This window comes from Streptomyces sp. D2-8, assembly GCF_023184515.1.
Classification (GTDB): Bacteria; Actinomycetota; Actinomycetes; order Streptomycetales; family Streptomycetaceae; genus Streptomyces.
The window spans coordinates 514,115-568,549 of sequence record NZ_JAAHBP010000003.1 but is presented as its reverse complement, the minus strand read 5'-3'; the positions used below and the strand labels follow the sequence as shown (position 1 = coordinate 568,549).

The following is a 54,435-nucleotide window of genomic DNA, read 5'->3' as shown; positions in this document are numbered from 1 at the left end:
TCGCGGTGCCCTGCACCGGCGGCCTGCTCGGCTCCCGTCTGGCCCCACGCCTCGTCGCACGCCACGGCCGGCACCGGGTCCTGCTCACCGCGGGGGTGCTCCGGGCCTGCTGGCCGATCGGCCTGGTCTTCACCGGCCCCGGCGCGTCCGGCCTGGCCCTGGTCATGGTGGTCGAGTTCGGCCTGATCACCTGCTGCGGCGTGTTCAACCCGGTCCTCGCCACACTCCGTCTCGACCGCACCCCCACGGGCCGGGTCACCCGCACCCTGTCCGCCTGGTCGGCCACCGGCAAGGCCACCACCGCGGCGACCACCGCCCTCTGGGGCGTCCTGGCCGCCCGGACGGACCCTCGCACGGCCATCGCACTGGCCGGTGCGCTGCTCCTCGTCTCGCCGCTGCTGCTTCCCCGCCGGGATCACACGGCTGGCGCAGGCCCTGAACGGGCTTCCGTGGCAGCGGAGCCGGACGGCGGCTGACGCCCTCGCCCGCCCACTCGCCCGGTCCGGGACGGAAGCGGAGCCGCTCCCGCCCCGGACCGGCCTGGAGCGGCTCAGACCGCCCCGGGCACGTCCTCCGTGACCCCGTTCAACTCCGAGGCCGGGTCCGTGCCGTAGGGGCGGGTGAGGATCTCCAGGCCGTGGCCCGCCGGGTCGAGGAAGTAGACGCCCCGGCCGCCGTCGTTGCGGTTGATGCGGCGGGGGTGGTTGCCGTGCGGGTCGGCCTGGATCGGGATGCGGGCCTCGACGAGACGGGCCAGGGCCGCGTCGAACTCGTCCTCGGAGACGAGGAACGCGTAGTGCTGCATGGGGATGTCGGCGTCGATGGTGAGGAAGTCCAGCGTGACGCCGTTGGCGGTCGTCACCGGAAGGAACACCCCGGTCGGTGCCCCGACCTCCAGTCCCAGGATCTCCGCGAGGAAGTGCGCGGACTTCTCCCGGTCTCGGGACAGGACGATGGTGTGATTGAACTCGACTGACACGGTTGAATGCCTCCACGGGCATCTCCGCGGCGCCTCCATGCCTCACCCGACCGGTGACCGGCACGCGATGCCGCGCAGTGGATCGTAGACAGGGGGCATGGGGGGCGTCGAGCGGTTTTCGGCCGTGTTCGAGGGCCGCCGGACGGGCTCTCCCACCTCCGCGGGCCCATACGGTCCTGACAATTGTCAGGACCGTGTGGCCGAGGCCGTCCCTACAGTTCTGATGTCGGCAAGGTGCCCGTCCCGGTGCACTGCCGAGGCCGGAACAGGACCACTTCCGACCACACCATGCTCGCCTTCGTCCTTCGGGGGACAGACACATGAAGCGACTGATCAGCCGTACCGCCATGGGCCTCGCGGTGACCGCGCTCGCCGTCGGCGGCCTCGCCACCACCGCCCAGGCGGCCCCGGCCGCCGCGGCCAACAGCGGCGACCCGACCCTCACCGACGTCTACATCTGGGCCACCGACGTCAACCTGCGCCAGCAGCCGACCACCGAGTCCCCGCGGCTCGCGGTCCGTTCGCAGTGGTGGGGGGACGCCCTGTGCCAGAAGCAGGGCCAGACCGTGCACGACCCGGCCGTCGGCACCAACAACTGGTGGACCGCCGTCATGGAGTTCTCGGGCAGCGACATCGCCTGGGTGAACAACCTGTACATCCGGGGCGGCGAGAAGATCGCCGGGGTTCCGGACTGCTGACGCACCGTTCCCTCCACACGCCTGCGGCGGGCCACCGATCTCCCGGTGGCCCGGAGCCCTGACATTCGTCAGGACCGCCCGCCCCGCCCGGGCTCCTATCGTGACGACGCGGGCCAAGGCCCCGCCGGACAACCGGGCGATCCAGGAAAGGCAACCATGCGCATGCTCCTGCGCGGCGCGGCCGCACTCGCGGCCGTCGTCACGGTCGCGTCACTCACGAGCGGCGCGGCGGCACACCCCCGGGCGGGCAAGCCCGCCGGGACCGTCCAGACCTCCGAAGCCGCCCAGATCCCGCCCGGCGTCATCGCCGGCGTGGCAGTCTTCGACCGCCAGGCAGGCACGTTCACCGAACAGGTCGACGAGAGCGCGCAGTTCCGGTCCGCCTCGGTCGTCAAGCTCCTGCTGGCGCTGGACTTCCTGTGGGACCGCGGGCCCGACTACACCATCCCCCCGGCCGACCGCGCCCGGCTGGAGCCGATGCTGCGCGGCAGCGACGACGACGCCGCGAACCACTACTGGTCGACGTACGGCGGCTCGGCGATCATCAAGCGGATGATCGCCCGGCCCTCGCTCGGTCTGCGCGACACTGCGCCGCCGCCCGCCGAGTACGCGGGCTTCTGGGGCTACACAGCGCTCTCGGCCCGGGACACGGTGGCGATCTACCGGTACATCCTGGAGAAGGCGCCCGCGCCCGTCCGTGACTTCATCATGGGCAACCTGCGCCGCTCCACTCGCTGCTCCGCCACCGACCGCTTCGACCAGCACTTCGGCATCGCCGGGTCGTTCGACCGGCCCTGGGCGGTGAAGCAGGGCTGGGCCGGGAAGTACGCGAAGGGCACGTGCGGCACTCAGAGCGCGTCCTCGGGAGCGCCGGCGGAGTCGGCCGCCCCGGCTCCCCATGCCGCCGCGGCCGTGGATCTCACCCGCCCCGCCCTGCACACCACCGGCACGGTCGGCGCGGACGACCGGGCGATCGTGGCCGTGCTGACGCTGCACCCGGTCGGCACGTCGTACGGAAAGGCGTACACCGATGTCGGCCGGCTGACCCGTTCACTGAACGTGCCGGGCGCGAAGCGGCCCGCCGGGACCTGGTTCGGCACCTGGGGCGAGTTCGTGAACGTCCGCACGGGCCCGGCCACGGGCGACGACCGGGTGACGCGACTCCCCGCCGGGGTCGAGGTCCTGGTGGGCTGCCAGACCCGCGGCGAGGAGGTCACCGTGCCGCCCTACACCAACGAGTGGTGGGCCTTTCTGCCCCAGTACGGGGGCTACATCTCCAACATCTACATCAGCTCGCCGGACAACCGGCTGCCGAACGTCCGGGAGTGCGGCCTGCCGCGGCCGTGACGGGAACGGGGGACGAGCGGTGGGCGGGGCCTCGGCCCCGCCCACCGCTCGCGTGCGTGCCGCTCAGCGTTCGTACTCGGCGAGGTAGCGCATCACCTTGTCCACGTGCGGCCGGACCCGCTCGGGTACGCCGCGCTCCTCGATGACCGTGCGGTCACTGGTGCGGTAGCCGGCCGCGACGAGCGCGGGCAGGTCCTTCTTCGGCAGCCCGGCCTGCTTGAAGCGCTGGTCGAGCCAGCACACGTACAGGCTCATGGTGGAGATCGCGTCCGGCGGCGACATGTGGTCCTTGTCGCCGTCACCGTCCCCGTCCACCGCCCAGGCCCGGAACACCGACGGCGTCCACATGGCGATGCCGTACTCCTCGCTCTCCGGGCGGGAGGCCTTCGCGTCGAAGTTGCTCTCCGCTTTGATCAGCGCGGCGAGCAGGGCGGGGGTGATCTCCTCGTCGGTGCAGCGGTGGGCCGCGCGGGCGATGACGGGGCGCAGCGCCTCGGGTACGTCGGAGTTCTCGGGGATCTCACCGGCCGGCGGGCTGGGCGTACCGGTGACGGCGGGGGTGGGGGCGTCGCCGTCGCGGTCGTCGTCCCGGGTGCCGACGCCTCCGCCGAGCAGGGCCGCCCCGGCGACGGCGGCGGCGGTCAGGACGACGATCCCGGCCGCGGCAGCGGGCACCAGGCGTCTTCGGCGGCGGGGCGGGCCGCCGGTGATGGCCTCGACCCGGGCGGCGATGCCGTGGGCCGTGTGCGGGAGGCGGGCGGCGTGGTCCGGGGCGAGGCAGTCGGCGATCAGCCGGCGCATGTCCTCGTCGAGGCCGGCGTCGAGCCGCAAGGGCGCGGTGCCGCGTGCGTAGGTCTGGGCGGCGAGCGAGCGGGCCCGGGCCGTCGCGCCCGGGAAGGGGTGGAGTCCGCCGGTGTGCACCTGGTGGGCGAGGACGCCGAAGGCCCAGATGTCGGCGGTGGGCCGGACGACGGCGCCCTGGGTGCCGGTGCGCTGGGACCACCACTCGGGCGGCAGGTGGTCGAGGGTGCCGAGGGGCGGCAAGTGGGCGTGGGTGCCGTCGAGTTCGGCGGCCAGGCCGAAGTCCGCCAGCCACACCTGACCGCCCGGGCCCAGCAGGACGTTGGCGGGTTTGAGGTCGCCGTGCACCCACCCGGCGTCGTGCATGTGGGCGAGTCCGGCGGCGACTCCGCGCAGGACACGGTCGGCGTCCGCGATCGGCCCGCCCCTCGCGGCGGCGTCCAGTACGTCCTTCAGGCTGGCCTCGGCCCGGTCCATGACCAGCGCGAACGCGCCGTCCAGGGAGGGCAGTTCCGGTGCCTCGACGGTGCACACCGCGTGGGTGCGGACGAGGTGGGGGTGGTCGGCCTCCGCGCTGAACCGGATCTCGCGCGCCACGAGTTCACCGAGCGCCGCGCGCTGCCCGGGCCCGAGGGCACCGGTCGGGAGCACCTTCACCGCGACGAGCGTGCCGTCGGCGACCGCACGGGCTTCGTACACGGTCCCCCAGCCGCCGGAGCCGATGACCGCGCCCACCTCCCAGCCCTCGATGCGGAAGCCCTCCGGGAGGCCGGGCGGGCGGGGCGCCTCCAGCTCGTCGTCCCGTTCCCCGGGCGTCGTCATGCGCCGGCCTCCTGCGGGTCGGTGAGGCGGCCGGCACCGCGGGGCGGCAGCAGGCCGAGGTGTTCCTCGCGGACCAGGCCGAAGCGCAGGGCGACGGAGGCGAGCCGGGTGCGCTTGGCGCCGGTGCGGCCGCCGTCGGCCGCGGTCGTGGCCTCCTCGCCGACGTCCAGGCGCAGTTTGGCGAAGGCGAGGTAGTCGATGTGGTAGTTGACCGCGGAGCGCGTCAGATCCCGGCAGGACTCCAGCGGCCGCAGCCGCTCCACGATCTGCCCGACGCCGGGCAGTGCCGAGTCGGAGGGGTCGCGCAGCCGGGGTTCGCACAGAGCCACCAGGACGAGGAAGTACTTCGACGTCTGGTCCAGGGCGAAGGGGTGGACGGTCTGTTCGCCGCCGCCCGGCACGGACTGCTCGCCGAGATAGGCGTGCTGCGGTGCGAACACCTTGAACGTGGCGGTGCCGGACAGGGCGGGCAGCACCACGCGGGAGAACTCGAAGGGCACGGGCGCCCCGAGCCGCCCGGGCGCGACGGTGAGGTACTCCCCGGCCCCCTCCAGGTTCTCCACCACATAGGACACGCTGCGGCTGAAGTTGGACAGCCGCCAGTAGTCCCCCGCGGCTTCCAGTTGCCCGGCTCGGCGGGAGATCCCGGGGTCGGTCAGGACGATGCGGACCCCCGCCCCGCCGCGTCCGAAGTCTGCGATGTCCCCCGGCCCCAGGTGGATCAGTTCGGGACTGCCCGTCTCGACCGTCCCCCACTGGACGGTACCGGGCAACTGCACGATGATCGTTTCCACGCGGACTCCCCCGCTGATGTCGCCCCCGATTTGGTCGCGAGGATTGTACGGTCGGCTCCCGCATGCCGCGGAGTCGGCGGGGCCGCCTCAGGAGGCGGTTTCCGGGCGTCGTGCGACGAACACGAACTTCCGGCCCGGCCGGTCGGGTGCGTCGCGCACGTCCTCCACCGCGTAACCCTGCGCGGCGAGTTCCACCTCGATCCCCTGCCGCTCGCGAAAGCACAGCGTCGAGTCCGACCCCAGCGTCTGCCCGTCCGCCGCGAACACACAGGTCCACCGGAACGTCACCAGCGGTCCGCTCACGTCGAGCAGCTCGGCCCAGCACCCGACGGCACCGACGCCGGGCACGTCCGTCACGCCGTACGTGGGCTCGCGGTTCCACTCCTCCGGGTCGACGATCTCCTGGGCGGCGTTGCCGGTCACCGTCGCGAGGTCGGCGGCGAGCGGCGGCAGGCGCGTCGCGTCGCCGTGGATCCACCGCACCCGCTCGCCGCCCGGCTTGCCACGCGCCACGTCCAGGGCCGCCGCGGCGGGATCGACGCCGACGACCTCGATGCCGCGTTCGGCCAGCGCCAGCGCGAACACCCCTGTCCCGCAGCCGATGTCGCGGATGCCGGAAGCACTCGTCAGCCATGCGCCCGAAGGTACTGCGGCCTGATCCAAACGACAGGCCCTAGCCCAGGCAGATGACGAGCAGGCAGAGTTCCTTCGACTTCGAGTCGGAGGGAGGCGTCTCGGGGGAAGTGGTGTCCGCGGGCGGGGATGTCGAGGGGGACGTCGGCTGCTCCGCGTCCGAGCCGGACCCGGCGGCCGGCGGGGTCGTCGGCTCAGTGGCCTTCGACGCGGCCGAACCGGCGTTGCCGGCTGTCGTGCCGGCGGTGTCCGTGACGGTCTTCCGCTGGGGTGCGGTCGTCAGCGGCAGCTCGCGGGGCGTGGCGGCCGAGTCCGTCCGCGTGTCCGCCGGCCCGGTGCGGGGGTCGGCGGCCCGGGACTGCTGGTGGCGCGAGGCGCGGTCGGCCTGCGACGGAGTCGTCGGGGTGGGCGCGGAGCGCGGGGTGTCGTCCTGGCCCGGCGTCGGTTCGGTGTACGTCGGCGCCTCCCCCGCGGCACCGCCCATGGTCGTGTCCTTTGGCGTCGTGGACGCCTGCACGCCGGGCTTCGCGTTCCCGTTCATCGCGGCGACGGTCAGACCGCCTCCGACGAGCGCGACCGCCGTCGCCACCACGGCCCGGCGCTGGTTCTTCTTCCAGCGGGCCATCTGGCGGCGCCGGGCGGCCCGCCCCGGCGGCCGGGCTTCGTAGCCCTCGGCCGTGTCGGTGCCGGTGCCCGAGTCCGTGTCCGCGTCCGCGTCCGCGTCCGGGGCGTCGTAGTCGTCGGTCGAGCCGGCACCGGGGCGCTCCTGCCTGCGCGCCGGAGTCTCGTCCCACACGGTCCCGTCGTGCCAGGCGCCGAGGGCGGCCGGGTACTCCCAGGCTGCCGGCTTGCCCGGGGCCATGGCGGGCGCGGGGGCCGGGTCGCTGCGGCCGGCGACGGCGCAGGGGTCGATGTCCGGGGCGTAGGCGCCGCACCCCGGGCAGACCAAGGCGCCGTTGAGGTGCCGACGGCACGAGGAGCAGTAGTCCATGTGTGGTTTCCCGATCTGGCTGTTCCGGCGGCTCGCCGGCCGCGCCCTGGTCACGTTCGCACGTGGGATCGAGCCGTAACGCTAACGAGACTTTGAAAGGGCGGCGTGCAGCCCGTGTGACACCCCTGCACAGATCCTCTGGATCTCGCGTGTGCCATAAGTGACTCGTGAGTAAAGCGGTCGAAGCCTGGGGACACTCGGCCATCCGCGGCCACGGAACCCGGCCGCCGATCACACTCGCCCTCAACTCCCCCGTTTTTCCAGCGAACTGACGCACAACCCTTTGAGTACCCCGCGGGTCACACCATGCAGGAGCAACCACCTCGAAGAGTTGCAAGGGGGAAATATGCGATTCACCCGTTCCGTCCTGGCCGTATCCGCCGTGGCGGCACTGTCCGTGGGGACCATGACCGCCCTGGCGTCGCCGGCCTCGGCCGCGCCCAACACCACCCCGCAGAAGGTCTGCGGAAGTGCGTACAAGACGGTCAACTCGGCGACCGTCGGCTCGCTGGGGACCGTCTACCTGACCTACAACGCCTCCAACGGCCAGAACTGCGTCGCGACCATCCGCAACAATCCGGGCAAGGCCGTGAACATGTCCGCCTGGATCTACGTCCCGGACACCGAGGAGAGCCACTACGACGAGGGCCTCTTCACGTCGTACGCCGGTCCGACCTACGTCTACGGCAAGGGCCACTGCGTGGACTGGGGCGGCAGCATCGCCAACACGTACGTGCAGGTGTACGGCTCCAACTGCGGCTCCCTGAAGGAGCACCGGGTCACCTTCACCCGCTGACCCCCTCCAGCCGGGCCACCACTTCCCCCCGCCCCGCGGTCGGGGGGAAGTGGTGGCCCGGCCTCCGTAGCGCCGTCCCACCGGAGCCTGCGACGTGACCGCCACCGAGTGATGCGGCATCAAGCCAAAGTCCCGTCGGCCGTCTTCCGGGATTGTCACCTCGCCCATATCCTCGTGCGCCGATGTTACCGACGGTAAGGGGTGGCAAATGAGCGGCACCACGCGCAGAACATTCCTGGGCACCGCCGCGGCCGCCGCCGGCGGCGGGGTCGCCCTCGGAACCCCCCAGCGGGCTTCGGCCGAGAACGGCGCGACACCGCGGACCGTGGCCGTACTGGGCGGGGGCGTCGCCGGGCTCACGGCCGCGCACGAACTCGCCGAGCGCGGCTTCCGGGTCACGGTCTACGAACGCAAGGCGCTGGGCGGCAAGGCCCGCAGCATGGACGTACCGGGCAGCGGCACGGGCGGCCGCCGCCCCCTGCCGGGGGAGCACGGTTTCCGCTTCATCCCCGGCATCTACCACAACCTGCCCGACACCATGCGGCGCATCCCGGTCCCCGGCAACCCGGGCGGTGTCCACGACAACCTCGTCGCCCCCAAGGAAATGCTGTTCGCCCGGTCGGGCGGCCGCGAGGACATCCGGATCCCGCTGCCCTGGCCCGGCAACACCCCGGCCGAACTCACCCCCGACGAGATCCGCCGCGCCTTCACTTCGGTCCTGGACACCGCCTTCAACCTCCCCCTCCACGAGGCCCTCTACTTCGCCAACCGCTTCCTGGTCTTCCTCACCAGCTGCGACGAGCGCCGCGACGACGTATGGGAGCGGACCCCGTGGTGGGAGTTCGTACGGGCCGGACGGATGTCCTACGACTACCAGCGGATCCTCGCCGTCGGCATCACCCGCAACATCGTGGCCACCAAGGCGGAGGAGGCCAGCACCCGTACGGTCGCCACCCTGCTGGAGGCCTTCGCCTTCAACCTTCTCGGGCGCGGCGCGGACGGACCGCTGGACCGGATCCTCAACGCGCCCACCAACGAGGCCTGGATCGACCCCTGGGTGACGCACCTGAGATCACTCGGGGTCGAGTTCCGCGTCGGCTGGACCGTACGGGACCTGAGCCTGGGCGGGGGTGTGATCGCCGGGGCCGTCGTGGAGGACCCGGCAGGCGCGCGCCGGACCGTCACCGCCGACCACTACATCTCGGCGATGCCGGTCGAGCACGCCCGCCGCACATGGAACTCCGCCGTACGCGCCGCCGACCCCCAACTGGCCGAGTGCGACCGGCTGGAGACGGACTGGATGACCGGCATTCAGTTCTATCTGACCGAACGTACGCCGATCCTGCACGGCCACCTCGACCTCATCGACTCCCCGTGGTCGCTGACCGCGATCGCCCAGGCCCAGCACTGGCCGGGCCACGACTTCCCCGCCGACTTCGGCGACGGGACGGTCGCGGACTGCCTGTCCGTGGACGTCTCCGAGTGGGACCGCCCGGGCATCCTGTACGGCAAGACGGCCAAGCAGTGCACCCGTACCGAAGTCGCCCGCGAGGTGTGGGCGCAGTTGAAGGCGGCGCTCAACGACAGCGGGCGTACGGTCCTGAAGGACTCCGTGCTGCACTCCTGGTTCCTCGATCCTGCCGTGGACGGACTCGGCACACCACACCCTGTGAACGAGGAACAGCTGCTCATCCATCCGGTGGGGACCTTCCACCACCGCCCGCGGTCGGCCACGAAGATCCCCAACTTCTTCCTGGCCGGCGACTACGTGGCCGTGCCCATCGATCTCGCCACCATGGAGGGCGCCAACTCCTCGGCGAGGCAGGCCGTCAACGCCCTGCTGGACCGGATCGGCTCGCCCGCCGAGCGGTGCACCGTGACCCCCTTGTACCGGGCCCCCGAGTTCGAGGCACTCAAGCGGCACGACCGCACCCGTTACCTCCTCCGGCTGCCGAATGTCTTCGACGTCGGCTGAAGGCGGTCACGACGGGTGCAGATCAGGCCCACGCTGTCACTGGCGTGAACGAACTGTCCTGGCGGAACTGATCGGTTCCGTTGGAGCGCTCCACGCGCAGTTGGTAGGCGTAGTGGCGCAGGTAGTGGCCCGGGTAGTTGTACGACTCGAAGCGGACGGAGCCCGAGGCCGTGCCCGTCCGGAGGATGAACGTGGCGTCCTTGGCGAAGGTGCTCGTGCCGTCGTTCGGGTCGAAGCGGGCGCGGAAGTCCCAGTGGCGCAGGTAGTTGCCGGCCGCGTCGCGGAAGGAGCAGCCGCTGCCGTCGGCCAGGCCGGCGACGACCGTGAAGGTGGCGGCCTGCTTCCCGGCGGTGGTGCTGGAGCCGCTGACCACGGGCAGGTTGAGGAGCGAGGACTGCTGCTGCCAGTAGCGGGTCGGGTAGTTGGCCGACCGGAAGGAGCGCGTGACGTTCCGGGACAGGCTCGGGCCGCCCGTGACCGTCTCCTTGACCACCGTGAAGTGCCGTGCCGTGCCGGAGATCCCGGGCAGCGCGGCCGGTGCCGACCAGGTGGCGAAGGTGTCGTGGCTGTCGCTGTAGTAGTAGTTCCCGTCGCCGTAACCGTCGAAGAACATGCGCCAGCCGCCGTTGTCGAGCTGCACCAGCGCCGGGCCCTCGCGGTAGCTTCCCCAGCCCGCCCAGTCGCCCGTCCGGCGGATCGTGTACGGGCCGGTGAGGTTCGAGGCGGTGGCGTACTCGATGTACTTCGTCGTCTCGTTCTTGGGGAAGGCGTGGTACGTCGAGCCGATCTTCACGATGAACGTGTCGATGTGGTTGGCGCCGATGCCGGACATGGCGACCGGTGAACTCCACGCAGTGAGAGCCGAGTTGCTGGCCCTCAGCCGGTACGGCGTGAAGATCCACTCGTCGTTCGTGGTGGAGCAGGACACGATGATGTTCACGCTGCCGTCGCTGTCGACGAACCACTCGGGCGCCCAGGCGCGGGAGAGGCCCGCGATCGGGACGGTGTAGTCGTACAGGAACGTCCAGTTGACGCGGTCGGAGCTGCGGGCGAAGCCGATGGTCGTGCTGGGGTCCTGCCAGGTGTGCGTGGTGTAGGTGACGTAGTAGTAGCCGTCGGTGTGTCTGATGACGGCGGCGTCGCGGATCCGGTTCGCGGGCGGTGTGTAGGCGGAGGAGCGCAGCAGCCGGAAGTCGGTGGCGTCGTCCGACTGGTAGACGTTGACCGTTCCGTCGTTGCTGTTGAGGAACGGCACGATGGTGTAGCGGGTGGCCGAGCCGTTCGGGGGTGCGGCGGCCAGGGCGCTGCCCAGCAGTCCGGGGGTCTCCCCGAGCAGGACCGCCGAGGCGGGCAGGGCGGCCAGGGCGCGGAGCAGGGTGCGGCGGGACGGGGCGGCGGGGTGTGGGGTCACGGGCGGCTCTCCCTAGGACACCAAGGTTCGGCATACCGAACGAGGTTCGGCAAATCGACCAGAAGTGGGGGCTCAGAACGTAAGGGCGAGGCGGAGAGCCGTCAATGGTTTGAACAGGGGCCGATGTGCCCAGTGAGGAAGATGCGGCCGATGGGTGAACGTCCACTGCTGTCGTCGGCATTCCGCCACCGGCCACCGGACGTTACCGTTCGGTAGACAAGCCGCTTCCGGAGGTGTCCGTATGACGCTCGACCGTTCCGAAGGCCTGGCGGAGACCGCCCGCGCGCTGGCCGCCGGGGAGGTGACGTCGCGGGCGCTGGTCGAGCGGACCCTGGCACGGATCGAGGCGACGCAGGCCGGCCTCAACGCCTTCCGGATCGTCCGTGCCGAGGCCGCGCTCGCCGAGGCCGACGCCGCGGACCGGGAACGGGCCGCGTCCGCCGGCCGGGACCGGGCATCGAAGCGCGCGCACAAGCCGCTGCTCGGCGTCCCCGTCGCGGTGAAGGACGACATGGACGTGGCCGGTGAACCGACCGCGTTCGGCTGCTGCGGGGAGTTCCCGCCGGTCGCCGAGGACGGCGAGGCGGTGCGGCGGCTGCGCGCGGCCGGGGCCGTGATCATCGGCAAGACCAACACCTGCGAGTTCGGGCAGTGGCCCTTCACCGAGGGGCCCGCCTTCGGCGCGACCCGCAACCCGTGGAGCACGGACCACACGCCCGGCGGTTCCTCGGGCGGGTCGGCCGCCGCGGTCGCCGCCGGTCTGGTGCCCGCCGCGCTCGGCTCGGACGGTGCCGGTTCGGTGCGGATCCCGGCCGCGTGGACGCATCTGGTCGGCATCAAGCCACAGCGCGGGCGGGTCTCGACCTGGCCGCGCGGCGAGTCCTTCCAGGGCATCACCGTCAACGGCACCCTGGCCCGCACGATCGCCGACGCGGCCCTGCTGCTGGACGCGGCGAGCGGCAACCACGCGCAGGACCCGCACCAGCCCCCGGCCCTCGACGTGTCCCGGGCCGTCGGCCGCGACCCCGGGCGGCTGCGCATCGCGCTCTCCCTCAAGCCGCCCTTCACGGCGGTGCCCGCCCGGCTGCTGCCCGAGGTGCGGACCCGGGTCGTCGAACTGGCCGAGCGGCTCGCCGCATTGGGCCACTTCGTGGAGGAGGCGGACCCGCCGTACGGGCAGATCGGCCTGACCTTCGTGCCACGCGCCACGGCCGGGATCGCCGAGCGCGTGGGCGAGGCGCCCTTCCCCGCGCTGCTGGACCGGCGTACCCGGGACGCGGCCCGGCTGGGCCGGCTGCTCGCCGGTGCCCCGCTGCGGGCGGCCCGGCGTGCGGAGACCGTGCTGCACCGGCGTATCGGCCAGTTCTTCACCTCCTACGACGTCGTTCTCGCGCCGACGACCGCCGCTCCCCCGCCCCGGATCGGCGCCCTGCTCGAACTCAGCGGCTTCGCCACCGACCGGGCGATGATCGCCGCCTGCCCGTACGCCTGGCCGTGGAACGTGCTGGGCTGGCCCGGCGTCAACGTACCCGCCGGTTTCACGCCGGACGGACTGCCGGTCGGCGCGCAGCTGCTGGGCCCGGCGAACAGCGAACCCCTGCTCGTGCAGGTGGCCGCCCAGTTGGAGGCGGAGCTGCGCTGGTCCGAGAAGTGGCCGTCGCCGCCGGTCACGGCACGTTCCGCTGCCGCCTGAGCGACGGCGATCGAGCAGGTGCCCGGACTCCACGCAGGAGCACACTCCCCTTCGTCGGGCGCCGAGAGGGCACCATGCGACCGGAAAGGGCAGGCACCGCAGGGTGCTCAGGGTGCTTCCTCCCTCAACGGGCAGAACCGTGAGGTGCCGACGGACGAGCAGTGACCCGGGCGGCGTGCTCGATGGGGGCAGCCTCTAAGGTGCCCCCGTGAGCACGTTTGCCGACGAGAACGTCCCCGGCCGTCCCGGCCCTTCCGCCACTGTCCAGGCCGACCCGCGCGAGGTGGGACGGGTCCGCACGGAGTACTCCCCCGCGCACGACGGCGACCCGGATCCCGGGGAGATCGTCTGGACGTGGGTGCCCTATGAGGAGAACGACGGCCGTGGCAAGGACCGCCCGGTGCTGGTGGTCGCCCGCGAGCCGGGCGGCACGTTCCTCGCGGTGCAGCTGTCCAGCAAGCGGCACGACGGCCACCGGGAGTGGGTGCCGATCGGCAGCGGGCCGTGGGACCGGACGGGCCGGGACTCGTGGGTCGACGTGGACCGGGTGCTGCGCCTGCACGAGGACGGCATGCGCCGGGAGGCCTGCGCCCTGGACCGTATGCGGTTCAACCTGGTCAGGCGCCGGCTGCAGGAGTGCTACGGCTGGAGCTGAAAGGTCTCCTGGAAGGCGCCCCGTACCGCACGGTCCCGGGTCCGGTCCAGGATCCCGAACACCACGTGCTCGAAGGCCTCCGCGAACCGGCCGCCGGGCCCCAGCAGCGCCCGGAACGCCTCCGCCACCTGCGCGGGGTCGTTGCGGAACACCCCGCAGCCCCAGGCAGCCCAGGACGAGCCCGCGGTAGCCGTGGGCGACCGCCGTCTCCAGGACGCGTTCGGCCCGGACCGCGAGGGCCCGCGGCAGTTCGGGGGCCCGTTCGGGCGCCGTGCGGAGCACCACGCCCGCGTTGGGCGCGGGCGAGGTCAGGAAGCCCGCGGTGTACGGCTCGGCCAGCAGGGCGCCCCGGTCGTCACGGAAGACGGGCACGGCCGGTGAGTGAATGACACGGTCCGTGTAGAACGGGTCGCGGTGGGCCCGGTGATGGTCGTAGAACGCCCGGGCCTCGAGGAGGCAGGTGTAGAGCGCGGAGGCCCGGCACAGGGCCTCCTCCTGGGCCTGGGCGCCGTTCAGATAGCCGCCGCCGGGATTCCGGGCGGAGGCGAAGTTCAGCACGGCCACGTGCCCGCCGAGCCGGCGGGCGGCCTCCAGGCTGCTCTCGCCCGTGACCTCGACCAGCGTCTCCCGCGTCCCTGTCACCCGATCGGCGGGCACCGGCACCGGTTCCGGTCCGTACAGGCGTGTGCCCTCGCGCGCCGTCCGCAGCTCCGCCGCGATCGAGACCTCGCGCCCGTCCGGCGCGCGGTAGGCCCCGGCCGCGACGATCTGCTCGGTCTGCTGCGCGATACCGCGCAGGCGCGCGCTCACGGCGTGACCCCCGTACGCGCCGTGACCGCGTGCCGCGCGGCCGTTCTTGTCGTGCTCACGCAGGCATCGTGGGTGATGACGGATCCTCGGTGCAACAGGGTTTTCGCCGTGGGAGAACGACCGGGAGAAGCGCCTGGAAACTCCGGGCCCGGCCGTATGACCGCGCGGGAACGCCCCGCTTCGCCCCCTTGTGCCGAGCGGCGTGAGCGTCTTGGGTGGGACGAGTGATCCCGGCCCGGGCCGCCGAAGAGCCCGGACCGGTGGCATGGTGGAATCTCAGGAGGATCCCGACATGTCCGATTCGGTAAGTGGCTGTACCCGGCCACGCACCTCAATGTCCGAAGCCGAGGTCGAGGCTCTGGTCCGCGGCATCTGCTTCAAGACCGGCCCGCCACGCCGCCTCGGGGTCGAGGTGGAATGGCTCGTCCACGAGCTGCGCGCTCCGCAGCTCCCCGTCACACCCGAACGACTCGAAGCGGCCTACGCCGCACTGCGAACCGTGCCTCTGAGGTCGGCGCTCACCGTGGAACCCGGCGGCCAGCTGGAGCTGAGCTCGCCCCCCGCCGCCTCGCTGACGGAGTGCATCGGTACCGTCTCCGCCGACCTCGACGCCGTCCGCGCGGTTCTGCGCCGGGAGGACCTCGTCCTCGTCGGCCTCGGCCACGATCCCTGGCACGAACCCCGCCGGTTCCTGCGCGAACCGCGCTACGACGCCATGGAGGCGTGCCTGGACCGCACGGGCCCCGCCGGCCGCGCCATGATGTGCGCCTCCGCCTCCGTGCAGGTGTGCCTGGACGCCGGCCACGAGGAGCCCGGGCCGCTCGGCCTGGTGCGCCGCTGGTGGCTGGCCCACCATCTGGGCGCGGTCCTGGTGGCCGCGTTCGCCAACTCCCCGCTCGCCGCTCACCGGCCGACCGGCTGGCTGTCCACCCGGCAGCTCACCTGGACCCGGATCGGCGCCGGCCGGGCGGGCGGACCGCGGCTGGACACCGACCCGCGCGGCGCCTGGGCCCGGCACGTGCTGGACTCCCCCGTGATGTGCGTACGGCGGGACGGCGGGCCCTGGGACGTCCCCGAGGGGCTCACCTTCCGGGACTGGATCCGCACGGGCGCGCCCCGGCCGCCCACCCGGGAGGATCTCGACTACCACGTCACGACGCTGTTCCCGCCGGTCAGGCCGCGCGGCCATCTCGAACTGCGCATGATCGACGCGCAGCCCGGAGACGACGGCTGGGTCGTGCCGCTCGCCGTGACGGCGGCGCTGTTCGACGACCCGGAGGCCACCGAGACCGCCTACCGGGCCGTGAAGCCGCTGGCGGAGCGGACGCTGGGACTGCCCGCGCCGCACAACCCGCTGTGGCTCGACGCGGCCCGCAACGGCCTGGCCGACGCGGAACTGCGCGAGGTGGCCGTCACGTGCTTCACGACCGCGCTGGACGCCCTGCCCCGGCTCGGCGCCTCCCCCGAGGTCATCGAGGCCGTCACGGCCTATCTGGACCGCTACGTCGTCCTGGGCCGCTGCCCCGCAGACGACCTGCTCGACCGACAGCGCGGCACGGACGGTCGCGCCCACGGGAAGGACTTCCGCCCATGACCCACACCGAACCCGCTGTCGACGCCCAGACCGTCGACCCCGAGGTGCTCCGTGAGCGGGCGGTCGCCTCACTCGTCGTCGCCCGCGACCGCACCACGCTGCTGACGAGTTGCGTGGAGGAGCCCGACCTGACCGCGCAGCACTCGCCGCTGATGTCGCCGCTGGTGTGGGACCTCGCGCACATCGGCAACCAGGAGGAGCAGTGGCTGCTGCGGGCCGTCGCCGGGCACGAGGCGATACGCCCCGAGATCGACGGCCTCTACGACGCCTTCGAGCACCCGCGCGCCGAGCGGCCGAAGCTGCCCCTGCTGTCGCCGGCCGAGGCCCGCACCTACGCGGCCGATGTGCGGGGCCGGGCCCTGGACGTGCTGGAGCGGGCCGCGTTCTACGGGACGCGGCTGACGGAGGCCGGGTTCGCTTTCGGGATGATCGCGCAGCACGAACAGCAGCACGACGAGACCATGCTGATCACCCATCAGCTCCGTACCGGCCCGCCGGCCCTGACGGCGCCCGCCCCGGATCCGGCGCCGCTGGTCACCGGACCGTCCGAAGTCCTCGTCCCCGGCGGCCCGTTCATGATGGGCACCTCCGGCGAACCGTGGGCCCTGGACAACGAACGCCCCGCGCACCGGCGCGAGGTGGCGGCCTTCCACATCGACACCACCCCGGTGACCAACGGCGCCTACCAGGCGTTCATCGACGACGGCGGCTACGACAACCCCCGGTGGTGGACGGCCGACGGCTGGGCCCACATCCAGAAGCACGGCATCGACGCCCCGTTGTTCTGGCGGCGCGACGGAAAGCAGTTCCTCAGGCGCCGGTTCGGCGTCACCGAGGTCGTCCCGCCGGACGAGCCGGTGCTGCACGTGTCCTGGTACGAGGCCGACGCCTACGCCCGCTGGGCGGGACGCCGGCTGCCCACGGAGGCCGAGTGGGAGAAGGCGGCCCGGCACGACCCGGCCGGCGACCGCTCGATGCGCTACCCGTGGGGCGACGCCGACCCGGGGCCCGAGCACGCCAACCTCGGCCAGCGGCACCTGCGTCCGGCGCCCGCCGGGAGCTACCCGGCCGGTGAGTCGCCGCTCGGCGTACGGCAGTTGATCGGCGACGTGTGGGAGTGGACGGCGAGCGACTTCCAGCCGTACCCGGGGTTCAAGGCGTTCCCGTACAAGGAGTACTCGGAGGTCTTCTTCGGGCCCGAGTACAAGGTGCTGCGCGGCGGTTCGTTCGCGGTGGACGCGGTGGCCTGCCGGGGCACCTTCCGCAACTGGGACTATCCGATCCGGCGGCAGATCTTCTCCGGATTCCGCACGGCCCGGTCGGAGGAGGTCTGATGTGCCGTCATGTGGCCTACGTGGGCCCGCGGGAAGCGCTGGGCCGGCTCCTCGTGGAGCCGCCGCACGGCCTGTACCGGCAGTCGTGGGCGCCCCGGCACCAGCGGTACGGGACGGTCAACGCCGACGGTTTCGGCGTGGGCTGGTACGCCGAGGGCGACCCGGTGCCGGCCCGCTACCGCCGGGCCGGGCCGATCTGGGCGGACCTGTCGTTCGCCGATCTCGCCCGGGTCGTACGGTCCACCGCGCTGCTCGCCGCGGTGCGCGACGCGACGCTGTCGGGCGCGGACGCGGAGGCCGCGGCGGCCCCGTTCGCCGCGGGAACCTGGCTGTTCAGCCACAACGGGGCGGTCCGGGGCTGGCCCGGCTCGCTGGCCTCGGTGTCCCGGACGCTGCCGCACGAGGACCTGCTGTCCCTGGAGGCCCGCAACGACTCGGCGCTCGTGTGGGCGCTGGTGCTGGCGCGGCTGCGGAGCGGCGACGAGGAGGGCCAGGCGATGGCCGACACGGTCCTGGAGGTCGCCGCCGCGGCCCCCGATTCGCGGCTCAACCTCCTGCTCACCAACGGCGACACCATCACCGCGACCGCCTGGGGCGACGCCCTGTGGTACCTCACCCGGCCCGGCGGCGGCACCGTCGTGGCCTCCGAGCCCTACGACGACGATCCGCACTGGCAGGAGGTCCCCGACCGCACCCTGCTCACGGCGAGCCGCACCGAGGTGCTGCTCACGCCGCTCAAGGAGCCGACCGACGTCTCCGTGCCCTCCCCATCGCTGAAGGAGCCCCGTACGTGAGCCCGTTCCGCGTCACCCGCACCCTGCCCGAGGACGCCACGGACGCCGCGCTGCGCGCCGACGTCCACCGGGGCCTGACCGGCCGCCCCAAGACGCTGCCGCCGAAGTGGTTCTACGACGCGCACGGCAGCGAGCTGTTCGAGAAGATCACGGAACTGCCGGAGTACTACCCCACGCGCGCCGAACGGGAGATCCTCGTGGCGCGCTCCGGGGACATCGCCGCGGCGACCCGGGCGCGCACCCTGGTCGAGCTCGGCTCCGGCTCCTCGGAGAAGACCCGGCATCTGCTCGACGCCCTCACGGACCTGCACACCTACGTCCCGGTCGACGTCAGCGAGAGCGCCCTCACCCAGGCCGGCCAGGCGCTCGCCACCGAACGGCCGGGGCTGGACGTGCACGCGCTGATCGCCGACTTCACCGCGGAACTGACCCTGCCGCACACACCGGGGCCCCGGCTGGTGGCGTTCCTCGGCGGCACGATCGGCAACCTGCTGCCCGCCGAACGCGCCGCGTTCCTGGCGTCCGTACGCGCCCTGCTCACCCCGGGCGACGCCCTGCTGCTGGGCACGGACCTGGTCAAGGACGAGGAGGTGCTGGTCCGGGCGTACGACGACGGGGCCGGGGTGACGGCCGCGTTCAACAAGAACGTCCTGACCGTGATCAACCGGGAGCTCGGCGCCGACTTCGAGCCGGACGAGTTCGACCACGTGGCGCGGTGGGACGCCGAGCACGAGTGGATCGAGATGCGACTGCGTTCCCGTACGGCGCGGACGGTGAAGGTGCCGGCCCTCGATCTCGCCGTCGACTTCGCGGCGGGTGAGGAGATGCGGACCGAGGTGTCGGCGAAATTCCGGCAGGAGGGCGTGCGCGCCGAACTGTTCGCGGCGGGGCTGGAGCTGACCCACTGGTGGACCGACGTCCCGGGCCGGTTCGCGCTGTCCCTGAGCGTGGCGCGCTGACACCGTGAGCCCCCGGGCGGCGGCGACGGCGGGAGACGACGTCTCGCGCTTCGCCGCCGCTTGGGGCACGGTGGAATGACGCGTGACACTCCCGTCACTGGAAGAGGAGCAGCGGCATGTCAGACCACACATACCGGGTCACGGAGATCGTCGGCACCTCCCCCGACGGCGTCGACCAGGCCATCCGCAACGGCATCGACCGGGCCTCGCAGACGCTGCGCAACCTGGACTGGTTCGAGGTGACGCAGGTGCGCGGCCAGCTCGAGGAGGGGCACATCGCGCACTGGCAGGTGGGCCTGAAGGTCGGCTTCCGCCTGGACGAGTCCGAGTAGGCGGACGCGGTTCCGTCGGCCGTGCGGTCCGGTCTCAGGTCCGCCCTTCGCGCTCCTGCGCCGCCTTCATCTCGGCGGACCGGGTCACCCAGTCGGCCCTTACGACGGTGAAGCCCGCACGCCGGGCGTCCTCGCAGACCAGTTCGTCGTCGTCCACGAGGACGCGGATCTCGCGCGTGCGGGCGAGCCGCCGCAGGATCTCCAGCTTGGTGAACCGGGCCGGCCGGCGGTCACCTCTGCCCCCGCCCGGCCCCCCTGCGTCTCGCCGCATGTACACGCGCCCTTCGGGCAGCCCCTGGGCGGCGAGCCAGTCCAGCGTGTCGCGCCGGCAGCGCTCGGGCCGCCCGGTGAGGTAGACGATCTCGCACTCCCGCGCGCTCTCCCGGACCAGCGCGATGCCCTCCGGGGCCGGCGGGTCCTGCGGCGCCGCCGAGAAGAACCCCTCCCAGTCCTTCGGCCTGCGCTCCAGGAACTTCTGCCGGTGCGTGGTGTCGGCGAGGGTGTTGTCCAGGTCGAACACGGCCAGCGGGGCCTTGCTGCGGTCGTCACTCACGCTGCCCAGCCTAAGCGCCTTTGAGACAGCCTGAGCCGGAAAATGGTCCGTACTATTCTCCGGCCGGCCCTTTCGCGCAGGCCATCGCAGTACGGGCACCCCTTCGACGGGGCGTGAACGCGCCATGGGCACAGGTCAATTCACCCTCGCAGTTGATGGCTCAAGGACAGCACTGACATACTCCGCTCTCAGCCTCGCCACCACCCGTGGCCGGGGCTTGTCGGGGATCTCCACACAGAACCCCGAGGCCGTCCGCGTGAATCCGAGCAGCGAGTTCTCCGGATTCACGACCCCCCACAGAGCCCGCACCCCCACCGCGCGTCCGGCATCCCTTCGCCCTGCCCGAAAACCGGACGCGTCCACTGACCCGACGGGGTCGAGTGCGGGGCACGATGCAGCGAAGAAGGTGCGCCTGTGCCCGAATATTCACCACAGCGGGACGACACTCCCACATTCCCGCTTCCGCACATCGAACGTACTCCGCCGTCTCGTATATCCGACCTTCCCGAATTTCACTCTCTGCGCCGCGCACAGCGCCGGTTCGGCATCAGGGCGACCATCCTGTCCGTCGGCGGATTCCTGCTGTACGTGCTGCTGTCGAGTTTTGTGCCCGCGGTGATGAACCAGCCGCTGTTCGGCCACCTCACGCTCGGACTCACCCTCGGTCTCGCGCAGTTCGTCGTCATGGGCGTGACCGCGTGGTGCTATGCACGGCACATGCGCACCCGGGTCGATCCGCTCGCCCGCGGCCTGAAGTCCCGGCTGCATGAGACCGGGAGCCGCCGCGCCCGTTCGGCGGCGTCCCCGCAGGGGGCCGGGCAGCCGCTCCGGCACGGAACGAGGGGGTTCCGCACGTGGTGACCGCCGCCGCCATCGACGACGACAGCCTGCAGCTGACGTTCGTCCTGTTTCTGACCGTGGTCGTGATCACCCTGTTCATGGCGCTGCTGACGGCTCCTCAGCGCGACGAGATCAGCGAGTTCTACCTCGGCAACCGCGCCATGTCGCCCCTGCGCAACGGCCTCGCCATGTGCGGCGACTACCTGTCCGCCGCCACCCTGCTGGGCAGTACCGGGCTGGTCGCGCTGACCGGGTACGACGGGCTGATGTACCTCGGTGGCACCACCGTCGCCTGGATGATGGTGCTGCTGCTGATCGCCGAACCCCTGCACCGCACGGGCACGTTCACGCTCGGCGACACGGTGGCGCTGCGCCTGCCCCGTCAGCAGCGGCCGGTACGGGTCGCGCTGGCGGTCTGCATCCTGGCCATCGCCACTCTCTACCTGGTGGCCCAGCTCGTCGGCAGCGTGGCCCTGCTGACCCAGTTCACCGGTGTGCCGAGCGGCACCACCCGCACCCTGTGTGTGGTCGTGATCGGCACCTTCGTGATCCTGTACGCCTCCCTCGGCGGCATGCCGGGTGCGACGGTCATCCAGATCATCAAGGCCGTGATGCTGGTGGTGGGCGTGCTGTTCACCGCGGGCTGGGTGCTGTACCACTTCGACTGGAACCCCAACACGCTGCTGGAGAGGGCGTCCGAGCGCAGCGGTTCGGGCCTGAGCTTCCTCCAGCCCGGGCTGCGCTACGGCGGCACCGTCAGCAACAAGCTGGACTTCCTCAGCCTCGAACTGGCCATCGTGCTCGGCCTCGCCGCCCTTCCGCACGTGCTCATGCGGCTGCTCACCCCGCGCAACAGCGGCGTACTGCGCTCCTCCGTGCTGTGGGCCGTCGGTCTGGTCGGAGCGGTCTGCTTCGGGGCCGGCATCATGGGCCTCGGCGCCACCGCGCTGCTCGGCCGGGACACCATCGAGAGCACGGACCGCACCGGCAACGCCTCCGTCCTGCTGCTCGCCCACGAGCTGGGCGGCAGTGTCCTCACCGCGCTGCTGACCTGTCTGGCGTATCTGACGCTGCTCGCCGTGGCGGTCGGTCTCACCCTGGCCGCGGCCTCCTCCCTCGCACACGACCTGTACAGCGAGGTGATCCGCAAGGGCCGGGCGAGCGAGACGGAGGAGCTGACCGTCGCCCGGCTGTCCGGGGCGGTCATCGGTGTCCTCGGCATCCTGCTGGCCCTCGTCGCCTGGGGGGCGAACACCGCGACGCTCGCCTTCCTGGCCTTCGCCATCGCGGCGTCCGCGATCCTGCCGACGATCATCTACACCCTCTTCTGGCGGCGCTTCAGCGCCAAGGGCGCCCTGCTCAGCCTCTACGGCGGGCTGCTCTGCTCCGTCCTGCTGGCCGCGTTCTCCCCCGTCGTCTCCTCGACCCCGGGCTCGTTCTACCCCGAGGCCGACTTCGCCTGGTTCCCGCTCCAGAACCCCGGCATCGTCTCCATCCCCGTGGGCTTCCTCCTGGGCTGGCTCGGCACGGTGCTCGACCATGGCCCGGCCGAAGAGGCCGCCTCGCACGAGGAGTTCGAGGTGCGGATGCTCGTGGGCGCCGACGACTGACACGCCCCTTCGGGACAGCGACGGCCGGGCACCGGGACGCACATTGTTAATGGGATCCATTTTCATGTAGCGTCCTCGGTGCCCGACCACGAGGAGGAGTCCCATGGCTGTCCCGAAGCGGAAGATGTCCCGCAGCAACACCCGCCACCGCCGCGCCCAGTGGAAGGCCGCCACACCGGCGCTGGTCCCGGTCACCGTCGACGGCGTCCGTCACCTCGTCCCGCAGAACCTGGTCAGGGCCTACGAGCGCGGGCTGCTACGCCCCGACGGCTGAGCTCGCGGCCGCCGTGCCGCAGTGCGCCCGGACCCGGCGCAGCCAGGCCTCGACCGGCTCCTCGTCGGGCTCGTCCGGCAGCGCCGTGGGGCCTTCGTCGAAGGCGGCCTCATAGTGCCTGAGCAGGGGCAGGGCCGCGGACGGGTCGGCGGCCACGCGCTCGCCGAAGGCGTGGTACTCGTCCGGGTCCTCGACGCGGATCGTCAACCGCCCGGTGGTGTACAGCTCCAGGCCCTGCCCGCACAGCCGCTTGAGATGCCGGGCGTGCTTCGCGGTGCGCCGCCGGGTGTCGGCGGAGAACGAACCGTCGCCGCGCGCCTCCAGCCGCCGGAACTGCTGGGTGGCGTACCCGAGATAGGCGTCCCTGACGCGCCGGGCGCACAGGAACGCCGTACGGATGCCGATGAGCTCGTCGCCGAGCGGGGTGCGCACCTCGTACAGGTCGTCGGGGAGCCACACCAGCTCCATCGCGGTCGGGTTGCCGCCGAGGGCCAGCCGGCACCACTTGGCGGCCTCGTGCAGGGTGCGGTCCGGCGCCGTGCTGACGTGTGACTCCTTCGGCCGGCGCAGCCCGTGCAGCTCTTCGGTGGGCACGGCGAACAGGCCGAGCCGGTCGATGTCCGAGCCCGGGCGGGCGAGGCCGTAGGCGGTGGATCCGACGATGCCGGAGAGCAGGACGTTGGGGACGGTCATGGTCGGCCGCCTTTCACTACGGGGGTCGGGAACATTGTCCTGACGTGCCAGGACGCGGTCACCCGGTTTTCCCGGCGGTGGTCCCCGCGCGGGCGGCGGAATACCGGCGGCCCCGCACGGCGTAGAACCTGGTATGGATCCCGTGCGCCTGTCCGTCCTCGACCGCTCCCGCACCCGCGAGGGGCACACCCACCCCGAGGCGCTGCGCGACACCGTGCGGCTGGCGCAGGAGCTCGAGCGGCTCGGCTACCACCGGCTGTGGGTCTCGGAACACCACGGCGTGCCCGGGGTCGCCGGTTCCGCGCCGACCGTGCTGGCCGCCGCCGTCGCGGGCGCGACCCGGACGATCCGGGTCGGCACCGGCGGGGTGATGCTGCCCAACCACCGGCCGCTGGTCGTGGCCGAGCAGTTCGGGGTGCTGGAGTCGCTGTTCCCCGGGCGGATCGACATGGGCCTGGGGCGGTCCGTCGGCTTCACGGACGGGGTGCGCAGGGCCCTGGGCCGCGGCAAGGGCGACGCCGAGGACTTCGAGGCCCAGCTCGGGGAGCTGCTCGGCTGGTTCCGGGGCACCTCCCCCACCGGCGTGCACGCCCGCCCCGTCGAGGGCCTGACCGTGCCGCCGTTCGTCCTGGCCATGGGCGAAGGCGCCGGCATCGCCGCCCGCGCGGGCCTGCCCATGGTCATCGGCGACCTCAGGAACCGGGACGGGATGCGGCGCGGCATCGACCACTACCGCGAGCACTTCCGCCCCTCCGCCTGGGCCGCGGAGCCCTACGTCGTCATCTCGGGCACGATCGCCGTGGCCGGCACCCCCGAGGAGGCCCGGCGGCTGCTGATCCCCGAGGCCTGGTCCATGGCGCACTCCCGCACCCACGGCACCTTCCCGCCACTGCCGCCCGCCGAGCGCGTGGAGACAGGCACGATGACCGCCAAGGAGCGCGGCTTCTACGAGTCCGGCCTGACGGGCCACATCGCCGGGACCGAGGAGCAGGTCGCGCACGAGCTGGAGACGGTGCTGAAGGAGACGGGCGCCCAGGAGGTCCTCGTCACGACCAGCACCTACGACCGTGAGGCCCTGCTGGACTCCTACCGGCGGCTGGCCGCGATCACCTCCGGTTAGAGTCGTTTCCCATGCACGACCCCCATGACCCGTTCGTCCGTGTCCGCGGCGCCCGCGAGCACAACCTCCAGGGCATCGACGTCGACATCCCCCGGGACGTGCTGGCCGTGTTCACCGGTGTGTCCGGCTCGGGGAAGTCGTCGCTGGCGTTCGGCACGATCTACGCCGAGGCGCAGCGGCGGTACTTCGAGTCGGTCGCACCGTACGCGCGCCGGCTGATCCACCAGGTCGGCGCGCCGAAGGTCGGGGAGATCACCGGTCTGCCCCCGGCCGTCTCGCTCCAGCAGCGCCGGGCGGCGCCCACCTCGCGCTCCTCGGTCGGCACCGTCACCAACCTCTCCAACTCCCTGCGGATGCTGTTCTCCCGGGCCGGTACCTACCCGCCCGGCGCCGAGCGGCTCGACTCGGACGCCTTCTCTCCGAACACGGCGGTGGGGGCGTGCCCGGAGTGCCACGGGCTGGGGCAGGTGCACCGGACGAGCGAGGAACTGCTGGTCCCCGACCCGTCGCTGTCGATCCGCGACGGGGCGATCGCCGCGTGGCCGGGTGCCTGGCAGGGCAAGAACCTGCGCGACATCCTCGACGCGCTCGGCCACGACGTGGACCGGCCGTGGCGGGAGCTGCCCGCCGGCGAGCGGGAGTGGATCCTGTTCACCGACGAGCAGCCGGTGGTCACCGTGCACCCGGTCAGGGACGCGGACCGCATCCAACGGCCGTACCAGGGCACCTACATGAGCGCCCACCGGTACGTGATGAAGACGTTCTCGGACTCCAGGAGCCCGGCCCTGCGGGCGAAGGCCGAGCGGTTCCTCACCAGTGCGCCCTGCCCGGCGTGCGGCGGCAGCCGGCTGCGCCCCGAGGCCATGGCGGTGACGTTCGGCGGCCGGACCATCGCCGAGCTGGCGGCACTGCCGCTGGTGGAGCTGGCCTCCGGTCTCGACGCGACGTCGGAGGCGGCCCGGGTCCTCACCGACGATCTGAGGTCCCGAATCGCGCCGGTCGTCGAGCTGGGTCTCGGGTACCTCAGTCTCAACCGGACCGCTCCCACCCTCTCCGCGGGCGAACTGCAGCGCCTGCGCCTCGCCACCCAGCTGCGCTCCGGCCTGTTCGGGGTCGTCTACGTCCTCGACGAGCCGTCCGCCGGACTGCACCCGGCGGACACCGAGGCGCTGCTCACGGTGCTGGAGCGGCTGAAGGCGTCCGGGAACTCGGTGTTCGTGGTGGAGCACCACCTCGACGTCATGCGGGGCGCCGACTGGCTGGTGGACGTGGGCCCGGACGCGGGCGAGCACGGCGGGCGGGTGCTGCACAGCGGCCCGGTGGCCGAGCTGGCCGGTGTCGAGGGGTCGGCGACGGCCCGCTACCTGTTCGACCACTCCGGCGTCCCGGCCCGGGACGTGCGCGAGGCGACGGGGTGGCTGAGGACCGGCCCGATCACCCGGCACAACCTGCGCGGCGTGACCGCCGAGTTCCCGCTCGGCGTGTTCACCGCGGTGACCGGGGTGTCCGGCTCCGGCAAGTCCACGCTCATCGGCGAGATCACCGAGGACTCGGCGGGCGTGGGCCGGCTGGTCTCGGTCGACCAGAAGCCGATCGGCCGCACCCCGCGCTCGAACCTCGCCACCTACACGGGCCTCTTCGACGTCGTGCGCAAGGTGTTCGCGGCCACCGACGGCGCCCGCGAACGCGGTTTCGGCGTCGGGCGGTTCTCCTTCAACGTGGCGGGCGGACGCTGCGAGACCTGCCAGGGCGAGGGGTTCGTGAGCGTGGAGCTGCTGTTCCTGCCGAGCACGTACGCGCCCTGCCCGGACTGCGGCGGAGCCCGCTACAACCCGCGGACGCTGGAGGTGGCGTACCGGGGGCGGAACATCGCGCAGGTGCTTGATCTGACGGTGGAGAGCGCGGCGGAGTTCTTCGCGGACACCCCGGCCGTGGCCCGCAGCCTCGGCACGCTGCTCGACGTCGGCCTGGGCTACCTCCGTCTCGGCCAGCCCGCGACCGAGCTCTCCGGTGGCGAGGCCCAGCGCATCAAGCTGGCGAGCGAACTGCAGCGCGGCCGGCGCGTCCACACCCTCTACCTCCTCGACGAGCCCACGACCGGCCTCCACCCGGCCGACGTGGACATGCTGATGCGCCAGTTGCACGGCCTCGTCGACGCCGGGCACACCGTGGTCGTCGTCGAGCACGACATGTCCGTCGTCGCGCGCGCGGACTGGGTGATCGACCTCGGCCCGGGCGGCGGCGACGCGGGCGGCCGCATCGTGGCGGCGGGCCCGCCCGGGGACATCGCCCGCTCGGCGGACAGCCGGACGGCACCGTATCTGGCGGCCACGCTCGCCGGGTCCCGCTGAGGTACGGGAGCCCCTACGCCACCAGCACCGTGTGCGTCCAAGCCGGCGCGGCCGTCTCCTGCGGCTGTGCCGAGCGGGCGAGCGCGCGGCGGTCGGGGCTGCTGCCCGATGGGACGGGGGCCCGTACCTCGACCTCCGCGATCAGGCCGCGGGCCGTCGCCACCCGCCACAGGGAGGCGAGCAGCGTGTCCTCGCCGACGTACGCGGGGACCGTGGTGGCCGTGCCGCCACTGAGCCGGTAGCCGATCCGCACCGGCTGGACGGGAACCCCGGCGTCCAGGGCGGCCTGGAAGACGGCCCGGCGGAAGGTCCCCTGGGCCCGGCCGCACCACGTGCTGCCCTCGGGGAAGGCCGCGACCGCGGCGCCCTCGCGCAGCGCCCCGGCGATCCGGGCGACCGTGTCGGGGAGGGTGCGCAGCCGGTCCCGGTCGATGAACAGGGTTCCGCCGCGCGCGGCCAGCGCACCGGCGACGGGCCAGCGCCGTACCTCGGTCTTGGCCAGCATCCGAGCGGGACGTACGGCGGCGAGCAGTGGGATGTCCAGCCAGGAGATGTGGTTGGCGACCAGCAGCAGTCCGCCGGTGGGGGCGGCGGCACCGGTGATACGGACCCGGACCCCCGCGGCCCGCACGATCCACCGGCACCAGCGCCGCACCAGGGGTGCCGGTATCCGGGCGCCGAAGGGCGTCAGCGCGATCCCCGCGAGAAGCAGCAGGAGGACCGCGGTGAGCCGCAGCACGGCCCGCGGCACGGCCCGCGCCCGCACGGCCGCCGGCGCCTCGACACAGGCCTGCGGCGTGCAGGGCGCGGTGGGCAGCCAGGCGCTCATCAGGCCGGGACGAGGGAGAGGAAGTGGCGCAGGTAGCGCGCGTTGACGCGGCTCATGGGCAGCAGGACGTACAGGTCGGCGACGCCGAAGTCCGGGTCGTGGGCCGGTTCGCCGCACACCCAGGCACCGAGGCGCAGGTAGCCGCGCAGCAGGGCGGGCAGTTCGCCGCGGGCGGCGGGCGCGGGACCCGGCGTCCACGGCAGCAGCGGCTTCACCCGGAACTCCTCCGGCGAGAGGTGCTTGTCGCTCACCCGGTCCCAGGTGGCGGACGCGAGGGTGCCGCCGTCGGCGAGCGGGACGGAGCAGCAGCCGGCGAGCCACTCGTGGCCGCGGTCGACCATGTAGCGGGCGATGCCCGCCCAGATGAGGCCGATGACCGCGCCGTCGCGGTGGTCGGGGTGCACACAGGAGCGGCCGACCTCGACGAGCTGCGGCCGGATCCCGTCCAGCGCGGTCAGATCGAACTCGCCCTCGGAGTACAGCCGCCCGGCGACCGCCGCGCGCTCCGGCGGCAGCAGCCGGTAGGTGCCGACGACCTGGCCGGTCGTCTCCTCCCGTACGAGCAGGTGGTCGCAGTACGCGTCGAACGAGTCGACGTCGAGGCCCGGCTGCGGGCCGGCCAGCAGGGCGCCCATCTCCCCGGCGAAGACATCGTGCCGCAGCCGCTGGGCGGCACGCACGTCCTCCTCGTTCCGGGCGAGGGCGACGGTGTAGCGGGTGGGGGGCGCGGGCTGCGCGGGGCGGTCGACGGTCAGTACGCCGGTCATGGCTCTCTCCTGGTCACGGGCCGGTCGGTGAGGCGGGGCGCTGAGCGGTGTCGTGCGGTCCTTCGCCTCTGTTCTTCCGATGCCGGCTGACCTTCGCGTGTCATGTGCAGAGAGAACGGGTGTGGGGTTGCTGAACGGCTCGCGCCCACCGGAGCGGCCCGGATGGCCTAGCCGGACACGCGCGCACCGGCTCCGGCGGCAAGAGTGAACCGCATGACAGAACCCGGAGCCGGCGAGCGACGACGTAGTGACTCGGCCACGTCCACCAAGCGCCGACGCGCCGTGCGCGGTGCCGGGGAGGCCGCCCGAAGCGCCGCCGAGGCGCTGACGGAGCTGATCAGCCACCGCCTCGAAGGGGTTTCCGCGGTGTGCCGGGGCGAGGACGACGGCTGGATCGTCGACGTGGACGTACTCGAACTGGCGCGCATCCCCGACACCACCAGCCTGCTCGCGACGTACCGGGTGGAACTGGACTCGGCGGGCGAGCTCGTGCAGTACCGCCGGATCGCGCGCTTCCGGCGCGGCGCCCAGGACCAGTGACCGGACCGTCGCAACCGCTGACCGGAAGGACCGCCGCATGACCGTCTACAGCGACGAGATCGTCTGTTCCCCCCGCGCCGGAACCCTCTACGACGTGCTGGAGCTGATTCTCGACCGCGGCATGGTGATCGACGTCTTCGTGCGCGTCTCGCTGGTCGGGATCGAGATCATCAAGATCGACGCGCGCATCGTGGTCGCCAGCGTCGACACGTACCTACGCTTCGCGGAGGCGTGCAACCGCCTGGATCTCGAGAACGACCCCCGCTCCAAGACCGTGCCCGAGCTGTTCGGCGGGCCGGTCTCCAAGGCCGTCGGCAAGGCGGGCGCCAAGCGTGCCGCCGGTTCCCTGACCGACAAGGTGCGCGACTTCCTCACCCCGGAGGACGACACCGAGGACGACGTGGACGCCGACGAGGCCGACGCCCGCACCGAGCGCGCCGCGCGGCCGGCCCGCAAGCGCCGCAGTGACGACGACCGCCCGCGGCCCCGGCGCCGCAAGGCCGAGGAGGAATGACCGTGACGGCCACCACCGACCTCACCACCGCCGGCACGCTCGGCGCCCTGTACGTCTATGGCATCGCCCCGGCGGGCGTCCGGCCCCCGAAGGCGCCCGGGGTGGACGGCGCGGCGGTGCGGCTGCTGACCGAGGACGGGCTCTGCGCGGCCGTCTCGGACGCACCGGAGTCCGTCCGGGCGCGGCGACGCGATCTGATGGCCCATCAGGCGGTGCTCGGCGAACTCGCCGCGCAGGGCCCCGTCCTGCCCATGCGGTTCGCCGTCCTGACTCCCGAGGCGGAGTCGCTGCGCGGGCAACTGCGCACCGACCGAGCCCGCTTGGCGGCACAGCTCGACGTGGTACGGGGCTGCGTCGAGATGAACGTGAAGGGCGCCGTCGTGCACGGGTACTTCGCCGACCTCGTACGCCGGGACGACGCCCTGCGCACGCTCGCCCGCCAGACCCGGCACCGCCCCGGCTACGAGGCGAACGTGCGGCTGGGCGAGGCGCTGGCCCGGGGCGTCGCGCGCGAGGCCCGGGGCGCGGCACGGGAGGTGCTGGCCCGCCTGGCCCCGCTCGCCGTGCGCACGGCGCAGGGACCCGTCGACGACGAGCAGGTGCTGAGCACGTCGTTCCTGGTGCGTTCCGCCGACGAACAGCGCTTCCGACAGGCCGTGGCCGCGCAGGCACGCGACGTCGGGGACAGGCTGGCCCTGAGTGTGACCGGTCCGCTGCCGTGCTACAGCTTCGTCGACGCGCAGTCCGCCACGGCGGGCCGGTGACACGGTGGGACTCGTGAGCGGGCTCCTGCTGCTGCCACTGGCCCCGTTGCGCGGCACGCTCTGGGTCGCCGACCACCTGCTCCAGGAGGCCGAACGCCAGACCGGCGACCCCCGTGCGGTGCAGGCACGCCTGGCGGCACTCAACCGGGCCTTGGAGGAGGGCGCCATCGACGAGGAGGCCTTCGAGGAAGAGGAGGAGCGGTTGCTCGCCCGGCTCGACAGTCCCGTGCGGTACGCCGGCCGTCCGCACCGCGGGGGTGTTTCGTGACCGACGTCGGCACCTGGCCCGCGGGCCCGGGAGCGGAGCCGGTCGGGCCGCCCACCGGCAGCCTCGCGGACCTCCTCGAACGCGTTCTGGACAAAGGCATCGTCATCGCGGGCGACATCAAGATCGACCTGCTCGACATCGAACTGCTCACCATCCGTCTGCGCCTGTTCATCGCCTCGGTCGAGACCGCCAAGAAGGCGGGCATCGACTGGTGGGAGACGGACCCGGCGCTGTCCTCGCGCGCCGCACGGGACGCCCTCGCCGAGGAGAACGCGCGGCTGCGGGCCCGTCTGGAGGCCCTGGCGGAAGCCGACCCCGACACCGCGGAGGTGGTCCGATGAGCACGGCCGGGGCCGGCCGGGCGCCCGCGACGGAACCGGGCGTGCCGCGCCCCACCGTCACCTGTGTGTTCGCCGTGACGGACACGCCTGTGCCGGACGAGGTGCTCTCGGTGACGCCGGGCCATGACGGCGGCGGACCGCTGCGGGTCCTGGCCGCGGGCCCGCTTCACCTGATCGTGCAGGACGTTCCCGCGGCGGCCTTCGGCGAGGAGGCGCTCGCCGAGCGGCTCAACCGGCCCGAGGAGCTGGAGCGTTGCGTCCGCGCCCACCACCGGGGCGTGGAGGCGGCCGCGAGCGCGGGCCCCGTCGTGCCCCTGCCGATGCCGACGCTGTATCTGGACGACCGCAACGCGGTACGGGCCGTGACCGCCCGGGAGAAGTCCCTGTGCGCCCTGCTGGACCGGCTGCGCAACCGCACCGAGTGGGCGGTGAAGGTGCACGGCCCCACCACCGAGCGCGGGCCCGGTGGCGCCGGGGACGGACCGGCCGACGGGCGCTCGTACCTGCGCCGGGCGAGCGCCCGGCGGCGCGCCGAGCGCGAGACGCGCGAGCACGCCCTGGCGCAGGCCCACGCCGTCGACGGGGAGTTGCGGCGGTACGCCGTCGCCGCGACGCGGCACCGGCCGCAGAGCGAGCAGCTGACCGGCAGGAGCGTCCCGCAACTGCTCAACGTGGCCTATCTGGTCGACGACGGACAGCGCGCCGAGTTCGTCCGGGCCGTCGGCGAACTGTCCCGCGACGCCCACCGTACGGCCGTGGAGGTCACCATGTCAGGGCCATGGATCCCGTACTCCTTCGCCCGGTCGGACGGGGCGGAGTGCGCAGCGCACCAGGAGGTCCGGGCATGACCGTACCGGTCGCCGGAGGTGTCGGCCGCACGGCGGTGCCGTGGGACGGCCCGGAGCCGTACGCGCCCATCGGCGTGCCGCTCGTCGACCTGCTCGACCGCGTGCTGGCGACCGGCGTCGTGGTCAGCGGTGACCTCGTACTGGCCATCGCCGACGTGCCGTTGGTACGGATCTCCCTGCACGCCCTGCTGGCGTCGGTCAGCGACCGGGTGCCCGCGCCCTGGTCGGACAGCGGGCCGCTGTGACCGCGCCGCGCACCCACTCGCTGGACCTCGATCCCGAGCGCGTCACGAACGACCTGGCGGCCCTGGTCCTGACGGTGGTGGAACTCCTGCGGCAGCTCATGGAACGCCAGGCGGTGCGCCGTTTCGACGAGGGGACGCTCAGCGCCGAGCAGGAGGACCGGCTCGGTACCGCGCTGATGCTGCTGGACGAGCGCATGGACGAGCTGTGCGCACAGCACGGGCTGCGGCGCAGCGACCTCAACCTTGACCTCGGCCCGCTGGGTCCGCTGCTGGCCGATCCCGGCCCATGACGGACAGACGCGAGACGGGGCCGGGAGAGCACCACTCCCGGCCCCGCCCGTCCGCACCTGCCGGCGAACGTTCACTGCACCCCCTGGGGGCGCGGGGAACTGCGGAGCCGGCCACGGACCACCGGCAGCCGCCGAACAACCGTCCCCGCGACGGCGCTACCGCTTCACCTTCCGCGCAGCCCGCAACCACTCCTTGTTCATGCTGGTGATGGACATCAACGGGATCCCCTTCGGGCAGGCCGTGGCGCACTCGCCCGCGAGCGTGCACCCCCCGAACCCCTCCTCGTCCATCTGCTCCACCATGTCCAGCACCCGCGTCTCCCGCTCGGGCGCCCCCTGCGGCAGCACGTTCAGATGGTTGATCTTGGCGGAGGTGAACAGCATCGCCGCCCCGTTCGGGCAGGCCGCCACGCACGCCCCGCACCCGATGCACTCGGCGTGCTCGAAGGCGAAGTCGGCATCCGGCTTCGGCACCGGCGTGGCGTGTGCCTCGGGGGCCGCGCCGGTCGGCGCGGTGATGTATCCGCCGGCCTGGATGATCCGGTCGAACGCCGACCGGTCCACGACCAGATCCTTGATCACCGGGAACGCCGACGCCCGCCACGGCTCCACATCGATCGTGTCGCCGTCCTCGAACGACCGCATGTGCAACTGACAGGTGGTGGTCCGCTCGGGACCATGCGCGTCGCCGTTGATGACCAGCGAGCACGCGCCGCAGATGCCCTCGCGGCAGTCGTGGTCGAAGGCCACCGGGTCCTCACCCCGCAGGATGAGCTCCTCGTTGAGGGTGTCGAGCATCTCCAGGAAGGACATGTCGGGTGAGATCCCGTCCACCTCGTACGTGGACATCGTGCCGTCGGCGTCGGCGTTGCGCTGCCGCCAGACGCGCAGGGTGAGCTTCATGCGTAGCTCCGCTGGGTGGGGTGGACGTACTCGAAGACCAGGTCTTCCTTGTGCAGGACGGGAGCCTCGCCGGTGCCGGTGAACTCCCAGGCGGCCGCGTACCCGAACTCCTCGTCCCTGCGGGCGGCCTCGCCGTCGGGCGTCTGGGACTCCTCGCGGAAGTGGCCGCCGCAGGACTCCTCGCGGTGCAGCGCGTCGAGGCACATCAGCTCGGCGAGCTCCAGGTAGTCGACGACGCGGTTGGCCTTCTCCAGCGACTGGTTGAACTCCTCGCCGGTGCCGGGCACCTTGATGCGCCGCCAGAACTCCTCGCGGATCTGCGGGATGCGCTCCAGCGCCTTGCGCAGCCCGGAGTCGGTGCGGGCCATGCCGCAGAACTCCCACATGAGTTCGCCGACCTCGCGGTGGAAGGAGTCGGGGGTGCGGTCTCCGTCCACGGACAGCAGCAGGTTGAGCCGGTCCCGGGTGTCGGCCAGCACCTCCTGGACGACGGGGTGTTCGTCGGTCACCGCGTCGTGGTGCGGGTTGCGGGCCAGGTAGTCGTTGATGGTCGAGGGGAGGACGAAGTAGCCGTCCGCGAGTCCCTGCATCAGCGCGGAGGCGCCGAGCCGGTTGGCGCCGTGGTCGGAGAAGTTGGCCTCGCCGATCGCGAACAGCCCGGGGACGGTGGTCTGGAGGTCGTAGTCGACCCACAGGCCGCCCATCGTGTAGTGCACGGCGGGGTAGATCCGCATCGGCACCTGGTACGGATCCTCGTCGGTGATCCGCTGGTACATGTCGAAGAGGTTGCCGTACTTGGCCTCGACGGCTCTCCGGCCCATGCGCTCGATGGCGTCGGCGAAGTCGAGATAGACGCCCTGCCCGCCCGGCCCCACTCCGCGGCCCTCGTCGCAGACGTTCTTCGCGGCGCGGGAGGCGATGTCCCGCGGGACGAGGTTGCCGAAGGACGGGTAGATGCGCTCCAGGTAGTAGTCGCGCTCGTCCTCGGGGATCTCGTTCGGGGGCCGCTGGTCGCCCTTGGCCTTCGGCACCCAGATCCGCCCGTCGTTGCGCAGCGACTCGCTCATCAGCGTCAGCTTGGACTGGTGGTCGCCGGTGCGCGGGATACAGGTGGGGTGGATCTGGGTGAAGCAGGGGTTGGCGAAGTACGCGCCGCGCCGGTGGGCCCGCCAGACGGCGGTGGCGTTGGAGTTCATGGCGTTCGTCGACAGGTAGAAGACGTTGCCGTAGCCGCCGGAGGCGAGCACGACGGCGTCCGCGAAGTAAGTGTCGATCTTCCCCGTGACCAGGTCCCGGGCCACGATCCCGCGTGCCCGCCCGTCCACGACGATCAGGTCGAGCATCTCGGTCCGCGGGTGCATCTCGATGTTCCCGGCGGCGATCTGCCGGCTGAGGGCCTGGTAGGCGCCGAGGAGAAGCTGCTGGCCCGTCTGGCCGCGGGCGTAGAAGGTGCGCGAGACCTGCACACCGCCGAAGGACCGGGTGTCGAGCAGCCCGCCGTACTCACGGGCGAAGGGCACGCCCTGGGCCACGCACTGGTCGATGATCTCGACGGAGATCTGCGCGAGCCGGTGGACGTTGGACTCGCGGGCGCGGAAGTCGCCGCCCTTGACGGTGTCGTAGAACAGGCGGTGGATGGAGTCGCCGTCGTTGCGGTAGTCCTTCGCCGCGTTGATGCCGCCTTGCGCGGCGATGGAGTGGGCGCGGCGGGGCGAGTCCTGGTAGCAGAACTGGACGACGTGGTAGCCCTGTTCGGCGAGCGTGGCCCCGGCGGAGCCGCCGGCGAGGCCGGTGCCGACGACGATCACGGTGTGCTTGCGCCGGTTGGCGGGGTTGACCAGCTTGGCCTCGAAGCGGCGCTTGTCCCAGCGCTCGTTGATCGGCCCGGACGGGGCCTTGGTGTCGACGACCGGCTCACCGGTCGCGTAGGCCGTGTACTCGCGGTAGGAAGTCATCTTCAGCTCACCACTCCGGTCATGACGCCCACGGGTACGGCGATGAAACCGGCCGTGAGCAGCAGCGCGAGGACGTCTGCGACGGTCTTCAGGGCGCGGTCGCGGGTGCGGCTGCCGACGCCGAGGGTCTGGGCCGCGCTCCAGAAGCCGTGCCGGATGTGCAGGCCGAGCGCGAGCATCGCGACGATGTAGACGGCGTTGCCGTACCAGGTGGAGAAGGTGTCCACGACGTTCTGGTAGGGGTGGCCCTCCTGGAAGCCGCCGGAGTGCACGGTGCCGGTCGTCAGGTCGAGGATGTGCCAGACGATGAACAGACCGAGGATGATGCCGCCCCAGCGCATGGTGCGCGTCGCATAGCTCGCCCGTGCCCTTTTGTGCACGTACTTGCTGGGCCGTGCCCTGATGTCGCGGCGGCTGAGCTGGTACGCCGAGGTGGCGTGCGCGACGACGGCGACGACCAGTACGACCCGGACGAGCCAGAGCGTCCACTCGTAGTGCATGAACGGCTCGCCGACGGTGCGCAGCCAGTGCGCGTAGTGGTTGAACTCGCCTGCCCCGAAGAAGATCTTCAGGTTTCCGATCATGTGGACGACCAGGTACAGCAGCATGATCAGACCGCTGACCGCCATCACGGTCTTCTTGCCGACGGTGGAGTCCCACACGGTGCGTGCGAGGGACGGCCGCCGGTCCGTCCGCGTTGCCAGAGCCATGGAACAGCACGCTACGGACGTGCGGCCGATCGGTCCAAGACATGGTCCGGCTTGAATCCATAGGCTGGAGCTATCGTGGGTGCATGCAGTTCCAGCAGCTCCAGTACTTCGTGGCCGTCGCCGAGACCCGGCACTTCACCCGGGCCGCCGATCTGGTCCATGTCGCGCAGCCCTCGCTGTCGCAGCAGATCAAGGCGCTGGAGCGGGAGCTGGGCGCGGATCTGTTCCTGCGCGCCCGGGGCAACATCACGCTCACGGACGCCGGGGAGGCGCTCCTCCCGCTGGCCCGGCGCATCCTGGCCGACGCGGATACGGCCCGGCACGAGGTGCAGGAACTGGCGCAGCTGCGCAGCGGCCGGGTGCGGCTGGGGGCGACGCCGAGTCTGTGCACGGGTCTGCTGCCGGATGTGCTGCGCGCCTTCCACGACCGCTACCCCGGGATCCGGCTGCTGATCGAGGAGGGCGGCTCCCACGACCTGGTGCGGGAGCTGGCGCGCGGGGCGCTGGATCTGGCGCTGGTGGTGCTGCCGCTGCCGACGCCGTCTCCCGCGCTGACCACGGTGGAGCTGCTGCGGGAGGATCTCGTCGTGGTCTCCTCACCGGATGCCCCACGCCCCGGCCGGGGGCGGCGTACCGTGCGGGTCTCCGACCTGGAGGGTGAGCGGCTGGTGATGTTCCGGCACGGGTACGACCTGCGGGAGCTGACCGTGGCGGCGTGCCGGGCCGAGGGGTTCGAACCCGACTTCGCGGTGGAGGGCGGGGAGATGGACGCGGTGCTGGGTTTTGTGCGGGCCGGGCTGGGGGTTGCCGTCGTACCGCGGATGGTGGCGGCGAGGTCGGGTCCTGGTCTGCGGGTGACTCCGCTGGCCAGACCCGGCCTCCACCGCACGATTGCGCTGGCGCATCGTAGTGATGTGGCTCCGCCTCGGGCCGCTCGGGAGTTGCAGCGGATGTTGCTGGAGCGCTGACTGTTCCGGAGCGCCGCTGGATGGGAGCGCCGTTGGAGGGGAGCGCCGCTCGGGGGTGCGGGTGCGTTGTGGTGGTGCGCGCCCACGCGGCGGAGCCGCATATCGAGTACAGCCCCGCGCCCCCGAGAAGGCCCCTTCAGCCCGTCGCGTCCACCAACGCCAGTTCGTGCAGCCGCTCAGGGGGGCCCGGCCTCGCGTAGTACCAGCCCTGGGCCGTGTCGCAGCCGAGTATGCGGAGTTGTTCGGCCTGCGCCCCCGTCTCCACGCCCTCCACCGTCACCGCGAGGTCCAGGCTGTGCGCCAGCGAGACGATCCCCTCGACGATCTTCAGGTCGACGGGGTCCGCGGGGAACTGCTGCATGCTCTGGGTGAAGGACCGGTCCAGCTTCAGGATGCTGACCGGCAGCCGGCGCAGGTTGGCGAGGTTGGAGTACCCCGTCCCGAAGTCGTCCAGCGCGATGTCGACGCCCATCTCCGCCAGCCGCCGCAGCGGCTTCAGCAGATCGTCGTCCGCCCCGATCAGCGCCGACTCCGTGACCTCCAGGCACAGCGCGTCCGGCGCGACGCCCGTGCGCTCCAGGATGTCGACCGTGTCCTGCACCAGCCCGGGATGCGTCAGCTGGCACGGCGACAGGTTCACGTTGATCCGCAGCGGCCCCGCGTCAGCACCCCCGTGCAGTTCCCGCCACTCCCGTGCCTGCCGCACCGACTGCTCCAGCACCCAGCGCCCCAGCGGCACGATGAGCCCCGTGTGCTCCGCGAGCGGGATGAACCGGTCCGGCCCGAGCACGCCGTGCTGCGGATGCAGCCAGCGCACCAGGGCCTCGGCGCCCCGGACGCTGCCGTCGCCGAGATGCACCAGCGGCTGGTACTCGATGAAGAACTCGCCCCGCTCCAGCGCCGTCGGCAGCGCCGTCGTCAGGCCGTGCCGCGTGATGGCCCGGGCGTCCGCCTCCGGGTCGGCGAGCTCGAAGCGGTTGCCGCCCGCCGACTTGGCCCGGTACATGGTGATGTCCGCGCTGCGCAGCACCTCCGCCGGGCTGCGTTCCCCGGCCGGGCCCTCGACGATGCCGATGCTGCCGCGCACGGTCAGCTCCCGGCCGTCGACACTGATCGGCGCGAGCAGCGCGTTCATGATGCGGCCGGCCAGTTCGTCGACCTGGCGTTGGGTGTCGGGTCCGGTGGTCAGCGCCACGAACTCGTCGCCGCCGAGCCGGGCGACCATCTCGCCGGGCGCCGTGGTGCAGGACTGCAGCCGGTCGGCGACCTCCACCAGCAGCCGGTCGCCGGCCGCGTGGCCGAGGCTGTCGTTGATGGTCTTGAAGCCGTCGAGGTCCAGGTAGCACAGCCCGAACCGCTGGCCTTCCCCGGCGCCCAGTGCCTTCTCCAGGCGCTCGAAGAAGAACGTGCGGTTCGGCAGCCCGGTCAGCGCGTCGTGCGTGGCCTCGTAGCGAAGCCGCAGGTTGAGCAGCCGCCGCTCGGTGGTGTCCTCCATGAGGGCGAGCTGGTACTGCGGATCGCCGTCGGCGTCCCGCAGCAGCGAGACCGTCAGGTTGGTCCACAGGACGGTGCCGTCAGGGCGGTAGAACGCCTTCTCCAGGTGGTAGTGCTCCCGCTCGCCCCGCACGAGTTCGTCGTAGAGCCGCCAGGTCTGCGGAGCGTCGTCGGGGTGGGTCCAGTCCCGGACGTTGCGGCTGCGCAGCGTCTGCTCGGAGACCCCGAACATGCGCAGCAGCGCGCCGTTGACCTGCAGTATGTTGCCCTCGAGGTCGGCCATGCCGATTCCTATGGCCGCACCCTCGAAGACGGCGCGGAAGCGCGCCTCGCTCGCGTGCAGGGCCTGCGCCACCACACCCTGCGCCTGGAGGGCGGCCTGTGCGATGGACTCCTGCTCGGCCAGGGTCCGTTCGCGCAGCTCCCGCGCGAATCCGGCGGCCATCGCGTGCTGCAGCCGCGAACACCGCGCCCGCAGGTCCTCCTGGTCGCCGTCGCCGCCGCAGTACAGGACCAGGTAGGCGTCGACGCAGTCCAGGGTGCGGCTGAGCGCCTCCGGGTCGGTGCAGTGCGCGTCCACGAGGGCGGCGCCGACCGCCCTGCCCGCGTCGGAGTCGAAGGCCCGGGCCAGCAGTGCCTCGCTCAGCCGCCGGGCCAGCGGCAGCAGTTGGGCCTCGAACTCGGGGCGGGTCGACGACGTCGAGGTCACCGGGAAGACGGCCCGGCTCCAGATCGTCGCGAACCGGCGCAGTCTGCCCTCCGGCCCGTCCGGTTCCGCGATCACGCCGTACGCCCCACGCCCGCGAACCCGGAGAACGCATACGGATCCTCGTCCTCCGGTGCGGTGTCGGGCCGCCAGCACGGCATCGCCACCAGTCCGGGTTCCACCATGTCGTACCCCTCGAAGAACCGCGCGATCTCCTCGCGCGAGCGCATGATCAGCGGGGTGCGGATGTCCTCGTACACGTCCACCGCACCCCCGGCCCGCTCCGGCGGCAGCGGGATCCCCTCGTAGGAGGCGTGGGTGAGCACGAGCAGGCTGCCGGGCGCGAGCGCCTCGCCCAGCTCGGCCACGGCCCCGTACGGGTCGTCCTCGTCTTCCACGAAGTGCAGTATGGCAACGAGGAGCAGAGCCACTGGCTGATTCAGGTCGATCAGCCGCTCCACCTCGGGGCTGCGCAGGATCTCCTGGGGCTTGCGCAGGTCCGCGGCGACGACGCCCGCGTCGTCGTTGCCCGCCAGAACCGCCTGGCTGTGCGCGACCGCCACCGGATCGTGGTCGACGTACACCACGCGCGCCCCGGGGCGGGCGGTCTGCGCCACCTCGTGCACGTTGCCGAAGGTGGGGATGCCGGAGCCGATGTCCAGGAACTGGGAGATGCCCTGGCCGGCCGCGTAGCGCACGGCGCGGCGCATGAAAGCGCGGTTGGCCTGCATGATCTTGGGGAGTCCCGGCATGAACTCCATGGCCCTGCGGGCCGCTTCCCGGTCGACCTCGAAGTTGTGCGACCCGCCCAGATAGTAGTCGTACATCCGGGAAACGCTGGGCACCGAGATGTCGATGCTCCGTGGGGCCCAGGCGGGACGCTCCATCTATCTCTCCAAGGCGTAGGCGATCCGGTGTTCGAGCAGAGGCTACTGATCGCCCGCCAATGGAGCGACCCGAAACGGAAATTGACCATCCGTTCCCGGTCACTGCCTGCGGCACGTGCCGAATTGATACCCCTCCGCATACCCTTCGAACATATGACGAACAGTGCCCGAGGCGTTCCGGAGAGTTCCGTCTCGGAAGGGGAAGAGTGTTGAGAATTTGATGAGTTCAGGTGAAGCACGGCAAAACGGTCCGCCCCTCCGTGGAGCACGGAGGGGCGGACCGGGTCTGCGCTTCGGGTGGACGAGACGATCAACCCTGGGGAGGTTTCTCTACTTCTCCGAGGCGCCGACCGGCTTCCCGTCGGGGCGGATGGCGTACCAGGTGCCGCCGACACCCTGGCCGTTGGTGTCACCGGCCTTCTTGTCGCCCGCGAAGGTGTAGATCGGGATGCAGTCGATGGTCTGCTGCTTGATGCCGTCAGGGCGGTCGAAGACGACGTAGCCCCGGTTGGGCGTGGACCCCTGAAGGTCGATCCCCTTGGTGTCCTTCTCGTCGACCGGTGCGATGACCGGCCACTTCTCCAGGCAGTCCCCCGTGCACGCGGTCTTCATCGGCCACTGCGAGTCCTTCATGAACCGGTAGACCGTCATGCCGTTCTTGTCGATGACGATCTCGCCCAGCTTGGGGTCGTTGCGGGTGGACAGCCCGGGCAGCGCCTCGGCACCGCCACCGGCCGCGCCCCCCTGCGCCTTCTTGCCGTCGGGGGCGAGCGCGTACCACTTGCCGCCCACTCCCTGGCCCTTGACGTCACCGGCGTTGACGTCCTTGGCGTAACGGTAGGCGGGCCAGCCGCCGACCGTGAGCTGCTTGGTGCCGTCGGCCCGGGTGACCGAGCCGAGCAGCGCCTTGTCGATGCCCTCACCGGCCTCGGCGTCGTCGGCCGGGACCGGCGGCCAGGTCTTGGCGCAGTCGCCGTCGCAGTTCGACTTGGGCGGCTGTTCGGTGTCCTGGTCGAACCGGTACAGGGTGAGGCCGAGACTGTCGGTGACCACCTTGCCGACCTTCTCGGCGGTGGAGACGGACAGCTTGCCGGCGGGGTTGGACGGGCTGGAGGCGCTCGGCGCGGCCGGCTGGGTGGCCGCGGTGCCGCCCGCCGCGCTCCCGGCGCCCGCACCGATGCTTCCGTAGTCCCCGGGCGCGGCCGTGGCGCCCACGTTCTGGCTGGCCGCCGGTGGGCTGTCCTGACCGCACGCCGTCGTCAGCGCCAGGACCGCCGCGGCGCTCGCCACGAGTGAGGCGCTCCGCCAGGAGGTCTTCATCGTCAACTCCCCATAATCGCAAGGGTGTTGCAGCGCCCTACTGCGCCGCCGCACGGCCATGAGTACGCACGGGAGCAGCTCTTGTGTTCAACCGTCGGCCAAATTTCTTTCCGGAACCTGCGACGAGCCCCGCGCGCCGTCGTACACACGTGCACGCCGAGCACCCTGCGGGCGACCGCCGATCAAACCGGCGGCACCCGGATATCCTTCGTTCGGGGCAATCCCCTTGCGCCCCGGCACGTCCGGGCGACACAGGGCTCATGATCTTCGTCGTGCATGGACCCCTCTCGACTCAACCCGCCCTTGCGGCACGGGCCTTGGCGGCGGCGACGCTGACCTGGGCGCTCGTCGGCGCACCGGCCGGGGTCGCGGTGGCCGACGCCTGCGCGTATGCCTCGACGGGGCCGGACGGCACCGAGGCGGTGGCGTACGCGGGAAGCAAGAAGACCTGGCCGACCAAGCCGCCGTGCCCGGCACCACCCACACCGAGCCTCTCCCCCACGCCGACCCCGACCCCGAGTCCGCCGCCGCCCAAGCCGACGCCCCCGCCGACGCCGACGCCGGACCCGCCGCCACCGAAGCCCCCGCCCCCGAAGCCGGCCCCCACCGCCAGGCCGGAGCCGCCGGCTCCTGCGCCGCCGCCCGTGCCACGCCCGGCGCCACCCCCGCCCCGGACGGCTCCGCGGCCCGCGCCGCCGTCGCCCGCTCCCCCGGCACCGGCGCCGACACCGGCACCGGCACCGCCGGCCACCCCCGCGCCGCCGCCGTCCGCGGCACCCGTGCACTACCCGCGCTACCGCGCCGCGCCGCCGCGGCCACGCCGGGCGAACGGCACGCTGTCGCCGCTCACCTTCGTCCTGCTCGTCACGGTGCCCGCAGTGGTGGCCGTCGCCGCGCTGCGCGCGCGCTGATCCGTGAAGCCCTGGAGGTACCTCTTGCCGGAATGGCTTGTTCTCACCCTCGCGATGCTGGCCGCCTGTGCCGTGGTGGTCATCATCACCTTCGTACGCCACCGCGCGGCGCCCGAGGACGAGGACCCCAGTGAGACCCCGGACGTCATCGAGTACATGACGATGTGGATCGGCGTGGTCTACGCCATCGTCCTGGGGCTGGCGATCGCCGGCGTCTGGGAGGGGCGCAGCGCCGCGCAGGACCACGTCCAGGCCGAGGCGACCGCGCTGCACGAGATCTCGGAGCGGGTACGGGTCTATCCGGCCGGGGAACGCGACCGCATCCGGGACGACATCCGGACGTATGTGAGCCATGTCGTGACCACCGAGTGGGACACCATGGCCGACAAGGGCGAGGTCACCGAGCGCGGCGCCGAGCTCTTCGAGCGGATCCGCCAGGACGTCACCGACTACGAGCCGGCGACGGACTTCGAGGCCCAGGCCTACCAGCCGCTGCTGGACCAGGTGACCGCGGCGAACCAGGCCCGGATCGCCCGGGCGGAGTCGACCGGGGAGACGATGCCGGGCGTGGTGTGGTTCGGGCTGATCGCCGGGGCCGTCATCACCATCGGGATGATCTTCGCGCTGCAGATCCGCAGAACGACACGCGAACTGGTCCTCGCGGGGTTGTTCTCGGCGCTGATCGCCTTCCTGCTGTTCCTGATCTGGGATTTCGACTCGCCTTACAGCAGGGGCGTGACCGCCTCGGCGGAACCGTTCCTGAACCTCTTCCCGGGCGTCCAGGACTGACGGCGCCCCGCATCACGGATCCCGGCCGGGGGCGCGCGACACACCGTCGCCGTCCCCCGGCCGCGTCAACGGCGTTCCCCCGGGCGGCCCACACCCGTGCCCCATTCGCGCTACTGCGATCGCGCCACCGAGCGCGCCTTCTTAGCGTTTCGGGCATCGAGGAGCATTTGTGACGTGAGCGGAACAGGTCCGCGGCTGCTCCTCGGGGACCCGGAGGTTTCACCATGCGCGCGATATGCGTCGCTTCGGCCGTACTGCTGGGCGCCGGCGCCCTCACCTCCTGCGTGCCCGCCGCCGACGCGGCGATCCAGACCGACTTCGGCTTCAGCGTCGAGCCCTCCACCGTGGCGGCCGGGGGTGAGGTCACTCTGCGGGTGGTGCGCAACAAGGCGTGCCGGGGGGAGGCGGCGGTCAACTCACCGGTCTTCGACGTGGTCACCATCCCGCCTAAGGAGTCCTGGGCGACGGCCGTCGTCGACTGGGACGCCAAGCCCGGTGCCGTGTACGACGTGGAGTTCGAATGTGACGAGTCGAGCGGCACCGCGCGCCTGACGATCGCGGGCGGCCGTCCGACACACCACCCCACGCACCACCCCACTCATCACCCGGCGCACCACCCCCACAAGGGTGTGCACGCCGGTGAGGGCGGCACTCTCGCCGGCTTCGACCTCAAGGAGATCGGCCTCGGCGCCGCACTGATCGCCGGATCGCTCGGCGTCGCCTACCACTTCTCACGCCGCCGCCCCGACGAGGACGCCGGCTGACGCACCCCGAGCCGCAGGTCTTCGCCCCGGCTCCCCTGGTGAGGGGAGCCGGGGCGAAGACCGTTCACGTGCGAGGCGATGACTAGTCGAAGAAGCGCGGAGCGAGGCGTCAGATGCGCCGCTCGGCCCGGCGGCGCATCCAGAACACGCCGCCGCCGACGGCCGCCGCGGCCACGAGACCGCCGCCGATGGCCATGTCGGTCGGGGTCGCACCGGTGGTGCTGCTCCCGCCGATACCGCCGCGGACACCGCCGATGACGGTGAAGGCCTGCGGCTTGGTCAGGGTCCTGCCGTTGCAGGTGACCGTGATGTCGTACGAGCCAGGACGGGCGTTGCTGTTGATGGTGGCGGTGCCCCGCGCGGTCTCGTTGCCGGCGGTGCCCCTGCCGGCCTCGTTGTCGCCGGCGCCGCCCCTGTCGCCCTCGTTGCCCTTGCCGCCGGGGTGGGCGGGCGACAGCCGGGTCGGCGCGAACGCGTTGGACGTGGCCGTACCTCCGTTGCGGCAGCCGTCGACCGTGATGGTCAGCTGGCCACCGCGGGCGATCACGCCGGGCAGGGCGACGATGTTGCTGGGCGTGTCCCACGCGACGGCCGCGGGGGCGGAGAGGCCGAGGGCGGCGACCGCTGCGCCGACGACCGCCAGGGCACGAGTGTTACGCATGTGAACCTCCGCGGAAGGCGCCCCGGGACCCGTCCCCGGTCGATCGGCGAGAAAGCGCCTCCCAGAAAGACAGTCAGTTGCCGTGCCGCGAGCCGCACTTCGGGAATGGTCCGTCCTGGTGAGAGAAGGCCGTGCGGGATAACCGCAATATCTGATATCGCCGCAGGTCACGGACCGTCAGAAATTTCCTCGCCGCGGCAACTCGGATGGCGCACCTTCTCTCCCCGGGCCGCCCCTTTCGGCCCCGGGCCACCCGTTCGCCCCCGCCCCGTCGCCGGTTTCGCGCGTGCCACTTAGCGTGTCGATATGCGCGATTGGCACGGCGACGGCCGCGTCGAGAGGGGATGGCGAATGTCTGCGTCCGAGCTGGCCGAGGCGGAAGAGGAGGCGCGGCGCAAGAAGCCCGCCCCGTGGGGCGTGATAGCGCTGGTTCTGCTGACCGGCCTCGCGCTCATCCGGAATGGTTCGGGGGAGTTCGACGAAGGCCCGCCGCAGCCGGCGACGGCGGCCGCGGCGGACAGCCGGGTACCCGGCGGCACCTTCGCCGGGGCCGCACGGCCCTTGCCCTACGCCCTCCCGGACCGGGTCAGGATCCCGGCGATCCAGGTCGACGCGCCGATCATCCCCGTGGGCCTGGACGCGGACGGCTGGGTCGGCGCGCCGCCGCCGGAGGACCCCAACCTGGCCGGCTGGTTCACCGGTGCCGTCACCCCCGGCGAGAAGGGCACCGCGGTCGTGGTCGGGCACGTCGACAACCAGCAGGGCCCCGCCGTGTTCTACGGACTCGGGGCCCTGAAGAAGGGAAATCGCGTCGAGGTCGCCCGGCAGGACGGAAAGACCGCCGAGTTCGAGATTTACGGCATCGAGGTGTTCGAGAAGAACAATTTCCCCGGCGACCGTGTCTACGCGTCCAAGGGCGCGGCCGAACTGCGGGTCATCACCTGCGGTGGCGGTTTCTCCGAGCAGGAAGGCTATGCGGGGAATGTCGTCGCCTTCGCCCGCCTGGTCGAGGTGCGCTGAGCGTTCCCGGCCGGGCGGGCGAAAGCCCGAAGGCGTTCCTTACGCGTAGTGCCGCCTGGGCACGGTGACGTGGTAGCCGGAGTCCAGCAGTTCGGGCAGATACCGCCGCAACGCCCGCACACTCTGCGAGCGGTCGCCCCCGGCGTCGTGCGAGAGCACCACGACGCCGGGGGCGGCGCCGTGTTCGACCCGCTTCGCGATGGACCGGGTCCCGGGGGCTGTCCAGTCGAGCGTGTCGACCGTCCAGGCGAGCGGTTCCATGCCGAGTTCCGCGCCGATCTGGAGGGCAGCGCGGTTCCAGGCGCCGTAGGGCGCGCGGAACCACTCGGGGCGCTCTCCGTAGGCATCCTCGATGACGTCGCTGGTCCGTTCCATCTGGGAGCGGATCTGCCGGCGGGTGAGGCGGGTGAGCAACGGGTGGGACCAGGTGTGGTTCCCCACGACGTGGCCCTCGTCGGCCATCCGGGCCAGCAGCTTCCTGCCGCCGGCGACCATCTCGCCGCACACGAAGAACATCGCGCGCACGTCGTACTCGGCCAGGGTGTCCAGGATGTCCGGGGTGTAGCGGGGATCGGGGCCGTCGTCGAAGGTCAGCACCATGGTGCGGCCGCGGCCGGACACGCGCAGCAGCGGTTCGCGGCGCACCAGAGTCCGGCGGGGTGCGGCGCGCGGCGGGCCGTAGCCGGTCAGGGGCTGCAGCCGGTACTCGGAGGACTTGAGGGGGCGGCGGACCTGGGGACCCGCGGCCGTGGCGGAGGTGACGGGTCCGTCCCCGGTGAGAGCCGTGACCACTCCGGCCGTCGCGGCCGCTCCCACGGCGCCGGCACCCGCGATCAACGCCCGGCGCCGGGTGAGCAGCCGGGTGAGCAACTGATCCTTCTTCATGACTCATCAGTCGCCCGGCGGAAGGCCGACGCACATGAGCAACACCGAGGTGGAGGCACACTTTCACCCGCTCGGCCCACGCAGGTGGGTCAGCGGCGGCGCACCAGGGGGAAGGGCAGGGTCTCGCGGATCGTCAGTCCGGTGAGGAACATGACCAGCCGGTCGACGCCGACACCGAGGCCGCCGGTGGGCGGCATGGCGTACTCGAGGGCGTCGAGGAAGTCCTCGTCGAGTTCCATCGCCTCGGGGTCGCCCCCGGCGGCGAGCAGGGACTGGGCGGTGAGGCGGCGGCGCTGCTCGACGGGGTCGGTGAGCTCCGAGTAGGCGGTGCCGAGTTCGGTGCCGAAGGCGACGAGGTCCCAGCGCTCGGCCAGGCGCGGGTCGGTGCGGTGCTGCCGGGTCAGCGGGGAGACCTCGGTCGGGAAGTCCTTGTAGAAGGTGGGCAGCTGGGTCTTCTCCTCCACGAGCCGCTCGTACATCTCCAGGATGACGTCGCCGTGGCCGTCGTCGGCGGTGTACGGCACGCCGGCGCGGTCGCAGAGCCGGAGCAGCCCGGGCAGTTCCGTGCCGGGGTGGATCTCCTCGCCGAGGGCCTCGCTGATGGCGCCGTAGACGGTCTTCACGGGCCACTGCCCGGAGATGTCGTACTCCGTGCCGTCCTTGTGGGCGACGGGCCTGCCGAAGGCGGCGGTGGCGGCGCCCTGGACGAGTTCGCGGACGAGGTCGAGCATCACGTCGTAGTCGGCGAAGGCCTGGTAGGCCTCCAGCATCGTGAACTCGGGGTTGTGCTTGTAGGAGACGCCCTCGTTGCGGAAGGTGCGGCCCAGTTCGAAGACCTTCTCCAGGCCGCCGACGCACAGCCGTTTCAGGTACAGCTCGGGGGCGATGCGCAGGTAGAGGTCGAGGTCGTAGGCGTTGATGTGGGTGGTGAAGGGGCGGGCGTTGGCGCCGCCGTGGATCTGCTGGAGCATCGGCGTCTCGACCTCGAGGTAGCCGCGTTCCAGCAGGCCCTGGCGCAGGGCCTGGACGGCGGTGGAGCGGGCGCGGATCACCTCGCGGGCGTCGGGGCTCGCGACCAGGTCGAGGTAGCGGCGGCGGACCTTGGCCTCCGGGTCGGCGAGGCCCCGGCGTTTGTCGGGCAGAGGGCGCAGGCACTTGCCGGTGAGCTGCCAGGAGGTGACGAAGACGGTCGGCTCGCCCTTGTCGCTGACGCCCGCCTGGCCGGTGACGGTGATGTGGTCGCCGATGTCGGTGTCGGCGGTGAAGCGGTCCAGGGCGGGGCCGGAGCGGTCGCGGGTGAGAGCCAGTTGGTGGTCGCCGGACCAGTCGCGCAGGACGACGAACACGATGCCGCCGAAGTCGCGGACCAGCATGATCCGGCCGGCGACGGTGACCTGCTCGCCCTGCCGGACCTCGGCGAGGGTGTGGGTGCGGGTCGGGATGCCCACCGGGTAGGGGTCGGTGCCGTCGGCGCGCAGCCGGTGGAGCTTGTGGTGCCGGACGCGGACCTGGTCGGACAGGCCGGAGAGGGGGTCGGCGGGCTCGGTCCCGTCCCCTCCGGCGAGGCCGAGCACCGCCAACGACGGCAGTCCCGCCGTGGTGGCGGGGCGCTGCCCGGCCTTCGGGTGCCCTTTTCCCCAGAGTTTGCGCATGGACGGTACGGAGACGAAGCCCTCGGCGATGCCGGAGGCGAGGCCGACCCGGGCGAGGGAGGCCGCCTCCGCGTAGCAGAGGAAGCGGGGGTACCACTCGGGGTGGTACTTGGCGTTGGAGCGGTACAGGGCCTCCAGTTGCCACCACTTGGAGAAGAACAGCAGCAGGCGGCGCCAGAGGCGGATCACCGGTCCCGCACCGATGCGGGCGCCCTCCTCGAACACGGAGCGGAACACGGCGAAGTTCAGCGAGACCTTGCGCACGCCCAGTTTCGGTGCGGCGGCGCACAGTTCGGCGACCATGAACTCCATGACACCGTTGGGGGCGGTGCGGTCACGGCGCATCAGGTCCAGGGAGACGCCGTCCTTGCCCCAGGGCACGAAGGACTGGATGGCGAGGAGCCGGCCGTCCTGGTCGAGGGCCTCGGCGAGGAGGCAGTCGCCGTCGGCCGGGTCGCCGAGGCGGTCCAGGGCCATGGAGAAGCCGCGTTCGGTCTCGGTGTCGCGCCAGGCGTCGGCGCGTTCGACGAGCTGCCGCATCTCGTCCTCGCCGAGGGTGGAGTGGCGGCGGACGCGGCAGGTGACGCCCATCCGGCGGACCCGGTTGACGGCCTGGCGGGTGACGCGCATGTCGCGGCCGTCGAGGTCGAATTCGAGGACGTGCAGGATCGCCTCATCGCCGAGCTGGAGCGCGCCGAGGCCGGCGCGGACGAAGGCCCGGGCGCCTTCCTCGGAGGCGCCCATCACGGCCGGGACCCAGGCGTAGCGGCGGGCCACGTCCTGCCAGGCGGCGATCGCGTGCGGCCAGGCCTCCCGGTCGCCCACCGGGTCGCCGCTGGCCAGGCACACTCCGGCCTCGACGCGGTAGGTGACGGCGGCCTTGCCGCTGGGTGAGAAGACGGCGGCCTTGTCGCGGCGGGTGGCGAAGTAGCCGAGGGAGTCCTGGCCGCCGTAGCGGCCGAGGAGGGCGCGGATGCGGGCCTCCTCGTCGTCGTGCAGGGCGGCTTCCAGGCGCTGGGAGCGGAACAGGGTGGCGGCGGCGTTCAGCAGAGCGAGCGCGCCGAACAGGCCGAGCAGGAAGAACAGGGCGTGCGGCGGGCGGCCGTCGAAGGAGCCGGCGGGCACCAGGCCGCCGCACACCCGGTTGGCGGCCCAGGCCAGGCGCTCGTTGCCGGGCAGGCTGCCGGGGAACGCCTCGACCAGGGCCCAGCCGACCAGGATCGCCACGACCAGGCCCGCCACCAGGACGGCGAGGGCCCGGCGTACGGCGGCGCGGCGGGAGGCGGCGTAGAACTCCTTGCGGGCGATGACCAGCAGGACCAGGGCGAGGCCGCACACCACGAGGGAGGGGACGGACTCGGCGAACTCGCCGACGGCCATGCCGAGGATGTCGGTGAGGACCAGCAGGCCCACGTAGACGACGACCAGCCACCAGGCGATCTTCTTGCGGGCGCCGGTCGCTGCGGCGAGCAGGAACAGGAAGACGGCGTAGGCGAGGTTGGCGCTGACCGGGACGAGCAGCAGGTCCAGGAAGCGGACGAGCGGGCGCAGCCCGGTGCGCAGCGGGGGGATCAGAGCCAGCAGGGCGCAGAGCAGACCGAGCGCCCCGAAGAAGACAGCGAAGCCCTCGGGTACCCGGCTCAGAAAGCCGTGCGCCCGGCGGGGCGGCGGTATCGCGCCTGAGGTGTCCTCGGCCGTCCCGGTGTCCGCGATGACGCTCATGCTTTCGACTCTAGGAACACCCGCGCCTCCTCGCCCGTCGAGCGCTCCCGCCCGGCGGGCGGACCAGGGGGTTCCGATAGCCTCGCGGCGTGGCGGAACAGCACTCCCCTCAGTTCGAGCGGGGCACGGACGGGCCGAAGGTGATCGTGGCCGGAGTGGACGGCTCCGACTCCTCCCTGCGCGCCGCGGCCTACGCCGCCGGTCTGGCCCGGCGCCAGCACGCGCTGCTCGCCGTGGTGTACGTGCAGCCGGTGCTGACGGCGGGCGCGGCGCTGGGGGCGCCGGTGGCCGAGACGACGGACGAGATCGCCGAGGACCTGGTGGCGCAGATCCGGGACGCGGCCGAGCGGCTCAAGGGGATATTCGAGGTCCGCTGGGAGTTCCACACCTTCCGCGGCGACCCGTACGGCGGCCTGGTGACGGCGGCCGACGAACTCAAGGCGGACGCGGTGGTCGTGGGCGCCTCGGAACAGGCGGGCCACCGCATCGTCGGCTCGGTGGCGGTACGTCTGGTGAAGGCGGGGCGCTGGCCGGTGACGGTGGTGCCGTAGGGGGACCCGGGTGAGCCGGCCGATCCGTGCGTGGTCCCTTCCGTCCGGGGGGGCAGAAGGGACGGCTCGCCGTCCGGTTCGCGCTGGGGCCGGTGTTCTGCTTCGCCTACTCCCCCATCACCAGTCCGTCCCCGGCCGCGCCCCGGCTCAGTACGACGTCGCGGATGCGGTCGCGGACGGCCCGGACGTCGGCGCCCTGGGCGATCGCCCGGTTGAGGTTCACGGCCCGGCCGGCGTCGACGTCGAACAGCTGCGGGACGAACTCCGCCTTGGTCACCTTCCAGCGGTCGCCCGGCCGTGCGGGCGGGGCGAAGGTGAAGCGGCCGAGGGTGGACTGGTTGCCGCGCGGGTCCTTGGCGCCCTGGTGGTTGGTCATCTCGCCGGCGATCTGGTCGCCCATGCCGTAGATGACCCAGGTGCCGTTGACCTTCTCGTAGGCCTGCGGGACGTGCGCGTGGGTGCCGAGGATCAGGTCGATGTCGGGGCGGCCCTCGGTGCGCGCGGCGGTGAGGTTCCGGGCCAGGGTCACCTGCTGGTCGTCGGGGGCGTCCTGCCACTCGGTGCCCCAGTGCAGGGAGACCACGACCACGTCGGCGTCCGCCCGGCGCGCGGCCCGGGCGTCCGCGAGGATCCTGGCCTCGTCGATGAGGTTGACGGCCCAGGGCTGCCCGTCCGGGAGCGGGAGGCCGTTGGTGTCGTAGGTGTAGGCGAGGTGGGCGACCTTCGCCGCGCCCGCCCTCAGGACCGTGGCCGTGCGTGCCTCCTCCTCGGTGCGTGCCGAGCCGGCGTGCCGGACGCCCGCGCGGTCGAGGGCGTCGAGGGTGCGGCCGATGCCGCCGGCGCCGTCGTCCAGGGTGTGGTTGGAGGCGGTGGAGCAGCCGTCGTAGCCGGTGACGGCGAGGGCCCGGGCCACTTCGGGCGGGGATTTGAAGGTGGGGTAGCCGGTGTAGACGCCGTCCGCGCCGTAGACGGTCTCCATGTGGCACAGGGACACGTCGGCGCGGGAGACGACGGAGCGGATCCCGGCGAGCATCGGCCGGAAGTCGTAGCCGGTGCCGCCGGCGTCGAAGCGGGCTCGGTCGATGATCGAGCTGTGCGGGAGGACGTCACCGGAGGCGACCAGTGTGAAGCCACGGGGCCCGGCGGCCGGTGCCGGGCGTCCGCGGTCGGGCCTCTCGTGTCCGCGGGCCTGGCAGGCGGCGCCTGCGGCCAGGACGACGGTCAGGGCCAGGGCGATCTGTCGACTGCGTGCGAGCATGCATTCACCCCACTGTGGGCGCTGTGGTCGTATTTACGCACAATCAGGAAAGAGGGCCTGTGACGCCCCACGCGGCTCCGACACGCTCATCAGCCCGTCCGGCACCCACATGGCCGGGCGCCTGACCGTTCGTCGAACCGTTCGTCGACGCGATCGACCGTCCGCCGCACAGCCGGGTACGTGCCCTGTGCCCGCGCCACCCCCTGCGGTGGCATACGGCCATGACGGCCGGATCCACTCTCATGAACGGAACGACCGCCGAGCACGAGCTCGCCGCACTGCAGCGGGAGCACGGCCGGCCCCTTTTCGCGCTCCTGCTCCGGCTCTGCGACGGCGACCGGCAGCGCGCGGAGGACCTGGTCCAGGAGACGCTGGTGCGCGCCTGGCAGCATCCCGAGGCCCTGCGCGCCGACGACTTCGACTCCGTACGCCCGTGGCTGATGACCGTCGCGCGGCGGCTCGCGATCGACGCCCGGCGGGCCCGGCAGGCCCGTCCGACCGAGGTCGGCGACGCGGTGCTGGAGAACGCCCGGGTCAGCTCCGACCACGCCGAGCGGGCCGCGGCGATGCTCGACGTCCGCCGGGCTGTGAAGACACTCACTCCGGAGCACCGTGAAGTCCTGGTGCTCGTGTACTTCCACGGGGCGAGTGTGGCGGAAGCCGCGGCGACCCTCGGGATCCCGCCCGGTACGGTGAAGTCCCGCGCGTACTACGCGCTGCGCGCCCTGCGCAGGGTGCTTCCGGGATACGCCGCCGACCTGCGATGAAACCGACGGCTGGGTCAAGCCTCCGTAAAGCGCCTTGCCGATGACCCCGGTTGAGTAATCGGCTGTTCTCATCCGTGTTCCGGAGGGGGCCGTCAGCGTCCCCGGGGCCCGGTGTCGGGCAACGCGCACGTACCGGAGGAAGGCAGGAAGGGATGCTGGACAGAGAGCAGGAGAGCACGGACGGTGCCGACGGTGAACTGACCGTCCCCATGGCGTGGTTGTACGCCGAGTACATCGCCGACGAGCTGCTGCGGACCGGCGATCTGATGCCGCCGACGTCCTTCGAGTTCCGCGCCGGGCGCGATGCCCTGGCGCTGACCATCTTCCTCTCCGACACCGACGGGGAGCTGTCCGGCATCCGGGTCGTCACCCAGCTGGAGACGTGGCTGTCGCTGACCGCGTACGACCAGCCGTGGCAGGACTGGGTGCGCGAGCGGCTGGCCGAGCTCGCCGCCGGCGCCGCGGCGTCGGGCCGGCCCGCGCCGGACCTGGCTCTCGCGGAGGAGGCCTGGCGCTGGCTTCAGGAGACGGAGCTGCTCGCACCCGATCTGAACGCGGTGCCGGGGGGCGCTCCGGTGGCCGGGGAGGACGAGGGGCCGAAGGTCTGGACGCCCGCCTGGCAGCTCGGACTGCCCTTGGGACACCTCGCGATCCACCTTTTTTAGATTTCTGCGGCCCCGGACCAATCCGGGGACCGGAGCGCTCCGAATCCTTTGGTTGCGATTGTGTCACCGGCTTGAGTGATTCCGCTGCCTGGTCCGTACCGGTGGGAGCAAGGAGTAACCCCACCCACACCCAACGGCACGAGGATTCGGCATGAGGTCCCTGGAGAGGCATCGCGACGTCGCGGCCTACGCGCTCGGCGTGCTGGACGAGGCGGAGGCCTTCCGCTTCGAGGACCACCTCATGGAGTGCCCTCGGTGCGCTGCAGAGGTGACGGAATTCGGCCCGGCCACACGGCAGTTGATGCTGTACCGGCGGGCGACGCCACGGTTCGTGCACCCGATGGCGCAGCCCGGGCCGCGCATGCTGGACGGGCTGCTGGCCGAGGTGGCGACCCGGCGCCGGGCCGGGCGCAGACGCCTGCTGTTCGCCCTGGCCGCCTCGGTGGTCTTCGCGGCGTCGGTGCCCGGCATCGCGATGATGGCCGAGGGCAGCGCCGAGGAATCCCTGACCGTCGCGGCGACCGACGCGCGGACGGGGATGTGGGCGCAGGTCACGACAGCGGACGAGGCCTCGGGCAGCCAGGTCGAGCTGAAGGTGAAGGACGGCGCGGATTCGCGCGCCTGCCACCTGGTCATCGTCGGACACGACGGCACCGAGGAGACCGCGACCAGCTGGCACGGCCCCGGCCACGACGACCACCCCAACACGATGATGGCCAGCTCCTCGATGCATCCGGGGCAGATCGCCCGCTACGAGATCCGCTCGGCGACCGGCGAGGTCCTCTGGAAACTCCAGCCGAGCTGACCATCCGTACGCCCCTGTCGCCGGGCGCTCCCCGCGCCCCGCTGTGAGACTGCTGGACGACGCATCCGTTCGAGTGGTCGCCGCCGTCCCGGTGACGGGGTGCACGGCTCACTTCAGCAGCCGGGACATCCTTCGGTCCGCCAGTGGCTTGCCGCCCGTCTGGCAGGTCGGGCAGTACTGGAGCGAGGAGTCGGCGAAGGACACTTCGCGAATGGTGTCGCCGCACACCGGGCAGGGCTCGCCGGTGCGGCCGTGGACGCGCAGTCCGCTCTTCTTCTCGGCCTTCAGCCGCCCGGCCGCCACGCCCCTGGAGCGTTCGACCGCCTCGGTGAGCGTGTCGCGCAGGGCCGCGTAGAGCCGCCCGGTCTCCTCAGCGCTCAGGGACGCCGCCAGTTTGAAGGGCGACATCTTCGCCGCGTGCAGGATCTCGTCGCTGTAGGCGTTGCCCACGCCCGCGATCAGGCTCTGGTCGCGCAACGCGCCCTTGAGCCGGCGCCGTTCACCGGCCAGGAGCTCGGCGAAGCGCTGCTCGTCGAAGTCGTCGGCGAGCGGGTCCGGGCCGAGCCGGGCCACGCCCGGGACCTCCTGCGGGTCGCCCACGACGTACACGGCGAGGCGCTTCTGGGTGCCGGCCTCGGTCAGGTCGAAGCCGGCGCCGGTCTCCAGGGCCACGCGCAGCGCGAGGGGGCCCTTGCCGGGGCGGGGCGGGCCGTCGGGGAGGCGGTCCTTCCAGTGCAGCCAGCCCGCGCGGGCCAGGTGCGTCACGAAGTGCGGGCC

At 72.2% G+C, this 54,435-nt stretch carries 56 protein-coding genes and 1 pseudogene (2 of these 57 only partly in view); 34 read left to right on the top strand and 23 right to left on the bottom strand.

The genetic code is table 11. The annotated features are described in order from the left end of the window. Positions 1-476 carry the 3' end of an MFS transporter gene (locus G3I77_RS08930; protein ID WP_248502078.1) on the top strand. It extends 784 nt beyond the left edge of the window, so the window shows 476 of its 1,260 coding nt (coding positions 785-1,260); its start codon lies off the left edge, out of view; it ends in the stop codon at positions 474-476. Positions 477-550: 74 nt separating this feature from the next. Here the strand turns inward: G3I77_RS08930 and G3I77_RS08925 are convergent, their stop codons facing one another. Continuing rightward, positions 551-979, bottom strand: coding sequence for a VOC family protein (locus tag G3I77_RS08925; RefSeq protein ID WP_248502077.1), 429 nt, complete (start codon positions 977-979; stop codon positions 551-553). A 320-nt stretch (positions 980-1,299) separates the two neighbouring features. Between G3I77_RS08925 and G3I77_RS08920 the strand changes: the two genes are divergently transcribed. Together G3I77_RS08920 and G3I77_RS08915 are read left to right on the top strand one after the other, a co-directional pair. Then, the gene (locus G3I77_RS08920; RefSeq protein WP_248502076.1) at positions 1,300-1,677 is read left to right on the top strand and encodes a peptidase M23; all 378 of its coding nucleotides are present in this window, start codon (positions 1,300-1,302) and stop codon (positions 1,675-1,677) included. A 156-nt stretch (positions 1,678-1,833) separates the two neighbouring features. Beyond that, the gene (locus G3I77_RS08915; RefSeq protein WP_248502075.1) at positions 1,834-3,024 is read left to right on the top strand and encodes a hypothetical protein; all 1,191 of its coding nucleotides are present in this window, start codon (positions 1,834-1,836) and stop codon (positions 3,022-3,024) included. A gap of 63 nt (positions 3,025-3,087) precedes the next feature. Here the strand turns inward: G3I77_RS08915 and G3I77_RS08910 are convergent, their stop codons facing one another. From G3I77_RS08910 to G3I77_RS08895, 4 genes are all read right to left on the bottom strand, one after another. Then, a complete protein-coding gene (locus G3I77_RS08910; protein ID WP_248502074.1) occupies positions 3,088-4,647 on the bottom strand; it encodes a serine/threonine-protein kinase in 1,560 nt (519 codons plus the stop codon). Next, positions 4,644-5,441 carry a serine/threonine protein kinase gene (locus G3I77_RS08905; RefSeq protein WP_248502073.1) on the bottom strand — a complete coding sequence of 266 codons (798 nt, stop codon included), beginning with the start codon at positions 5,439-5,441 and terminating at the stop codon, positions 4,644-4,646. Before G3I77_RS08905 ends, G3I77_RS08910 begins: the two co-directional genes overlap by 4 nt. 87 nt (positions 5,442-5,528) lie before the next feature. Then, positions 5,529-6,104, bottom strand: a complete 576-nt coding sequence (locus tag G3I77_RS08900; RefSeq protein WP_248502072.1) for a class I SAM-dependent methyltransferase — start codon at positions 6,102-6,104, stop codon at positions 5,529-5,531. Between the two features lie 10 nt (positions 6,105-6,114). Continuing rightward, the gene (locus G3I77_RS08895; RefSeq protein WP_248502071.1) at positions 6,115-7,065 is read right to left on the bottom strand and encodes a hypothetical protein; all 951 of its coding nucleotides are present in this window, start codon (positions 7,063-7,065) and stop codon (positions 6,115-6,117) included. A 346-nt stretch (positions 7,066-7,411) separates the two neighbouring features. On the opposite strand from G3I77_RS08895, the gene G3I77_RS08890 reads away from it, so the two are divergent. Both G3I77_RS08890 and G3I77_RS08885 read left to right on the top strand, forming a co-directional pair. Next, positions 7,412-7,861, top strand: a complete 450-nt coding sequence (locus G3I77_RS08890; RefSeq protein WP_248502070.1) for a spore-associated protein — start codon at positions 7,412-7,414, stop codon at positions 7,859-7,861. Positions 7,862-8,069: 208 nt separating this feature from the next. Further along, complete coding sequence (locus tag G3I77_RS08885) at positions 8,070-9,836, top strand: FAD-dependent oxidoreductase (RefSeq protein ID WP_248502069.1); 1,767 nt, start codon at positions 8,070-8,072, stop codon at positions 9,834-9,836. Positions 9,837-9,858: 22 nt separating this feature from the next. Here G3I77_RS08885 and G3I77_RS08880 read toward each other — a convergent pair whose 3' ends face one another. Then, positions 9,859-11,247: a glycoside hydrolase family 43 protein gene (locus G3I77_RS08880; protein WP_248502068.1), complete on the bottom strand. Its 1,389-nt coding sequence runs from the start codon at positions 11,245-11,247 to the stop codon at positions 9,859-9,861. A 241-nt stretch (positions 11,248-11,488) separates the two neighbouring features. On the opposite strand from G3I77_RS08880, the gene G3I77_RS08875 reads away from it, so the two are divergent. Beyond that, positions 11,489-12,940, top strand: a complete 1,452-nt coding sequence (locus G3I77_RS08875; protein WP_248502067.1) for an amidase — start codon at positions 11,489-11,491, stop codon at positions 12,938-12,940. 208 nt (positions 12,941-13,148) lie between these two features. Then, positions 13,149-13,595, top strand: coding sequence for a type II toxin-antitoxin system PemK/MazF family toxin (locus G3I77_RS08870; protein WP_248502066.1), 447 nt, complete (start codon positions 13,149-13,151; stop codon positions 13,593-13,595). Here G3I77_RS08870 and G3I77_RS08865 read toward each other — a convergent pair. Next, positions 13,580-14,405: pseudogene (locus G3I77_RS08865) on the bottom strand (TIGR02452 family protein). The gene G3I77_RS08870 and the pseudogene G3I77_RS08865 sit on opposite strands and share 16 nt — an antisense overlap. Before the next feature lie 292 nt (positions 14,406-14,697). Between G3I77_RS08865 and egtA the strand changes: the two are divergent. The 5 genes from egtA to G3I77_RS08840 all read left to right on the top strand — a co-directional run bounded on the left by egtA (position 14,698) and on the right by G3I77_RS08840 (position 19,418). Next, the gene (gene egtA / locus G3I77_RS08860) at positions 14,698-15,999 is read left to right on the top strand and encodes an ergothioneine biosynthesis glutamate--cysteine ligase EgtA (protein WP_248502065.1); all 1,302 of its coding nucleotides are present in this window, start codon (positions 14,698-14,700) and stop codon (positions 15,997-15,999) included. Further along, positions 15,996-17,333: an ergothioneine biosynthesis protein EgtB gene (egtB, locus tag G3I77_RS08855; RefSeq protein WP_248502064.1), complete on the top strand. Its 1,338-nt coding sequence runs from the start codon at positions 15,996-15,998 to the stop codon at positions 17,331-17,333. Before egtA ends, egtB begins: the two co-directional genes overlap by 4 nt. After that, on the top strand, positions 17,333-18,127 hold the full coding sequence (gene egtC / locus G3I77_RS08850; RefSeq protein WP_248502063.1) for an ergothioneine biosynthesis protein EgtC: 795 nt from the start codon (positions 17,333-17,335) through the stop codon (positions 18,125-18,127). Before egtB ends, egtC begins: the two co-directional genes overlap by 1 nt. Next, the gene (gene egtD / locus G3I77_RS08845) at positions 18,124-19,086 is read left to right on the top strand and encodes an L-histidine N(alpha)-methyltransferase (protein ID WP_248502062.1); all 963 of its coding nucleotides are present in this window, start codon (positions 18,124-18,126) and stop codon (positions 19,084-19,086) included. The genes egtC and egtD overlap by 4 nt, the downstream gene beginning before the upstream one ends. Positions 19,087-19,202: 116 nt before the next feature. Continuing rightward, on the top strand, positions 19,203-19,418 hold the full coding sequence (locus G3I77_RS08840) for a dodecin (protein ID WP_248502061.1): 216 nt from the start codon (positions 19,203-19,205) through the stop codon (positions 19,416-19,418). Between the two features lie 34 nt (positions 19,419-19,452). Here G3I77_RS08840 and G3I77_RS08835 read toward each other — a convergent pair whose 3' ends face one another. Next, entirely contained in the window at positions 19,453-19,971 is a 519-nt protein-coding gene (locus G3I77_RS08835; RefSeq protein ID WP_248502060.1) for a hypothetical protein, read from the bottom strand. 414 nt (positions 19,972-20,385) lie between these two features. On the opposite strand from G3I77_RS08835, the gene G3I77_RS08830 reads away from it, so the two are divergent. From G3I77_RS08830 to rpmF, 3 genes are all read left to right on the top strand, one after another. Further along, the gene (locus G3I77_RS08830) at positions 20,386-20,832 is read left to right on the top strand and encodes a DUF485 domain-containing protein (protein WP_308311367.1); all 447 of its coding nucleotides are present in this window, start codon (positions 20,386-20,388) and stop codon (positions 20,830-20,832) included. Further along, positions 20,826-22,421 carry a cation acetate symporter gene (locus tag G3I77_RS08825; RefSeq protein WP_248502059.1) on the top strand — a complete coding sequence of 532 codons (1,596 nt, stop codon included), beginning with the start codon at positions 20,826-20,828 and terminating at the stop codon, positions 22,419-22,421. Before G3I77_RS08830 ends, G3I77_RS08825 begins: the two co-directional genes overlap by 7 nt. A gap of 103 nt (positions 22,422-22,524) precedes the next feature. Then, the gene (rpmF, locus tag G3I77_RS08820; RefSeq protein WP_102909729.1) at positions 22,525-22,695 is read left to right on the top strand and encodes a 50S ribosomal protein L32; all 171 of its coding nucleotides are present in this window, start codon (positions 22,525-22,527) and stop codon (positions 22,693-22,695) included. On the opposite strand, the gene G3I77_RS08815 is transcribed toward rpmF, so the two are convergent. Further along, positions 22,678-23,388 (bottom strand): DNA polymerase beta superfamily protein, encoded by a 711-nt coding sequence (locus G3I77_RS08815; protein ID WP_248502058.1) that lies wholly within the window; start codon positions 23,386-23,388, stop codon positions 22,678-22,680. The genes rpmF and G3I77_RS08815 overlap by 18 nt on opposite strands. A 133-nt stretch (positions 23,389-23,521) precedes the next feature. Here G3I77_RS08815 and G3I77_RS08810 point away from each other — a divergent pair, with 133 nt between their 5' ends. Both G3I77_RS08810 and G3I77_RS08805 read left to right on the top strand, forming a co-directional pair. Further along, positions 23,522-24,508: an LLM class flavin-dependent oxidoreductase gene (locus G3I77_RS08810; RefSeq protein ID WP_248502057.1), complete on the top strand. Its 987-nt coding sequence runs from the start codon at positions 23,522-23,524 to the stop codon at positions 24,506-24,508. Between the two features lie 11 nt (positions 24,509-24,519). Beyond that, a complete protein-coding gene (locus tag G3I77_RS08805) occupies positions 24,520-26,859 on the top strand; it encodes an excinuclease ABC subunit UvrA (protein WP_248502056.1) in 2,340 nt (779 codons plus the stop codon). A 13-nt stretch (positions 26,860-26,872) separates the two neighbouring features. Here the strand turns inward: G3I77_RS08805 and G3I77_RS08800 are convergent, their stop codons facing one another. Then, on the bottom strand, positions 26,873-27,688 hold the full coding sequence (locus G3I77_RS08800) for a 1-acyl-sn-glycerol-3-phosphate acyltransferase (RefSeq protein ID WP_248502055.1): 816 nt from the start codon (positions 27,686-27,688) through the stop codon (positions 26,873-26,875). Continuing rightward, positions 27,688-28,455, bottom strand: coding sequence for a GNAT family N-acetyltransferase (locus G3I77_RS08795; RefSeq protein WP_248502054.1), 768 nt, complete (start codon positions 28,453-28,455; stop codon positions 27,688-27,690). Before G3I77_RS08795 ends, G3I77_RS08800 begins: the two co-directional genes overlap by 1 nt. 213 nt (positions 28,456-28,668) lie before the next feature. On the opposite strand from G3I77_RS08795, the gene G3I77_RS08790 reads away from it, so the two are divergent. The 8 genes from G3I77_RS08790 to G3I77_RS08755 are packed head-to-tail and all read left to right on the top strand — an operon-like array spanning position 28,669 to position 32,265. Then, a complete protein-coding gene (locus G3I77_RS08790) occupies positions 28,669-28,995 on the top strand; it encodes a gas vesicle protein (protein WP_248502053.1) in 327 nt (108 codons plus the stop codon). Positions 28,996-29,032: 37 nt separating this feature from the next. After that, entirely contained in the window at positions 29,033-29,509 is a 477-nt protein-coding gene (locus G3I77_RS08785) for a gas vesicle structural protein GvpA (RefSeq protein WP_248502052.1), read from the top strand. After that, positions 29,506-30,273: a GvpL/GvpF family gas vesicle protein gene (locus tag G3I77_RS08780; protein WP_248502051.1), complete on the top strand. Its 768-nt coding sequence runs from the start codon at positions 29,506-29,508 to the stop codon at positions 30,271-30,273. The genes G3I77_RS08785 and G3I77_RS08780 overlap by 4 nt, the downstream gene beginning before the upstream one ends. A gap of 4 nt (positions 30,274-30,277) precedes the next feature. After that, positions 30,278-30,541 (top strand): gas vesicle protein GvpG, encoded by a 264-nt coding sequence (locus G3I77_RS08775; RefSeq protein WP_248502050.1) that lies wholly within the window; start codon positions 30,278-30,280, stop codon positions 30,539-30,541. Beyond that, positions 30,538-30,882 (top strand): gas vesicle protein, encoded by a 345-nt coding sequence (locus G3I77_RS08770; RefSeq protein WP_248502049.1) that lies wholly within the window; start codon positions 30,538-30,540, stop codon positions 30,880-30,882. The genes G3I77_RS08775 and G3I77_RS08770 overlap by 4 nt, the downstream gene beginning before the upstream one ends. After that, on the top strand, positions 30,879-31,730 hold the full coding sequence (locus G3I77_RS08765; RefSeq protein WP_248502048.1) for a GvpL/GvpF family gas vesicle protein: 852 nt from the start codon (positions 30,879-30,881) through the stop codon (positions 31,728-31,730). The genes G3I77_RS08770 and G3I77_RS08765 overlap by 4 nt, the downstream gene beginning before the upstream one ends. Further along, positions 31,727-31,975 carry a gas vesicle protein gene (locus tag G3I77_RS08760; RefSeq protein ID WP_248502047.1) on the top strand — a complete coding sequence of 83 codons (249 nt, stop codon included), beginning with the start codon at positions 31,727-31,729 and terminating at the stop codon, positions 31,973-31,975. The genes G3I77_RS08765 and G3I77_RS08760 overlap by 4 nt, the downstream gene beginning before the upstream one ends. Then, the gene (locus tag G3I77_RS08755; protein WP_248502046.1) at positions 31,972-32,265 is read left to right on the top strand and encodes a gas vesicle protein K; all 294 of its coding nucleotides are present in this window, start codon (positions 31,972-31,974) and stop codon (positions 32,263-32,265) included. Before G3I77_RS08760 ends, G3I77_RS08755 begins: the two co-directional genes overlap by 4 nt. A 156-nt stretch (positions 32,266-32,421) precedes the next feature. On the opposite strand, the gene G3I77_RS08750 is transcribed toward G3I77_RS08755, so the two are convergent. Genes G3I77_RS08750 through G3I77_RS08740 form a run of 3 tightly spaced genes read right to left on the bottom strand, consistent with a single transcriptional unit; the run spans position 32,422 to position 35,833 of the window. Next, positions 32,422-33,168: a succinate dehydrogenase/fumarate reductase iron-sulfur subunit gene (locus G3I77_RS08750; protein WP_248502045.1), complete on the bottom strand. Its 747-nt coding sequence runs from the start codon at positions 33,166-33,168 to the stop codon at positions 32,422-32,424. After that, on the bottom strand, positions 33,165-35,123 hold the full coding sequence (locus G3I77_RS08745; protein WP_248502044.1) for a fumarate reductase/succinate dehydrogenase flavoprotein subunit: 1,959 nt from the start codon (positions 35,121-35,123) through the stop codon (positions 33,165-33,167). Before G3I77_RS08745 ends, G3I77_RS08750 begins: the two co-directional genes overlap by 4 nt. 2 nt (positions 35,124-35,125) lie before the next feature. Continuing rightward, the gene (locus G3I77_RS08740; RefSeq protein ID WP_248502043.1) at positions 35,126-35,833 is read right to left on the bottom strand and encodes a succinate dehydrogenase; all 708 of its coding nucleotides are present in this window, start codon (positions 35,831-35,833) and stop codon (positions 35,126-35,128) included. A gap of 83 nt (positions 35,834-35,916) precedes the next feature. Between G3I77_RS08740 and G3I77_RS08735 the strand changes: the two genes are divergently transcribed. Then, on the top strand, positions 35,917-36,801 hold the full coding sequence (locus G3I77_RS08735; protein ID WP_248502042.1) for a LysR family transcriptional regulator: 885 nt from the start codon (positions 35,917-35,919) through the stop codon (positions 36,799-36,801). A gap of 136 nt (positions 36,802-36,937) precedes the next feature. On the opposite strand, the gene G3I77_RS08730 is transcribed toward G3I77_RS08735, so the two are convergent. The 4 genes from G3I77_RS08730 to G3I77_RS08715 all read right to left on the bottom strand — a co-directional run bounded on the left by G3I77_RS08730 (position 36,938) and on the right by G3I77_RS08715 (position 41,959). Beyond that, on the bottom strand, positions 36,938-39,079 hold the full coding sequence (locus tag G3I77_RS08730) for an EAL domain-containing protein (protein ID WP_248502041.1): 2,142 nt from the start codon (positions 39,077-39,079) through the stop codon (positions 36,938-36,940). Then, positions 39,076-39,888, bottom strand: a complete 813-nt coding sequence (locus G3I77_RS08725; RefSeq protein ID WP_248502040.1) for an SAM-dependent methyltransferase — start codon at positions 39,886-39,888, stop codon at positions 39,076-39,078. The genes G3I77_RS08730 and G3I77_RS08725 overlap by 4 nt, the downstream gene beginning before the upstream one ends. Positions 39,889-40,218: 330 nt before the next feature. After that, entirely contained in the window at positions 40,219-41,208 is a 990-nt protein-coding gene (locus tag G3I77_RS08720) for an SCO0930 family lipoprotein (protein WP_248502039.1), read from the bottom strand. 292 nt (positions 41,209-41,500) lie between these two features. Further along, positions 41,501-41,959 (bottom strand): hypothetical protein, encoded by a 459-nt coding sequence (locus G3I77_RS08715; protein ID WP_248502038.1) that lies wholly within the window; start codon positions 41,957-41,959, stop codon positions 41,501-41,503. A 28-nt stretch (positions 41,960-41,987) separates the two neighbouring features. Between G3I77_RS08715 and G3I77_RS40620 the strand changes: the two genes are divergently transcribed. The 3 genes from G3I77_RS40620 (at position 41,988) to G3I77_RS08705 (ending at position 43,672) form a co-directional block, all read left to right on the top strand. After that, on the top strand, positions 41,988-42,119 hold the full coding sequence (locus tag G3I77_RS40620) for a hypothetical protein (protein WP_282572662.1): 132 nt from the start codon (positions 41,988-41,990) through the stop codon (positions 42,117-42,119). A 24-nt stretch (positions 42,120-42,143) separates the two neighbouring features. Further along, a complete protein-coding gene (locus tag G3I77_RS08710) occupies positions 42,144-42,908 on the top strand; it encodes a DUF4239 domain-containing protein (protein ID WP_248502037.1) in 765 nt (254 codons plus the stop codon). A gap of 224 nt (positions 42,909-43,132) precedes the next feature. Beyond that, on the top strand, positions 43,133-43,672 hold the full coding sequence (locus tag G3I77_RS08705) for a hypothetical protein (RefSeq protein ID WP_248502036.1): 540 nt from the start codon (positions 43,133-43,135) through the stop codon (positions 43,670-43,672). A gap of 109 nt (positions 43,673-43,781) precedes the next feature. On the opposite strand, the gene G3I77_RS08700 is transcribed toward G3I77_RS08705, so the two are convergent. Beyond that, a complete protein-coding gene (locus G3I77_RS08700; protein WP_248502035.1) occupies positions 43,782-44,333 on the bottom strand; it encodes a hypothetical protein in 552 nt (183 codons plus the stop codon). Positions 44,334-44,684: 351 nt separating this feature from the next. On the opposite strand from G3I77_RS08700, the gene G3I77_RS08695 reads away from it, so the two are divergent. Then, positions 44,685-45,353 carry a class F sortase gene (locus tag G3I77_RS08695; RefSeq protein WP_248502034.1) on the top strand — a complete coding sequence of 223 codons (669 nt, stop codon included), beginning with the start codon at positions 44,685-44,687 and terminating at the stop codon, positions 45,351-45,353. Positions 45,354-45,392: 39 nt separating this feature from the next. Here the strand turns inward: G3I77_RS08695 and G3I77_RS08690 are convergent, their stop codons facing one another. Then, positions 45,393-46,238 (bottom strand): polysaccharide deacetylase family protein, encoded by an 846-nt coding sequence (locus G3I77_RS08690; protein ID WP_248502033.1) that lies wholly within the window; start codon positions 46,236-46,238, stop codon positions 45,393-45,395. Positions 46,239-46,327: 89 nt separating this feature from the next. After that, the gene (gene lysX, locus G3I77_RS08685) at positions 46,328-49,612 is read right to left on the bottom strand and encodes a bifunctional lysylphosphatidylglycerol synthetase/lysine--tRNA ligase LysX (protein WP_248502032.1); all 3,285 of its coding nucleotides are present in this window, start codon (positions 49,610-49,612) and stop codon (positions 46,328-46,330) included. An 89-nt stretch (positions 49,613-49,701) separates the two neighbouring features. Here lysX and G3I77_RS08680 point away from each other — a divergent pair, with 89 nt between their 5' ends. Beyond that, positions 49,702-50,163, top strand: a complete 462-nt coding sequence (locus G3I77_RS08680; RefSeq protein WP_248502031.1) for a universal stress protein — start codon at positions 49,702-49,704, stop codon at positions 50,161-50,163. 106 nt (positions 50,164-50,269) lie between these two features. Here G3I77_RS08680 and G3I77_RS08675 read toward each other — a convergent pair whose 3' ends face one another. After that, the gene (locus G3I77_RS08675) at positions 50,270-51,421 is read right to left on the bottom strand and encodes a CapA family protein (protein ID WP_248502030.1); all 1,152 of its coding nucleotides are present in this window, start codon (positions 51,419-51,421) and stop codon (positions 50,270-50,272) included. A 221-nt stretch (positions 51,422-51,642) separates the two neighbouring features. On the opposite strand from G3I77_RS08675, the gene G3I77_RS08670 reads away from it, so the two are divergent. The 3 genes from G3I77_RS08670 to G3I77_RS08660 all read left to right on the top strand — a co-directional run bounded on the left by G3I77_RS08670 (position 51,643) and on the right by G3I77_RS08660 (position 53,658). Further along, positions 51,643-52,188: a sigma-70 family RNA polymerase sigma factor gene (locus G3I77_RS08670; RefSeq protein WP_248502029.1), complete on the top strand. Its 546-nt coding sequence runs from the start codon at positions 51,643-51,645 to the stop codon at positions 52,186-52,188. A gap of 152 nt (positions 52,189-52,340) precedes the next feature. Continuing rightward, positions 52,341-52,853, top strand: a complete 513-nt coding sequence (locus G3I77_RS08665) for a hypothetical protein (protein WP_248502028.1) — start codon at positions 52,341-52,343, stop codon at positions 52,851-52,853. Positions 52,854-53,004: 151 nt separating this feature from the next. After that, on the top strand, positions 53,005-53,658 hold the full coding sequence (locus G3I77_RS08660) for a zf-HC2 domain-containing protein (RefSeq protein ID WP_248502027.1): 654 nt from the start codon (positions 53,005-53,007) through the stop codon (positions 53,656-53,658). Positions 53,659-53,766: 108 nt separating this feature from the next. Here G3I77_RS08660 and G3I77_RS08655 read toward each other — a convergent pair whose 3' ends face one another. Continuing rightward, positions 53,767-54,435, bottom strand: partial view of an Fpg/Nei family DNA glycosylase gene (locus G3I77_RS08655; RefSeq protein ID WP_248502026.1) — the 3' portion only. Its footprint extends 195 nt past the window's final position; the window shows 669 of its 864 coding nt (coding positions 196-864); its start codon lies off the right edge, out of view — the gene reads right to left on this strand; the stop codon is at positions 53,767-53,769.

What these genes read in the sequence shown, in the direction of transcription:
- G3I77_RS08920 (WP_248502076.1), top strand. Translation starts at nt 1,300, where the DNA reads ATGAAGCGACTGATCAGCCGTACCGCCATGGGCCTCGCGGTGACCGCG.
- G3I77_RS08915 (WP_248502075.1), top strand. Translation starts at nt 1,834, where the DNA reads ATGCGCATGCTCCTGCGCGGCGCGGCCGCACTCGCGGCCGTCGTCACG.
- G3I77_RS08910 (WP_248502074.1), bottom strand. Translation starts at nt 4,647, where the DNA reads ATGACGACGCCCGGGGAACGGGACGACGAGCTGGAGGCGCCCCGCCCG.
- G3I77_RS08895 (WP_248502071.1), bottom strand. Translation starts at nt 7,065, where the DNA reads ATGGACTACTGCTCCTCGTGCCGTCGGCACCTCAACGGCGCCTTGGTC.
- G3I77_RS08890 (WP_248502070.1), top strand. Translation starts at nt 7,412, where the DNA reads ATGCGATTCACCCGTTCCGTCCTGGCCGTATCCGCCGTGGCGGCACTG.
- G3I77_RS08885 (WP_248502069.1), top strand. Translation starts at nt 8,070, where the DNA reads ATGAGCGGCACCACGCGCAGAACATTCCTGGGCACCGCCGCGGCCGCC.
- G3I77_RS08875 (WP_248502067.1), top strand. Translation starts at nt 11,489, where the DNA reads ATGACGCTCGACCGTTCCGAAGGCCTGGCGGAGACCGCCCGCGCGCTG.
- egtA (WP_248502065.1), top strand. Translation starts at nt 14,698, where the DNA reads ATGTCCGATTCGGTAAGTGGCTGTACCCGGCCACGCACCTCAATGTCC.
- egtB (WP_248502064.1), top strand. Translation starts at nt 15,996, where the DNA reads ATGACCCACACCGAACCCGCTGTCGACGCCCAGACCGTCGACCCCGAG.
- egtC (WP_248502063.1), top strand. Translation starts at nt 17,333, where the DNA reads ATGTGCCGTCATGTGGCCTACGTGGGCCCGCGGGAAGCGCTGGGCCGG.
- G3I77_RS08840 (WP_248502061.1), top strand. Translation starts at nt 19,203, where the DNA reads ATGTCAGACCACACATACCGGGTCACGGAGATCGTCGGCACCTCCCCC.
- rpmF (WP_102909729.1), top strand. Translation starts at nt 22,525, where the DNA reads ATGGCTGTCCCGAAGCGGAAGATGTCCCGCAGCAACACCCGCCACCGC.
- G3I77_RS08815 (WP_248502058.1), bottom strand. Translation starts at nt 23,388, where the DNA reads ATGACCGTCCCCAACGTCCTGCTCTCCGGCATCGTCGGATCCACCGCC.
- G3I77_RS08810 (WP_248502057.1), top strand. Translation starts at nt 23,522, where the DNA reads ATGGATCCCGTGCGCCTGTCCGTCCTCGACCGCTCCCGCACCCGCGAG.
- G3I77_RS08805 (WP_248502056.1), top strand. Translation starts at nt 24,520, where the DNA reads ATGCACGACCCCCATGACCCGTTCGTCCGTGTCCGCGGCGCCCGCGAG.
- G3I77_RS08800 (WP_248502055.1), bottom strand. Translation starts at nt 27,688, where the DNA reads ATGAGCGCCTGGCTGCCCACCGCGCCCTGCACGCCGCAGGCCTGTGTC.
- G3I77_RS08795 (WP_248502054.1), bottom strand. Translation starts at nt 28,455, where the DNA reads ATGACCGGCGTACTGACCGTCGACCGCCCCGCGCAGCCCGCGCCCCCC.
- G3I77_RS08790 (WP_248502053.1), top strand. Translation starts at nt 28,669, where the DNA reads ATGACAGAACCCGGAGCCGGCGAGCGACGACGTAGTGACTCGGCCACG.
- G3I77_RS08785 (WP_248502052.1), top strand. Translation starts at nt 29,033, where the DNA reads ATGACCGTCTACAGCGACGAGATCGTCTGTTCCCCCCGCGCCGGAACC.
- G3I77_RS08780 (WP_248502051.1), top strand. Translation starts at nt 29,506, where the DNA reads ATGACCGTGACGGCCACCACCGACCTCACCACCGCCGGCACGCTCGGC.
- G3I77_RS08765 (WP_248502048.1), top strand. Translation starts at nt 30,879, where the DNA reads ATGAGCACGGCCGGGGCCGGCCGGGCGCCCGCGACGGAACCGGGCGTG.
- G3I77_RS08760 (WP_248502047.1), top strand. Translation starts at nt 31,727, where the DNA reads ATGACCGTACCGGTCGCCGGAGGTGTCGGCCGCACGGCGGTGCCGTGG.
- G3I77_RS08750 (WP_248502045.1), bottom strand. Translation starts at nt 33,168, where the DNA reads ATGAAGCTCACCCTGCGCGTCTGGCGGCAGCGCAACGCCGACGCCGAC.
- G3I77_RS08745 (WP_248502044.1), bottom strand. Translation starts at nt 35,123, where the DNA reads ATGACTTCCTACCGCGAGTACACGGCCTACGCGACCGGTGAGCCGGTC.
- G3I77_RS08740 (WP_248502043.1), bottom strand. Translation starts at nt 35,833, where the DNA reads ATGGCTCTGGCAACGCGGACGGACCGGCGGCCGTCCCTCGCACGCACC.
- G3I77_RS08735 (WP_248502042.1), top strand. Translation starts at nt 35,917, where the DNA reads ATGCAGTTCCAGCAGCTCCAGTACTTCGTGGCCGTCGCCGAGACCCGG.
- G3I77_RS08725 (WP_248502040.1), bottom strand. Translation starts at nt 39,888, where the DNA reads ATGGAGCGTCCCGCCTGGGCCCCACGGAGCATCGACATCTCGGTGCCC.
- G3I77_RS08720 (WP_248502039.1), bottom strand. Translation starts at nt 41,208, where the DNA reads ATGAAGACCTCCTGGCGGAGCGCCTCACTCGTGGCGAGCGCCGCGGCG.
- G3I77_RS08705 (WP_248502036.1), top strand. Translation starts at nt 43,133, where the DNA reads ATGCGCGCGATATGCGTCGCTTCGGCCGTACTGCTGGGCGCCGGCGCC.
- G3I77_RS08700 (WP_248502035.1), bottom strand. Translation starts at nt 44,333, where the DNA reads ATGCGTAACACTCGTGCCCTGGCGGTCGTCGGCGCAGCGGTCGCCGCC.
- G3I77_RS08695 (WP_248502034.1), top strand. Translation starts at nt 44,685, where the DNA reads ATGTCTGCGTCCGAGCTGGCCGAGGCGGAAGAGGAGGCGCGGCGCAAG.
- G3I77_RS08690 (WP_248502033.1), bottom strand. Translation starts at nt 46,238, where the DNA reads ATGAAGAAGGATCAGTTGCTCACCCGGCTGCTCACCCGGCGCCGGGCG.
- lysX (WP_248502032.1), bottom strand. Translation starts at nt 49,612, where the DNA reads ATGAGCGTCATCGCGGACACCGGGACGGCCGAGGACACCTCAGGCGCG.
- G3I77_RS08675 (WP_248502030.1), bottom strand. Translation starts at nt 51,421, where the DNA reads ATGCTCGCACGCAGTCGACAGATCGCCCTGGCCCTGACCGTCGTCCTG.
- G3I77_RS08670 (WP_248502029.1), top strand. Translation starts at nt 51,643, where the DNA reads ATGACGGCCGGATCCACTCTCATGAACGGAACGACCGCCGAGCACGAG.
- G3I77_RS08665 (WP_248502028.1), top strand. Translation starts at nt 52,341, where the DNA reads ATGCTGGACAGAGAGCAGGAGAGCACGGACGGTGCCGACGGTGAACTG.
- G3I77_RS08660 (WP_248502027.1), top strand. Translation starts at nt 53,005, where the DNA reads ATGAGGTCCCTGGAGAGGCATCGCGACGTCGCGGCCTACGCGCTCGGC.